The 56,335-nt window shown below is 69.8% G+C and carries 49 protein-coding genes; 16 read left to right on the top strand and 33 right to left on the bottom strand.

The window, feature by feature from the left end; translation table 11 throughout:
- Positions 1 to 34: 34 nt before the first annotated feature.
- The gene (locus ACTIE5_RS01425; RefSeq protein ID WP_439547906.1) at positions 35 to 604 is read left to right on the top strand and encodes a TRAP transporter small permease; all 570 of its coding nucleotides are present in this window, start codon (positions 35 to 37) and stop codon (positions 602 to 604) included.
- A 10-nt stretch (positions 605 to 614) separates the two neighbouring features.
- On the top strand, positions 615 to 1,892 hold the full coding sequence (locus ACTIE5_RS01420; protein ID WP_439547905.1) for a TRAP transporter large permease: 1,278 nt from the start codon (positions 615 to 617) through the stop codon (positions 1,890 to 1,892).
- A 16-nt stretch (positions 1,893 to 1,908) separates the two neighbouring features.
- On the opposite strand, the gene ACTIE5_RS01415 is transcribed toward ACTIE5_RS01420, so the two are convergent.
- On the bottom strand, positions 1,909 to 2,883 hold the full coding sequence (locus tag ACTIE5_RS01415) for a Bug family tripartite tricarboxylate transporter substrate binding protein (protein WP_439547904.1): 975 nt from the start codon (positions 2,881 to 2,883) through the stop codon (positions 1,909 to 1,911).
- 132 nt (positions 2,884 to 3,015) lie between these two features.
- Here ACTIE5_RS01415 and ACTIE5_RS01410 point away from each other — a divergent pair, with 132 nt between their 5' ends.
- Genes ACTIE5_RS01410 through ACTIE5_RS01400 form a run of 3 tightly spaced genes read left to right on the top strand, consistent with a single transcriptional unit; the run spans position 3,016 to position 5,868 of the window.
- The gene (locus ACTIE5_RS01410; RefSeq protein WP_439547903.1) at positions 3,016 to 4,128 is read left to right on the top strand and encodes an NAD(P)/FAD-dependent oxidoreductase; all 1,113 of its coding nucleotides are present in this window, start codon (positions 3,016 to 3,018) and stop codon (positions 4,126 to 4,128) included.
- Positions 4,109 to 4,408 (top strand): (2Fe-2S)-binding protein, encoded by a 300-nt coding sequence (locus ACTIE5_RS01405; RefSeq protein ID WP_439547902.1) that lies wholly within the window; start codon positions 4,109 to 4,111, stop codon positions 4,406 to 4,408. The genes ACTIE5_RS01410 and ACTIE5_RS01405 overlap by 20 nt, the downstream gene beginning before the upstream one ends.
- Positions 4,405 to 5,868: an FAD-dependent oxidoreductase gene (locus ACTIE5_RS01400; protein ID WP_439547901.1), complete on the top strand. Its 1,464-nt coding sequence runs from the start codon at positions 4,405 to 4,407 to the stop codon at positions 5,866 to 5,868. The genes ACTIE5_RS01405 and ACTIE5_RS01400 overlap by 4 nt, the downstream gene beginning before the upstream one ends.
- A gap of 6 nt (positions 5,869 to 5,874) precedes the next feature.
- Here the strand turns inward: ACTIE5_RS01400 and ACTIE5_RS01395 are convergent, their stop codons facing one another.
- Positions 5,875 to 7,461, bottom strand: coding sequence for an MBL fold metallo-hydrolase RNA specificity domain-containing protein (locus ACTIE5_RS01395; RefSeq protein ID WP_439547900.1), 1,587 nt, complete (start codon positions 7,459 to 7,461; stop codon positions 5,875 to 5,877).
- Between the two features lie 77 nt (positions 7,462 to 7,538).
- Between ACTIE5_RS01395 and ACTIE5_RS01390 the strand changes: the two genes are divergently transcribed.
- Positions 7,539 to 8,300 (top strand): TIGR00730 family Rossman fold protein, encoded by a 762-nt coding sequence (locus tag ACTIE5_RS01390; RefSeq protein WP_439547899.1) that lies wholly within the window; start codon positions 7,539 to 7,541, stop codon positions 8,298 to 8,300.
- Between the two features lie 112 nt (positions 8,301 to 8,412).
- Here the strand turns inward: ACTIE5_RS01390 and ACTIE5_RS01385 are convergent, their stop codons facing one another.
- The 3 genes from ACTIE5_RS01385 to ACTIE5_RS01375 all read right to left on the bottom strand — a co-directional run bounded on the left by ACTIE5_RS01385 (position 8,413) and on the right by ACTIE5_RS01375 (position 10,661).
- The gene (locus tag ACTIE5_RS01385; RefSeq protein WP_439547898.1) at positions 8,413 to 8,625 is read right to left on the bottom strand and encodes a hypothetical protein; all 213 of its coding nucleotides are present in this window, start codon (positions 8,623 to 8,625) and stop codon (positions 8,413 to 8,415) included.
- 359 nt (positions 8,626 to 8,984) lie between these two features.
- Positions 8,985 to 9,191 (bottom strand): cold-shock protein, encoded by a 207-nt coding sequence (locus tag ACTIE5_RS01380; protein WP_439547897.1) that lies wholly within the window; start codon positions 9,189 to 9,191, stop codon positions 8,985 to 8,987.
- A gap of 261 nt (positions 9,192 to 9,452) precedes the next feature.
- Positions 9,453 to 10,661, bottom strand: a complete 1,209-nt coding sequence (locus ACTIE5_RS01375; RefSeq protein ID WP_439547896.1) for a hypothetical protein — start codon at positions 10,659 to 10,661, stop codon at positions 9,453 to 9,455.
- A 283-nt stretch (positions 10,662 to 10,944) separates the two neighbouring features.
- On the opposite strand from ACTIE5_RS01375, the gene ACTIE5_RS01370 reads away from it, so the two are divergent.
- From ACTIE5_RS01370 to ACTIE5_RS01350, 5 genes are all read left to right on the top strand, one after another.
- Entirely contained in the window at positions 10,945 to 16,506 is a 5,562-nt protein-coding gene (locus tag ACTIE5_RS01370) for a glycosyltransferase family 2 protein (RefSeq protein WP_439547895.1), read from the top strand.
- Between the two features lie 306 nt (positions 16,507 to 16,812).
- Entirely contained in the window at positions 16,813 to 18,837 is a 2,025-nt protein-coding gene (locus ACTIE5_RS01365) for a DUF6212 domain-containing protein (protein WP_439547894.1), read from the top strand.
- A gap of 36 nt (positions 18,838 to 18,873) precedes the next feature.
- The gene (locus ACTIE5_RS01360) at positions 18,874 to 21,414 is read left to right on the top strand and encodes a glycosyltransferase (protein WP_439547893.1); all 2,541 of its coding nucleotides are present in this window, start codon (positions 18,874 to 18,876) and stop codon (positions 21,412 to 21,414) included.
- Positions 21,415 to 21,467: 53 nt separating this feature from the next.
- Positions 21,468 to 21,650, top strand: a complete 183-nt coding sequence (locus ACTIE5_RS01355) for a DUF4089 domain-containing protein (RefSeq protein WP_439547892.1) — start codon at positions 21,468 to 21,470, stop codon at positions 21,648 to 21,650.
- Positions 21,647 to 23,041 (top strand): AtzE family amidohydrolase, encoded by a 1,395-nt coding sequence (locus ACTIE5_RS01350; RefSeq protein ID WP_439547891.1) that lies wholly within the window; start codon positions 21,647 to 21,649, stop codon positions 23,039 to 23,041. Before ACTIE5_RS01355 ends, ACTIE5_RS01350 begins: the two co-directional genes overlap by 4 nt.
- A gap of 26 nt (positions 23,042 to 23,067) precedes the next feature.
- On the opposite strand, the gene ACTIE5_RS01345 is transcribed toward ACTIE5_RS01350, so the two are convergent.
- The 15 genes from ACTIE5_RS01345 to ACTIE5_RS01275 form a co-directional block, all read right to left on the bottom strand.
- The gene (locus ACTIE5_RS01345) at positions 23,068 to 23,826 is read right to left on the bottom strand and encodes an iron ABC transporter ATP-binding protein (RefSeq protein ID WP_439547890.1); all 759 of its coding nucleotides are present in this window, start codon (positions 23,824 to 23,826) and stop codon (positions 23,068 to 23,070) included.
- A complete protein-coding gene (locus tag ACTIE5_RS01340; RefSeq protein ID WP_439547889.1) occupies positions 23,823 to 24,785 on the bottom strand; it encodes an iron chelate uptake ABC transporter family permease subunit in 963 nt (320 codons plus the stop codon). The genes ACTIE5_RS01345 and ACTIE5_RS01340 overlap by 4 nt, the downstream gene beginning before the upstream one ends.
- Positions 24,782 to 25,747: an ABC transporter permease gene (locus ACTIE5_RS01335; RefSeq protein ID WP_439547888.1), complete on the bottom strand. Its 966-nt coding sequence runs from the start codon at positions 25,745 to 25,747 to the stop codon at positions 24,782 to 24,784. Before ACTIE5_RS01335 ends, ACTIE5_RS01340 begins: the two co-directional genes overlap by 4 nt.
- A gap of 2 nt (positions 25,748 to 25,749) precedes the next feature.
- Positions 25,750 to 26,664 (bottom strand): siderophore ABC transporter substrate-binding protein, encoded by a 915-nt coding sequence (locus ACTIE5_RS01330; protein WP_439547887.1) that lies wholly within the window; start codon positions 26,662 to 26,664, stop codon positions 25,750 to 25,752.
- A gap of 81 nt (positions 26,665 to 26,745) precedes the next feature.
- A complete protein-coding gene (locus ACTIE5_RS01325; protein ID WP_439547886.1) occupies positions 26,746 to 27,615 on the bottom strand; it encodes an NAD-dependent epimerase/dehydratase family protein in 870 nt (289 codons plus the stop codon).
- Positions 27,608 to 28,129: a dTDP-4-dehydrorhamnose 3,5-epimerase family protein gene (locus tag ACTIE5_RS01320; RefSeq protein ID WP_439547885.1), complete on the bottom strand. Its 522-nt coding sequence runs from the start codon at positions 28,127 to 28,129 to the stop codon at positions 27,608 to 27,610. Before ACTIE5_RS01320 ends, ACTIE5_RS01325 begins: the two co-directional genes overlap by 8 nt.
- Positions 28,126 to 29,355, bottom strand: coding sequence for a methyltransferase domain-containing protein (locus tag ACTIE5_RS01315; protein WP_439547884.1), 1,230 nt, complete (start codon positions 29,353 to 29,355; stop codon positions 28,126 to 28,128). Before ACTIE5_RS01315 ends, ACTIE5_RS01320 begins: the two co-directional genes overlap by 4 nt.
- Positions 29,352 to 30,407, bottom strand: coding sequence for a CDP-glucose 4,6-dehydratase (rfbG, locus tag ACTIE5_RS01310; protein ID WP_439547883.1), 1,056 nt, complete (start codon positions 30,405 to 30,407; stop codon positions 29,352 to 29,354). The genes ACTIE5_RS01315 and rfbG overlap by 4 nt, the downstream gene beginning before the upstream one ends.
- The gene (gene rfbF / locus ACTIE5_RS01305; protein ID WP_439547882.1) at positions 30,404 to 31,174 is read right to left on the bottom strand and encodes a glucose-1-phosphate cytidylyltransferase; all 771 of its coding nucleotides are present in this window, start codon (positions 31,172 to 31,174) and stop codon (positions 30,404 to 30,406) included. The genes rfbG and rfbF overlap by 4 nt, the downstream gene beginning before the upstream one ends.
- Positions 31,171 to 33,546 (bottom strand): O-linked N-acetylglucosamine transferase family protein, encoded by a 2,376-nt coding sequence (locus tag ACTIE5_RS01300; protein ID WP_439547881.1) that lies wholly within the window; start codon positions 33,544 to 33,546, stop codon positions 31,171 to 31,173. The genes rfbF and ACTIE5_RS01300 overlap by 4 nt, the downstream gene beginning before the upstream one ends.
- 95 nt (positions 33,547 to 33,641) lie before the next feature.
- Entirely contained in the window at positions 33,642 to 35,231 is a 1,590-nt protein-coding gene (locus ACTIE5_RS01295; RefSeq protein ID WP_439547880.1) for an ABC transporter ATP-binding protein, read from the bottom strand.
- On the bottom strand, positions 35,228 to 36,061 hold the full coding sequence (locus ACTIE5_RS01290; protein WP_439547879.1) for an ABC transporter permease: 834 nt from the start codon (positions 36,059 to 36,061) through the stop codon (positions 35,228 to 35,230). The genes ACTIE5_RS01295 and ACTIE5_RS01290 overlap by 4 nt, the downstream gene beginning before the upstream one ends.
- A gap of 4 nt (positions 36,062 to 36,065) precedes the next feature.
- Positions 36,066 to 37,043, bottom strand: coding sequence for an ABC transporter permease (locus tag ACTIE5_RS01285; RefSeq protein ID WP_439547878.1), 978 nt, complete (start codon positions 37,041 to 37,043; stop codon positions 36,066 to 36,068).
- Position 37,044: 1 nt separating this feature from the next.
- A complete protein-coding gene (locus tag ACTIE5_RS01280) occupies positions 37,045 to 38,637 on the bottom strand; it encodes an ABC transporter substrate-binding protein (protein WP_439547877.1) in 1,593 nt (530 codons plus the stop codon).
- 12 nt (positions 38,638 to 38,649) lie between these two features.
- Positions 38,650 to 39,987, bottom strand: coding sequence for an NtaA/DmoA family FMN-dependent monooxygenase (locus ACTIE5_RS01275; protein WP_439547876.1), 1,338 nt, complete (start codon positions 39,985 to 39,987; stop codon positions 38,650 to 38,652).
- A gap of 553 nt (positions 39,988 to 40,540) precedes the next feature.
- Here ACTIE5_RS01275 and ACTIE5_RS01270 point away from each other — a divergent pair.
- The 5 genes from ACTIE5_RS01270 to ACTIE5_RS01250 all read left to right on the top strand — a co-directional run bounded on the left by ACTIE5_RS01270 (position 40,541) and on the right by ACTIE5_RS01250 (position 44,076).
- Entirely contained in the window at positions 40,541 to 41,524 is a 984-nt protein-coding gene (locus ACTIE5_RS01270) for a tripartite tricarboxylate transporter substrate-binding protein (RefSeq protein ID WP_439547875.1), read from the top strand.
- A gap of 217 nt (positions 41,525 to 41,741) precedes the next feature.
- Complete coding sequence (locus tag ACTIE5_RS01265) at positions 41,742 to 41,876, top strand: hypothetical protein (protein WP_439547874.1); 135 nt, start codon at positions 41,742 to 41,744, stop codon at positions 41,874 to 41,876.
- A 141-nt stretch (positions 41,877 to 42,017) separates the two neighbouring features.
- Positions 42,018 to 42,833, top strand: coding sequence for a hypothetical protein (locus tag ACTIE5_RS01260; protein ID WP_439547873.1), 816 nt, complete (start codon positions 42,018 to 42,020; stop codon positions 42,831 to 42,833).
- The gene (locus ACTIE5_RS01255) at positions 42,830 to 43,735 is read left to right on the top strand and encodes a hypothetical protein (protein ID WP_439547872.1); all 906 of its coding nucleotides are present in this window, start codon (positions 42,830 to 42,832) and stop codon (positions 43,733 to 43,735) included. Before ACTIE5_RS01260 ends, ACTIE5_RS01255 begins: the two co-directional genes overlap by 4 nt.
- A gap of 101 nt (positions 43,736 to 43,836) precedes the next feature.
- Positions 43,837 to 44,076 (top strand): hypothetical protein, encoded by a 240-nt coding sequence (locus ACTIE5_RS01250; protein ID WP_439547871.1) that lies wholly within the window; start codon positions 43,837 to 43,839, stop codon positions 44,074 to 44,076.
- 120 nt (positions 44,077 to 44,196) lie between these two features.
- Here ACTIE5_RS01250 and ACTIE5_RS01245 read toward each other — a convergent pair whose 3' ends face one another.
- From ACTIE5_RS01245 to ACTIE5_RS01185, 13 genes are all read right to left on the bottom strand, one after another.
- Entirely contained in the window at positions 44,197 to 44,766 is a 570-nt protein-coding gene (locus ACTIE5_RS01245) for a DUF4145 domain-containing protein (RefSeq protein ID WP_439547870.1), read from the bottom strand.
- A 501-nt stretch (positions 44,767 to 45,267) separates the two neighbouring features.
- Positions 45,268 to 45,507 carry a hypothetical protein gene (locus ACTIE5_RS01240; RefSeq protein WP_439547869.1) on the bottom strand — a complete coding sequence of 80 codons (240 nt, stop codon included), beginning with the start codon at positions 45,505 to 45,507 and terminating at the stop codon, positions 45,268 to 45,270.
- A gap of 15 nt (positions 45,508 to 45,522) precedes the next feature.
- Positions 45,523 to 46,629 (bottom strand): phage head spike fiber domain-containing protein, encoded by a 1,107-nt coding sequence (locus ACTIE5_RS01235; protein WP_439547868.1) that lies wholly within the window; start codon positions 46,627 to 46,629, stop codon positions 45,523 to 45,525.
- Entirely contained in the window at positions 46,629 to 46,856 is a 228-nt protein-coding gene (locus ACTIE5_RS01230; protein ID WP_439547867.1) for a hypothetical protein, read from the bottom strand. The genes ACTIE5_RS01235 and ACTIE5_RS01230 overlap by 1 nt, the downstream gene beginning before the upstream one ends.
- A 5-nt stretch (positions 46,857 to 46,861) precedes the next feature.
- On the bottom strand, positions 46,862 to 47,170 hold the full coding sequence (locus tag ACTIE5_RS01225; RefSeq protein ID WP_439547866.1) for a hypothetical protein: 309 nt from the start codon (positions 47,168 to 47,170) through the stop codon (positions 46,862 to 46,864).
- Between the two features lie 3 nt (positions 47,171 to 47,173).
- Positions 47,174 to 48,412, bottom strand: coding sequence for a hypothetical protein (locus tag ACTIE5_RS01220; protein WP_439547865.1), 1,239 nt, complete (start codon positions 48,410 to 48,412; stop codon positions 47,174 to 47,176).
- Positions 48,412 to 50,985 (bottom strand): phage tail protein, encoded by a 2,574-nt coding sequence (locus ACTIE5_RS01215; RefSeq protein WP_439547864.1) that lies wholly within the window; start codon positions 50,983 to 50,985, stop codon positions 48,412 to 48,414. The genes ACTIE5_RS01220 and ACTIE5_RS01215 overlap by 1 nt, the downstream gene beginning before the upstream one ends.
- Before the next feature lie 95 nt (positions 50,986 to 51,080).
- Positions 51,081 to 51,512: a DUF6950 family protein gene (locus tag ACTIE5_RS01210; protein ID WP_439547863.1), complete on the bottom strand. Its 432-nt coding sequence runs from the start codon at positions 51,510 to 51,512 to the stop codon at positions 51,081 to 51,083.
- Positions 51,509 to 52,078, bottom strand: a complete 570-nt coding sequence (locus tag ACTIE5_RS01205; protein ID WP_439547862.1) for a hypothetical protein — start codon at positions 52,076 to 52,078, stop codon at positions 51,509 to 51,511. Before ACTIE5_RS01205 ends, ACTIE5_RS01210 begins: the two co-directional genes overlap by 4 nt.
- Positions 52,075 to 53,259 (bottom strand): hypothetical protein, encoded by a 1,185-nt coding sequence (locus ACTIE5_RS01200; protein WP_439547861.1) that lies wholly within the window; start codon positions 53,257 to 53,259, stop codon positions 52,075 to 52,077. Before ACTIE5_RS01200 ends, ACTIE5_RS01205 begins: the two co-directional genes overlap by 4 nt.
- Entirely contained in the window at positions 53,256 to 55,628 is a 2,373-nt protein-coding gene (locus ACTIE5_RS01195; protein ID WP_439547860.1) for a tape measure protein, read from the bottom strand. Before ACTIE5_RS01195 ends, ACTIE5_RS01200 begins: the two co-directional genes overlap by 4 nt.
- Positions 55,625 to 55,897 carry a DUF1799 domain-containing protein gene (locus ACTIE5_RS01190; protein WP_439548638.1) on the bottom strand — a complete coding sequence of 91 codons (273 nt, stop codon included), beginning with the start codon at positions 55,895 to 55,897 and terminating at the stop codon, positions 55,625 to 55,627. Before ACTIE5_RS01190 ends, ACTIE5_RS01195 begins: the two co-directional genes overlap by 4 nt.
- Positions 55,898 to 55,992: 95 nt before the next feature.
- Positions 55,993 to 56,334: a hypothetical protein gene (locus ACTIE5_RS01185; RefSeq protein ID WP_439547859.1), complete on the bottom strand. Its 342-nt coding sequence runs from the start codon at positions 56,332 to 56,334 to the stop codon at positions 55,993 to 55,995.
- Between the last annotated feature and the right edge of the window lies 1 nt (position 56,335).

Here is a 56,335-nt window from a genome sequence, read left to right as displayed (position 1 = left end):
AGGGTCGAACCGCGTCCGTGGGAGCATTAATGTCGTGCAGCCAAAAGGCACCGATGACGACGATCTCTTCGTCGCGCTGACGCAGGAAGTGGCCGATGCGCCGGAGGAGAAGGCGGATCTGGCGCCGGAGGACTGGCTTTCCGTCCTGCTGTTCTGGGCGCTGGCCGGCGTGGTGTTCCTGCAGTTCTTCAGCCGCTACATCCTGAATGACAGCATCGCCTGGACGGAGGAGATCGCGCGCTACCTGCTGATGGTGCTGACCTTCACCGGCAGCGCCATGGCGGCGCGGCGGGGCACGCATATCGCGGTGGAATTCATGCCCACCATGCTGCCGCGGGCGCCGCGGCGATGGCTGTTCCTGGCGGCCAACATCGTCGCCACGGGCTTCTACGCCATCCTGTGCTACCTCTGCTGGCAGGTAGCGCAGGCCATGCAGTTCCAGCCCATGGTCGTCATCGATGTGCCCCTGTCCTGGGTCTATCTCTCGATCCTGGTCGGCCTGGTGCTGACCACGCTGCGCGCCGCGCAGGCCGCCATCCTGCGTTTCCGGCGGGGGGAGCCGGAACGTGTCGAGGATCCCTCCCTCGGCGGCGTGCATCTGTGAAGGCGGCCCGATGACCTGGATTCTCTTCGCGGGCTTCCTCGGCCTGATGCTGCTCGGCGTGCCCGTGGCCGTGGCGCTCGGTGCGGGTTCGCTGATCTATGTGTGGTTCGACCAGTCGGTGCCGCCGCTGGTGGTGCTGCACCGCATGGCGTCGGGCGTGGACAGCTTCCCGCTGCTCGCCATCCCCTTCTTCGTCATGTCCGGCAGCCTGATGAATTCCGCCGGCATCACCGAACGCATCTACAGCTTCGCAACCGCGTTGGTGGGATGGCTGAAGGGTGGGCTCGGCCATGTGAATGTCGTGGGGTCCGTGATCTTCGCGGGCATGTCGGGTACGGCGGTCGCGGATGCCGGCGGGCTCGGCAATATCGAGATCAAGGCGATGAAGGAGCATGGCTATCCCCTGCCCTTCGCCGTCGGCCTCACGGGTGCCTCCGCCACCATCGGGCCGATCATCCCGCCATCGCTGCCGCTGGTGATCTATGGCGTCTCCGCCAATGCATCCGTCGGCCAGTTGTTCGCGGCGGGGCTGATCCCGGGGTTGCTGATGGCGCTGACGCTCATGGCTTCCGTCGCCTGGGTCGCGCATTTCCGCGGCTTCGGGCGGGATGCGGAGTTCCGCTGGACGCGGCTGCGCTACACCGCCAAGCGCGCCTTCCTGCCGCTGATGACGCCGGTGCTGCTGGTCGGCGGCATGACGAGCGGCGCCTTCACGCCGACCGAAGCCGCCATCGCCGCCACCTTCTATGCGCTGTTCCTCGGCATGGTGGTGTACCGCACGCTGACCTTCCGCGGCCTGATGCGCGTGACGATGGAGACGATCGAGACGACGGCGGTGGTGCTGCTGATCGTGGCGGGCGCTTCCATCTTCGGCTGGCTCATCACCACCACGCGGGTGACGGAGGAAGTGGCGGGCGCGGTGCTCGCCATCACCGACAATCCCCTCCTGGTCCTGCTGCTGGTGAATATCCTGCTGCTGGTGGTGGGCTGCTTCCTGGAGACGATCGCCGCCATCACCATCCTGGTGCCGGTGCTGCTGCCGCTGATGATCGCGATCGGCGTCGATCCCGTGCATTTCGGCATCATCATGGTGCTGAACCTGATGATCGGGCTGCTGACGCCGCCGGTGGGCATGGTGCTGTATATCCTGGCGCGCGTCTCCGGCCTGACCTTCGAACAGACGACGCGGGCCTGCGCGCCCTTCCTCATCCCGCTCTTCATCTGCCTGGCGCTGGTGACCTATTGGCCGGGCATGGTGATGTGGCTGCCGACGCTGATTTATCGCTGACGGCAGCCACGCAGGCTCAGTCCACCGTGATGCCCATGCTGGGGATCAGGCGCGCCCAGCGCTCGCGCTCCGTCCGCAGCATGGTCGCCGCCTGTTCCGCGGTGCCGCCCACGGGTTCCGCGCCCAGGCTGCGCATCCAGGCCACTGCCTCCGGCGTGCGGATGGCGCGGTTGAGTTCGGCATTCAGCCGCGTCACCACCGCGGGCGGCAGGCCCTTCGGCCCGACCACCACCTGCCAGGACGACACCGTCAGTTCCGGCAGGCCAAGCTCCGCCAAGGTCGGCACATCCGGCAGCGCGGCGCTGCGCGTCGCCGTCGTCACCGCGATGGCGCGCACCCGCCCTTCTCGCGCCAGCGGGATGGTGGTGGTGACGTTGTCCACGAAGAGCTTGATCTCGCCCCCCATGATCGCCGTCAGCGCCGCGGCCGACCCGCGATAGGTGATGTGCTGCAGATTGAGGCCGAGCGCGCGGGACAGCAGCGCGCCGGTCAGGTGGTTCGACGAACCGGGCCCGACGGAGGCGTAGGGTTCCTCCGGCCGCCGCCGCAGCCATTCCACGAAGGCCGGCCAGGCCTGGGGCACGTCCATCCCGCCTACGAGGACATTGGGCTGGTCCCAGACATGGATCAGCGGCGTGAAATCCTCGGCCGCGTTGTAGGGCAGGCGCCCCGGCGTCAGCGCCGGGTTCACCGCCAGCGGGCCCATCGGCGACAGCGACATGGTCAGCCCATCCGGCTGCGCCTTGGCCGCGGCATCGAGAGCGAGCTGCGCGCCAGCGCCGGGCCGGTTCTCCACCACCACCGTCTGGCCCAGCGCCTGGGTCAGGCTGTCCGCCAGCCTTCGCGCCAGAAGGTCCGCCGCGCCGCCGGGCGGGAAGCCCACCAGCAGGCGAAGCGGCCTTCCCGGCTGCCAGGCGGCCTGCGCCTGCGCCCCGCCCGTGATCGCCACCGCCGGCAGCAGCCCCGCCATCGCCCGTCGCGTGATCCGCATCGTCCCATCCCCTGCCTTGCCTGTGGGATACAGGCTACACACACCCGGTAAGCATCGTGAAGGCGTCCCGTGTGGCTGCCGCTTCCCGATCGGCGGGCCTATGCTCCGCCGGGTATCTGAGGGGGATGGCAGATGGAGGCCGATGTCACCGTCATCGGCGGCGGGCTGGTGGGGTCCTGCATGGCCTATGGGCTGGCGCGGCTCGGCGCCCGGGTGCTGGTGTTGGATGAGGGCGATGTCGCCCGCCGGGCGTCGCGCGCCAATTTCGCGCTGGTCTGGGTGCAGTCCAAGGGCATGGGCATGCCGCAATATTCGGCCTGGTCCTACGGATCCTCCGAAGGCTGGGCGGATTTCGCGGGAATGCTGGCGGAGGAAACGGGGATCGACGTGGTGCACCAGCGCCCCGGCGGCTTCGCGCTGTGCCTCTCCGACGATGAAATGGAGGCGCGCACGCGCTACATCCAGCGCCTCCAGGCCCAGCCCGGCGCGCCGGCGATTCCCTATGAGGTGCTGGACCATGCCGGTGTGAAGCGGATGCTGCCGGATATCGGGCCCGATGTGGTGGGCGCAATCTATTCGCCGGCCGACGGGCATGTGAACTCGCTCAAGCTGTTCCGCGCGCTGCATGTCGCGAACGGCAAGCGCGGCGTGGCCTATCGCCCCGAATGCGTGGTGGACAGCATCGAGGCCCGCGACGGCGGCTTCCGCATCGCCGGCAGCTGGGGCGAGGCACGGAGCGCGCGCATCGTGCTGGCCGCGGGGCTCGGCAATGCGCGCCTGGCGCCGATGGTCGGGCTGGATGCGCCGGTCATTCCCTCCAAGGGCCAGGTGCTGATCACGGAAAAGGTGTCGCCCTTCCTGCACTACCCCATGGGCACCATCCGCCAGACGGACGAAGGCGGCGTGATGATGGGCGACAGCCAGGAGGATGCGGGCTTCGACACGGTGGTGACGAACCCCGTCATCTCCGTCATGGCAGAACGCGCGATGCGCATGTTCCCGCTGCTGCGGGACCTCAATGTGGTGCGGACCTGGTCGGCATCCCGCGTCATGTCGCCGGACGGATTCCCGATCTATGCGCAGTCGAAAGCCGCGCCCGGCGCCTTCGTCGTCACCTGCCATTCCGGCGTCACCCTCGCCGCCGCCCATGCGCTGACCCTGGCGCCGCAGATCCAGGCCGGCGCGCTGGCGGATGAGCTTTCCTGTTTCAGCGGCACGAGGTTCCATGTTCCGCAGGCTGCCTGATTTCCAAGCGGAGACGATCCGCTTCAGCTTCGATGGCGCGTCGCTCACGGCCCGGCGCGGCGATACCGTCGCCGCCGCGCTGCTGGCGAACGGCATCGCCACCTGTCGCGCCACACCGGCGAAGGGCACCGCGCGCGGGCCGTATTGCCTGATGGGCGTCTGCTTCGAATGCCTGGTCGTCATCGACGGCACCGGCAACCGCCAAGGCTGCCTGGTGGCGCTGGAGGATGGGATGCGCGTCGAAACCCAGGCCGGCGCGCGGCGCGCGGTGGCGCCATGAACCGCATCGACAGTGCCGACCGGCTTTCGGCCCGCTACGACCTGGTGATCATCGGCGCCGGTCCCGCCGGGCAATCCGCCGCCATCACGGCCGCGGGACTCGGCATCGCGACGCTGGTGGTGGATGAGAACCTCGCCCCCGGCGGGCAGATCCATCGCGGCATCACCACGACTCCGGTGCGGGACCGTGCCGTGCTCGGCGCCGATTACTGGCGCGGCCTGCCGATCGCGCAGCGCTTCCTGGCCAGCGGCGTGGACTACGCGCCCGCCGCCAAGCTGTTCAGCCTGCTGCCCGCCGGGGACGAACCCGGGCGCCATGCGGAGATCGAGCTTGGCGTGTCCATCGCCGGCCAGGCGAGGCCGGTCTTCGCGGGCCAGGTCATCGTCGCGACCGGCGCGATGGAACGCCCCTTCCCCATCCCGGGCTGGACGCTGCCCGGCGTGCTGACGGCCGGCGCAGCGCAGATCGCGCTGAAGGCGCATGGCCTGGTGCCGGAAGGGCGCGTGGTGCTGGCGGGCACGGGGCCGCTGCTGCTGCTGGTGGCCGCGCAGTTGCGCGCCGCCGGCGCCACCATCACGGCGGTGCTGGACACGACCCCAGGCGCCAATCGCGCCGGCGCGGCGCGGCATGTGCTGGACTTCCTGCGCTCCCCCTACCTCGCCAAGGGCCTCGCCTTGCTCGCGAAGGCACGGGGCGGGCCGCGGCGCGTCACGGGCGTCACCGCTATGCGGGCAGAGGGCGAGGATCGCCTCCGCGCCATCACCTTCACCACAGGCGGCGGCGAACAGCGGATCGAGGCCGATGTGCTGCTGCTGCACCAGGGCGTGGTGCCCAACACCACCATCTCCAACGCCATCGGCTGCGACCACCACTGGGATCCGCTTCAGCTCTGCTGGGTGCCGAAGCGCGATTCCTGGCTGGCCAGCAGCGTGGAGGGCGTGGCCATTGCCGGCGATGGCGGCGGCATCGCGGGCGCCGACTGCGCCGCCGAAAGCGGCACGCTGGCCGCCATCGGCGCCGCGCATCGCCTGGGCCGGATCGACGACGGGACACGCGATGCGATGGCGGCGCCGGTGCGCGCGGCGCTGGATAAGCTCGGCCGCGGCCGCGCCTTCCTCGACGCGCTCTATCGCCCGGCGGAGGGCTTCCGCATCCCAGCCGGCAACGACACCATCATCTGCCGCTGCGAGGAGATCACGGCCGGCCAGGTGCGGGACGCCGTGGCGGGCGGCGCCACTGGCCCGAACCAGCTCAAGGCGTTTCTTCGCTGCGGCATGGGCCCCTGCCAGGGGCGCCTCTGCAACCTCACGGTGACGGAGATCGTGGCGGCGGAGCGCGGCATCTCGCCGGAACAGGCCGGCACCTATCGCCTCCGCCCGCCCTTCAAGCCGGTGACGGTGGCGGAGATCGCCTCCCTCCCCCAGACCAACGCGGCGGTGAAGGCGGTGGTGCGGTACTGACCGGCGTCACCCCTCCAGTGCCCGCCGCAGCCGGTCCAGCAGCCCGGCGCGGGTGGTGTCGTCCGGCGCGCGCTCGATCGCTTCCTCGATGCCCAGCAGCAGGGCGGCGCGGGCATTGTGCCAGTCCGGCCGGCCGACGCCGGCGGCATCCCCCCGGCGGCCCCGGCCGGGCTGCCTGACGGGGGCCACGCCGGGTTCCAGGGCGAAGACCTCATCCAGCACGGGGCGGATGACGCGGTCGGGGGTGACGATGCCGCGGCCCTCGACCCGCTTCGCCAGGCCCTCGATCGCCTCCTCCTCCCCATGCACCAGGAAGACGCCGCCGGAGACGGGGGCGCGCGCCTCGATCCACCGGCCGAGCTCGGGGCCGTCGGCATGGCCGGAATAGCCCTGGATGGTGGCGATGCGCGCCTGCACGCCGAAGCTCTCACCCTGGATGCGCACCCGCGTCGCGCCATCCTGCAACAGCCGGCCGAGCGTGCCGCTGGCCTGGAAACCCACCAGCGTGACCAGCGCGTTGGCCTCATGCAGATGCTGCTTCAGGTGGTGGCGGATGCGCCCGGCCTCGCACATGCCACTCCCGGCCAGGACGATGCCGAACCCCTCCGCGCGCGCGAGTTCGCGGCTTTCATTGGCGTCCTGCACATGGCGCACCAGCGGCGATGCGAGGGCGTCGCGCATCGCCTCGCCCTCCGTCATCTCCGCCGCGTGGCGGCTGAACAGCCGCGTGGCGCGAGAGGCGAGTGGGCTGTCGATGTTGATCATCGCGCGCGGCACCTGGCCTTCCTGCATCAGGCGGACCAGGTCGAAGACCACTTCCTGCGCGCGTTCGACGGCGAAGCTCGGGATCAGCACCGGGCCCTGGCGTTCGGCGGCCCAGCGGACGAGCTTCGCGAGTTCGGCGCGCCGCGCCTCCGGCGTCACCGTCGGCCGATCCTCATCGCCATAGGTCGATTCGCAGATCACGTGATCCACGCCGGCCGGTCCCTCCGCGCCGGGCTGCAGGCCGCCCAGGTCGGGACCGATATCGCCGGAGACGATGACGCGCATCGGTGCCGGGCCGGCGAACTCGATCTCGATGGAGGCGGAGCCGAGCATGTGCCCCGCATTCCACCAGCGCGCGCGGATGCCCTTGCCCGGTTTCAACCAGGCGCCGGTCTCGATCGGGCTGAAGGCGCCGATGGTGCGTTCGGCGTCGGCGGCGGTGTAGATCGGCTCCACCGGCGCGGCCTGGAAACGCCGGCGGTTGCGGCGGTTCAGCTGCTCCACCTCCGTCTCCTGGATATGGCCGCTGTCGGGCAGCATGACGGAGCAGAGGTCGGTGGTGGCCGGCGTCGCGTGGATTCGGCCGCGGAAGCCGTGCTTCACCAGCTTCGGCAGCAGGCCCGAATGATCGATATGCGCGTGGGTGAGCAGCACGAAGTCGATTCCCCTGGCGTCGAAGGGGAAGGGTTCGTGGTTCAGCGCCTTCAGCGTCTTGGGGCCCTGGAACATGCCGCAATCCACCAGGAAGCGCGTGCCGTCGTGGTCGAACAGCAGGCAGGACCCGGTGACGGTGCGCGCGGCACCGCAGAAGGTGAGCGAGACAGGCATCGCATCCTCCGCGCCGACCGTTTCCCGGCGGCTTCCTGGCGCGCATCATGGGCACCGCATGAGGGGGGAGGCAACCGATGCCACGCCGGCCAGCCAGCGGCGCGAAGGACCATGGCCCCGCCTATCGCCTGGCGCTGTTCGACCGCGAATTCCTGCTCAGCCCCACCATGCGGGGCGTGCGGCTACAGGTCGAATGCGCCAAGGCGGATGAGGCGCTGCGCGCCTGGGGCGTGCGCTCCACCATCGTGGTCTTCGGCGGGTCGAGGGTGCGGGAGGATGGGCCGGGCGAGCAGCCGCGCTGGTATGCGGAAGCCCGCGCCTTCGGCCGGATCGCCAGCGAAGGCGGCGGCGCACTGCACCCCGTGGCCGGCGTGCGGGACCATGTGATCGCGACCGGCGGCGGCCCCGGCATCATGGAGGCCGCCTGCCGCGGCGCGCATGACGTCGGCGCGCCCGCCATCGGCTTCAACATCCGCCTGCCGCAGGAACAGGCGCCGAACCCCTACACCACGCCCGCGCTGACCTTCCAGTTCCACTACTTCGCCATCCGCAAGCTGCATCTGGCGATGCGGGCGCGGGCGCTGGTGGTGTTCCCTGGCGGGTTCGGGACGCTGGACGAGTTGTTCGAGCTGCTGACGCTGCGCCAGACAGGGCGGCTCGGCCCCGTGCCGATCATCCTGGTGGATGAGGGCTATTGGCGCGGCCTGATGCGGTGGGAGGCGCTGGAGGAAGCCGGCATGATCGCGCCGGGCGAGCTGGCGCTGCTGCGCTTCGTGGCCAACGCAGAGGAAGCCTGGAGGGCGATCGAATCGGCGCTGCCGCTTCACCTGTCCCGCTGAAGCGCCCCGCCCGCATCAAGCGGGCGGGCTCCAGCTTCAGCCGAACGGGCCGCTGGCGCGGCTCAGCCAAACGGCCGCTGGCGCGGCTCAGCCAAACGGCCGCTGGCGCGGCTCAGCCAAACGGGCCGCTTGCGCGGCCACGCATCTGGCTCTCCCGCACGATGCGTTCATGCCCGTCGCGGGAGTTCTTGACGCGGTATTCCCGGTCCACCTGGTCGTTCGGCAGTTGGCGGACGACGGTGTAGGTGCCGGCGGGGGCGGAGCCGTCATAGCGGCCGGGCACGAATTCGATGGTCTGGCCGACCGTGAAGGTATGGCGTGCCATGGGCAATCCTCGCGGAGCGCGCAGCCCCCGGACAGGCGGGGGCGGAAGGGCTGGCGGTCCGCGCGCCAGGCGATCCTACGTCAAGTCTGGCCTACGTCGCGTGGGCCGCAGGTCATGTCGGGCCCAGGTCACGTCGGGCCCAGGTCACGTCGGGTCCGTTAGACACCAGGCGACATCAAGGCGGGCCGGCATCAAGGCGGGTAAAGGGGGCGGGCCAAGAGCGAGGGCCAAGGGGAAGTGCCGCAGGGGCGGCGGTAGGCCCCTCAAAGCGAAACGGCGGGCGCTCGTCGCGCCCGCCGCCTCAGATGCACCGCAGGGGGCACCACCCAGGATGGCCAAGGCCATCCCGGATAGCGGCCTCAGGCAGAGCGCAGGTTGGTCGCGGAGGTCTTGCCCTCGCGGCCCTGCTGGATCTCGTAGGCGAGCTTGTCGCCTTCACGCGGCTCCTGCAGGCCGGAGCGCTGGACGTCGGAGATGTGCAGGAACACGTCCTTGGAGCCGTCATCCGGCTGGATGAAGCCATAGCCCTTGGTCGCGTTGAACCACTTAACGGTGCCGGTCGCCATGAGGATATCCCCTTCATGTCTGTGTCCCGACGAGCGAACGTCGCCCGCCGGATCGAGCTTTGAGGGGAAACGAAACCCGGGCTCGGCGCTCGGTAACGAGCAAGGAGAGCAGGCCGAACCAAACAAGGCTGACTACGTGATTATGGTGCCTTCCGCCCTTTCCCGCAACCCATAACTGCATCGACCACACGCTTCGGTGGTCACGGTGGCGCGCTTTCGGCGCGGGAACAGTCGCGGGGAGCCCCGCGGAAAACGCAACGGTCAGGCGTAGCGGACCAGCTTCTCCAGCCACCGCGCCGCCAATTCCAGCTTCTGGTCGCGCAGTGCCCTGTGCCAGCCCCACAGCGACGCCATCAGCATCATGTTGTGGCCCGTGACCTCCGGCGGAAGGGCCCGCGCCCAGCCGATGCGGTCGACCTCCGGCTCGGCCAGCACTTCATGCGTCGCGTAGAAACGCCAGCCCGTGCCGATCGGCGCCAGCGCCCAATTGTCCCACTCGACGATCGTCATGCCGCCATCGGCGCCGACCAAAATGTTCCCGCAATGCATGTCGTCGTGGAAGACGAACATCGGCATGGAATCCAGCAGCGCCACGATGTGGTCGAAGCGACGCGCCACGATCAGGGCGACATCGTCGATCGAACAGGCCCGCAGCTGCGCCTCCACCCCTGCCGGCAGCGTCCGGGCGATCAGTTCCTTGAGCCGGTCGACGAAAACCGGGACGAGGCTCGGCCCCTTGGCGAGGCCCGGCGGCGGCGCCTTCGCCCAGTAGCGATAGAGAAGCTCGTCATGCGTCGTCATCCAGCGGTCGATCGGCAGCGGCGTGCCATCGAAGTAGGCCCGGAAGGTGGAGACGAAGGGCCCGTCCTCCAGCGTGCCGAAATGCCGCGGTGCCATCAGCCGGTCCGCGTCCACCGTGCCGAACAGCAGGCCTTCGGCATGGGCGCGGCGTATGTCGCGCTTGTCGGACCGCATCACCTTTTCCACCACCTCCACCCCTGCGGTCCCATCGGCGAAGGCGATGGCGTGACGGAACAGGGCCATGTCGAACAGCCCCGGCCGCATCCGCGTGGTGTCCAGCGCGGCCACGGGATGCCCGGTCGCCCCGCCGAGGAAGGGGGCGAGGCGTTCGATGGCGGGCGTTGCCTCGAACCGCGCGACGAAGGCGTCCTGCAGGGCCGCACGCTCCGCCGCCTGCCCGGCTGACCAGGCCTGGCCAGCGTGGCCGGCTTCGACCAGCAGCTCATAGGCCAGCTGCGCCGTCTTCCAGCGGGAGATCCCGGACAGTTCCTCCGCCACCGCCACCAGCGGCGCGGCATCGCTCAGGCATGAATCGGGTTGGAATGCTTCCGCCTGGCGGCCCAGCACCGGCGCCAGCCGGGCCGCCGCCGCGGCACGATCACCACCGCGCAGCAGGGCCAGTGCGTCGGCCAGCGCGGCATGGAGCCCATCGCCCACGGTCGTCGTCATCCCCCCGGTTGGTGCCGCGCCGCGGCTGGAGGCGATGCATGAAGCGGCATGCAGCAGCGTCCCATCCCGGCGCTCCTGCCATGCCAGCGCGCCTTCGTTGATACGGTCTCTCGCAAATGTGACACAGTCTTTACGGCCAGCCAAACCGCCCCTAGAACGAATGCCCCATGGCGCACTGGCGCCGGGCGATGCGGCCGCGCCGCGCGGTGGCCTCCCGAGGGGTGACGATGGCAGCGTGGAGCCGGGGTTTTGCCGGCGGCGTCCCGGCCGAGGTGGCGGGCTCATGATGATGATCTACCGCTGCGTCTGCTACCCACGGACCGGCAGCTGGGACAGCCTGAACCTCGACCTCGACGAGAAGAACATCCTCTTCCACGTGTCGGTGCGGCCGGACCGCCGGCAGATCGTCGTGAACGAGTTGGTGGATGGCAGTTGGGGCGTGGAACGCGCCCTGCCGGTCGACCTGTCGGCGACCGAGGTGCTGCCGCTGCTCGTGATCTGCACATCCGCCCATATCCACCTGCTGGTGGGGGGCGAGCTACGGGCCACCATCGCGGTGCTGTGGCCGCAGGGCCGGCAGGTTTCCGTCCGCACCAGCATGGCCTGGTTCGCGAGCGACGCCTTCAGCCCCTTTAGCCCCCCTGGCAGCCCCCCTGGCAGCCACCCTGGCACCACCACCACCCGCCAGGGCTGGCTGCCCGGGGAGGGGATTGGCGGGGAAGCGCTGCGCGGCTTCGTCCAGGCGCCGGAATGGCAGGGCGGGCCCGTCGCCATCACCATCGGGGCCGAACGCTTCACCGCCCAGGCCATCCCGGCACCATCCGCCCCGGGGCTGCCGGCAGGCTTCGTCGTGCCGCTGGACCCCGCCGCGCGCGAAGCCCTGGCGCAGGCGGAAGCCAAGACGCGGGTCGCCACGCGGGTCACGGTCGATTTCAGGCTGGAACCGACGGAAGCCGGGGTGGTGCCAGCCGATGGCATCCCGACGGCGCAGGGCTGGGTGAACCCGCCCGGCGTCGTGGAGAGCGTCGTGGAAGGGCGGATCACCGGCTGGGTGCGCGGCCGCGGCGCCGTCCCGCGGCTGGAGGTGCTGCTGGATGGCGCGCCGGTGCAGGCGCAGGTGACGCTGGGCACGGAACCGCGCTTCCCCCGGGACTGCCTGCTGGGCGCGCGGCGCAGCCGGGAAGGCACGGGCGACGGCTACGCCCCGGAACGCCGCAGCGCCTTCACCATCGACCTGCCGGCGGAGGTGGTGGCCCGCGCCCGCGCCAGCGGGGCCGTGCTGCAGGTGATGGGCGATGGCGCCAAGCTGACCGGCGGCAGCCTCTCGCTCGGCGCCCAGCGGCGGGATGCGGAGGCCGCGCCGGACGCACCGGCGGAGGAACCGGCGCCGGCGGCGACCGTCGCCTCCGGCCACACCGGCGGCAGCGTGCAGGTGCTGCGCATGGATGTCCCGCCCGCGAGCGCGGAGGATGTGTGGCTGGACCTGGTGGCGCCGAATGGCGACATCCCGCTGCACCTTCGCTACCGCGCGGCGGAGAACTGGATCGTCACCAACCACTGCACGGATGGGGAATGGGGGTCGGAGACGGTGCTGGGCCGCCTGCCGTCATCCTGGTACCGCCTGGTGGTGGATGTGGAGGTCGGCGCCGGGCGCTGCATCATCGCCGTGAACCACGCCCCCTGGGGCGAGGTGACGGGCACGCTGCTGGGCAGCGAGGAATTGACCGTGCGCGGGCCGCATCAGCGCTTCGCCCGCGGCGTGCCGCGCGCGGCGCCGCCCGCGCCTTCCGCCACGCCGCCCGCCGGCGCGGTGGACCGCGTGCTGCGCGACGCCGTGCTGGGCTGGGCGGTGGATGCCGCGCCGGATGCGATGCTGGAGATCGACATCGGGGAAGGCCCGGTGCGGATCGCGCCGCGCTGGGTGGACCTGCCCGGGCTGGCGTCCCGGCTCGGCCGGCCCGGCGCGCGGATCGGCTTCGAGGCACCGCTGCCGGAGGTGCTGTGCGGCCGCCTGGCCCGCCACCTGCGCCTGGCGCGGCTGTCGATCGATGGCAGGCCGCTCAGCCTGCCCCCCGCCTGGACCAGCGCGGTGACGGAAGTCGATGGCTTTGTCCTGCGGGGAGAGGTCGTGGGCACGCCGGCCGGCCGGGCGCCGGTCATCGGCCTGATGGTCGGCGGCAGGGCGCGGGCCGTGGCGGTTGGCGTGTGGGCGGAAACCCCCCTGCCCGGCCTGCGCACCAGCGGCGGCAGCCAGGCGAGGCATGGCTTCGAGATCGAGCTGCCCGGCACGATCTGGACCGATATCGGGGAAGCGCGCGACGCCGGCCTCGAGGTGACGGTGGATGGGCGGGTGGTGGAGCCCGGGCGGCTGCTGTTCACCCGCGCCATGGCGCAGCAGGCGCTGGTGCGGGCGGCGCAGATCGGCGACGGCACCGCGGCGGCGCAGTGCAACGCGCTGCTGGCCTCGGAACACCTGGCCTTCGGGCGCTTCCTGCCGGACCTGCCGGCGGATGCGGCGCGGTTCCACGCCGAATTCACCCGCCGCATGAAGCTGGACGGCTTCGTGGCCCGCCAGGCCGCGCCAGCGCGCGCCACCGCGCACGGCGCAAGCCAGGCGCCGGAGGCGACGGCGGACGATGCGCAGCGCATCGCCGTCTGGCGCGCGCTGCGCGCCGTGAATGCGCGGCTGTCCTCGGACGGGGAGCCCATCTTCTACCACGCCCGCCTGGTGGAATCCGCCCATGGGCTGCAGGGGGAGGCGCGGGAGCATTTCTGGTTCGGCCTGGTGCCGCCGCTCTGCGCCACCGACGAATTGCCGCTGCTGGACCGCGCGGTGCCGCTTTCCACCTGGTTCCACCAGGAGGAACGGCCGGATGCATGGGCGCTGAGTTCCGCCATCGCGCTGCTGGCGGCGGCCGGGGAGGCTCGGCGCGCGACCGATGCGCTGTACCGGCTGGCGGGCAGCATGCAGGGCTGGATCAACACCGCCTGCATCGGCTTCGCGCTGCGCCACCTGGAAGGCCGCGCGGCGGAGGGCCAGCTGGCGGAGGCGGAGCTGGAGCGGTTCCGCTACGCCTTCCTCGCGCTGCTCGACGCCTTCAAGGGCGAATGGTTCTCCCGCCTGCATGACCGGCACCTGGTGGAGGCGCTGGTCCTGCTGCTGGACCGCCGGCATTTGATGCCGGACTACCTGGCGCAGGACATGGTGCGCGCGGCGCTGCGGCATTACGGCCTCTCGCCGTCCTTCTGGGCCCGCTGGAACGCCGGCCCGGCGAAGCGGGAGGCCGGGCAGGACACGCAGATCGCCGTCGCATGGCGGCGCTTCCGGCAGGTGGAGGCCGGCCTCGGCGATCCAGAGCGCGTGGACCAGCGGCTCGGCACCCTGCATGCCGGGCTGCAGTTCTTCCGCGCGAATGGCAATCCGGAAGCGGTGGTCTGGATGCGCGAACTGGCGGCGCATGCGCTGCGCCCCGGCAGCATCGCCAATTCCGGGTCGGTCGGGCGGCTGCTGACGGATCTGGTCGCGCTGGATGCGCGCGATGCGGTGCGGATCGCGGCCATGCCGGGGCTTTCGGCGCCGGGGGGGCTCTCGGGCCTCGGCATCGCGCCGGACGGGCTGCGGGACATGCTGCGGGAAATGCGCCCCCAGCCCCGGGGCATGACGGAACAGGCGCAGCGCGCGCTGTGCCGGATGCTGGTGGCGCCGGAAATGCCGCCGGCAGCGGCGGAGGCGCGCGACCTGGCGGCGATGCTGGCCGATGCGCGCTACCTGCATGTCGGCGCGGACATGCTGAGCCTGATGGCGGTGCGCCAGGCGGCGGCCCAGCACCCCGGCGCCGCGCCGGCCGGGCGCGCGCTGGTGCGCCGCTTCGCCGCGGCGGTGATGCGCGCGGTGGAGGAAGGCGGCGCGCCGCATTTGCCGGCGCCGCTGCTGGCCGGCCTGTCGCGGCTGCTGCAGGTGCTGGAAGGCCAGCGGACGCCGGAAATGGCGGAAGCCGTGACGGCGCTGCAGGCGCTGCGGGATGCGATGCACCTGCGCTTCCGCCACCACCACGACCAGGCGCTGACGCCGGTGGCGCGGCCCGCCATCGCCTTCGATCCCGCCGCGCTGGCGGGGGACGTGCTGGTCTGCGTCTATTCCTGCAACAAGTACCTGGACACCCGCGTGGCGGCGATCCGGGAGACCTGGATGCGGGAACTGGCCGCGATCGGCGCGCGCTGCATCATCATCGTGGGCGATGGCGACGACCGGCTGGATGGCGACGTGCTGCGCCTGGCGGTGTCCGACAGCTATGAGGACCTGCCGCAGAAGACGCTGCGCATGGTGGAATGGGTGCATGCCAACACCGATGCGCAATACCTCATCAAGATCGATGACGATTGCTACCTGAGCACGGAAAACTACTTCGGCACGCTGGACTACCGCGCGCACCATTATCACGGCCGCCTGCTGGAACGCGCCATCGGCGGCACGGACCGCGTCTGGCACCATCTGAAGTCGAGCAGCGAGCGCGCGCGCGGCATCGACCGTTCCCCCGAACCGTCGCGCTACTGCGATGGCGGGGGCGTCTATTCCCTGTCCCGCTTCGCCATGGGCCGGCTGGTCGCCGCCACGCAGCGGCGGGACGGCCAGCGCCTGATCGCGCGGTCCTTCATGGAGGACAAGATGGTCGGCGACCTGCTGGCCATGGAGGAGATCTTCCCCGACAACACCGACTACGAAAGCTACCAGCGCCGCCGCACCTTCGGGAACGCGCATCCCATCGGCATCTACGAGAACACCTTCTTCCCCAGCGCGCTGGGCACCGCGAAGGTGGCGCATCTCGACCTCGACCGCGACCAGGCGCGGGCCCATGCGCTGCGCGGGCAGATGGACCTCAGCCCGAAGAAACTATGGCCAAGCTTCACGAGTGTCGGCACCGACCACACCAACCACCAGCTGGAACTGCTGAGCGGGGCGGAGGTGCTGGCGCGGGTGCAGGCGGAGCCGATCGGCGTGGTGCTGGCCGCGCGGAACGAGATGACGATGCTGCCGCATCTGCTGGACCACTACCGGTCCCTCGGCGTCAGGGCCTTCTACGCGGTGGACAATGCGTCGGATGACGGGTCGCGCGAATGGCTGCTCGCGCAGCCCGATGTCGTCGTCTATTCGGCGGCGGGGGAATACCGCACCTCCCATTACGGCGTGACCTGGCAGCAGACCGTGCTGGCACACCACTTCGTCAGCCGCTGGGCGGTGGTGGCGGATGCGGATGAATTCCTGATCTATCCGAACTGGCGCAACCGCAGCCTGGCGGAGCTGGTCGCGGCCGTCGAAGCCGAACGCGCCAATGCCGTGCCGCTATGGATGGTGGACCTCTATCCTGCCGGCCCGCTGGATGAGGCCGATTTCTCCACCCGCCCGCCCTTCGAGGCCGCGACCTGGCTGGACCGCGAACCCGTCCAGCCCTTCCACCTGACCAGCTGCTTCTACAGCAACCGCAGCCAGCAGGTCTCCGCCCTGCGCCACCGCCTGCTGCCGGACAGCGAACCCAATGGCTTCGTGGCGGAGAAGGTGGCGCTGTTCCGCTACCAGCCCTGGATCCGCGTCAGCGAAGGCATCCACAGCGCGGCGAATGTCCGCCTGTCCCGCCAGCCCGCGGTCTTCGCGCATTTCAAGTATCACGCCGGCTTCCGGCGGAAGATCCTGGAGGAGATCAGCCGCGGCCAACACTACAACGGGGCCGCGGAATACAAGCGCTACGCCGCCATGGTGGCGGAAAGCGCCGGCGCCTTCGGGCAGGAGGGGCTTTCGGTCCAGCTGGGCGCGGATGGCTTCCTGCCCCCGGAGTCCCGTCGGCGCTGATTCGCGAGTCTCGAAAATGATATTTGTGGATCACTTCGCCGTGATACGCGCCCGGGCTGGCCGCCCGGGAGACCAGGTGCCGCCGGATCAAGCAACGAAAATTCTATCGTTTACAGCGCGATAAAGCCCCACCTGGCGCAATGGGCGCCCGGGCGCCCTTGCGACCGCCGCCAAAGAGTGCACCTGTGAATGTGAAGGTTATGCGCTTACTCAATTTGGTTAAGCGACATTCTCAAAAATAATACTTTTCACTATAAAACACAGCGCCTAGCGTCAGCCCGGCTTTCACGAGTTTGTCATACAACCATGTTGATCGCGCAGCATCCGCCGAGTGGCGACCAGGTGATGCTCGCCTCCCCGGAGGCGGGTCCGGGGTCGAACGCCCTCCCCCCTGGTCTCCCCCCCTCCCTGGTGGCGGCGATGCGGGAGCCGGTGCTGCTGATCGCGGCCATCGAATGGGCCCTGGCGCGGGACGTCCTCGCGGTGCCGGTGCCGGTCCTGGCCATCGAGCACGACGCCACCCTGGGCCTTCTGCTGCACGCCGAGGGCAGCCGCTTCCCGCTGCCCGCCATGCCGCCCCTCTGCGTCGCCGCCATCGCCTTCACGGATGAAGGCGAGACCGCCTTGCGGATCGCCATCGACCAGGCCCCGGGCGGAGAGACGGTGCCCGCCATTGCGCGGATGCAACCCGGCGATGCGATGGGGCTGGCCACCGCCGTCGTCTCCGGCACCACCGCCGTGCTGCGGCGGCAGGCGGCGCTGCTCACGGGTTCGCTGCGCAGCCTCGGCCAGATGCGCGCGGCGCATGAGGATCACCAGGGGCGGCTCGCGCAGCTGGAAGCCTATGTCGCCCGCGACAACCGCCAGGATTTCGACGAGGTCTTCGCCGAGCAACCGGCGGGGGGCGAGGATGCGGCCATCCGGCTCGGCCGCGGCGCCAATCTCGGCGGCCTGAACCAGTTGCTGCCCATCGCCAGCCGCGGCGTCAGCGCCATCGCGCTGCACCTGGATGCCGCGCCGGCCATGCGCGACGCCGTGCTGGTGGTGCGGCTGACGAGCCTGGAGGACGGGCAGGAACGCGCCGCCTGGCGCCTGACAGCGGACCGTCTGAAGGCGGGCTGGCAAGTGCTGGGGCTGGAACGCGCGCTGACGGGCCTGTCCCGCACGCTGCGCCTGGCGGTGGAGGTGCCGGAGGGCACGCTGGCCCTGTCGCTCGGCGGCAACCAGCCCCTGCCCGCCTTCCGCGTCAGCGGCGAGGACGGCACCGCGCTTGCCCCGCGCAGCCTGGCCTTCCGCGTATGGACCGGCCTGCCCGGCGTGATGCCGCCGGTCACGGGCATCGACCATGCCGAGGGCAGCGAAGATCTCGGCCAGGGGTGGGAGGAAGTGCCCGTCCTGCCCGACTCGATCGAGTTGTCCCGCGACGGCGCCAGCGCCACGCGCCGCGCGCTGGATGATGACAGCCTGCCCTGCGACCCCGCCCGCGCGGGCGTCACCCTGGGCCGCATGGCCGGCGCGCTGCCCGCCGGCACGCTGGTCGCGCAGGCCACGGGCCGCATCGTGGGGGAGGCGACGGAGCCGGTCGAATTCGCCCTGGCCGCCGCGACGACGGCGGCGGCGGCGCTCGACCTCTCCGGCCAGGACAGGCCGGCGATCGGGTGGTCCGGCTGGGTCATGGCGGATGAGGATGGGCTGGCGCCGCTGCGCCTGTTCCAGGCCGAGGGCACGGAAGCACGGGATCTGTTCGTGCTGACGCGCCGGATGCCGGGGGCGGAGGGCACGCCGCCGCGCGCCCGCATCGGCGGCCTGCGCGCCACCGTCGCCGCCGCCCAAGCCGGCCAGGTCCAGGCCCGCGAGGCCCCGGCCACCGGCGCGACCCCCTCCTCCCTGGCGCCTCTCGTGGAGGAGGCGGATGAGACGGAAGTGGCGCAGGCCTTCGTGCCCGCGCGGGATTTCCGCGGCACCGGCTTCCATTCGCTGGAAGGCGGCGGGGATCGGACCTGGCGCTGGCTGGGCGCGGATGTGAACCTCAAGCTCGACAACGTCTCCCGCCACGCCACGCGGATCGAGGTGCTGATCGCCGCCACGGCGCCCGGGCTGACCGAAGGCGCCATCACCTGTTCAGTGAACGGCGTGCCGACGCGCGCCAATTTCGCCACCACCGCGGATGGCGGGGATGGCGGGCTGACGGCGCTGATCCCGCTGCCGCAGGCGGCGCGGCGCCGGGACCGGAGCGTGGTGCTCGACCTCGCCTTCGGGCGTGCGCACCAGCCGCCGGGGGATGGGCGCGTGCTCTCCGTCGCCTGCACGGGGCTGCGCATCTCCGCCTGAACGGCGCTTGCATTCCCGGCCGCCGGGCTGCAACCCATGGGCGGCATGATCCCCCCGGCCATCGCCATCATCGTCCCGGTCTTCAAGCACCCGGGCCTGCTGCCGGAGGCGCTGGACGCCGCGCTGGCGCAGCGTGGCGGCGTCTCCGTCGCCATCGTCATCGTCGATGATGGCTGCCCCTATGAGGAAACGCGCACCATCGGCAGCGCCTATGCGATGGCGGAGCCCCGCGTCACCTACCTGCGCAAGCGCAATGGCGGCCTCTCCTCCGCCCGCAATTTCGGCATCGACTACGCGCTGCGCGCCTGGCCGGGGCTGGAGGCGATCTATTTCCTGGATGCCGACAACCGGCTGACGCCGACCGCGATGGCCAATGCCTTCGGCCTGCTGCGCCAGGCCGGGGTGGATTGGGTCTATCCCAGCATCGACAAGTTCGGCATCGAATGGTCCGGCAACTACCAGGCCCCCTATTCGCGCCTCGCCCACGTCACTTTCGACAACATCTGCGAGGCCGGCAGCCTGGTGCATCGCCGCGTCTTCGATGCCGGCATCCGCTTCGATGAGACGATGAAGGCGGGCTACGAGGATTGGGAGTTCTGGATGCAGGCCCTGGCCAGGGGCTTCCGCGGCCGGTGCCACCCCAGCTTCGGCCTGGAATACCGCCAGCGCGCGGAAAGCATGCTGCGCGACAGCAACCGCCAGCGCGCGGGCATCCTCGCCTATATGCGGGAGAAGCACCGGGACCTGTTCTCGCTGCGGAACCTACTGGCATGGGAGCATGAGGAAGCGCCGCGCTTCGCGCTGTTCACCGAGGCTTCCGGCGATGTGCTGTGGTTCAGCGACGTGGATGCGACCCCGCGGCGCATGACGCTGGACCAGCACGCGGAATCCTTCGCGGCGGAGGAGGTGGAGCCGGAGACGCTGGGCACGCCCCCCTATGCCATCTGGCTGCCCGCCGCCGCGGTGGCGGCGCTGCGGCGCGCGGGGCTTTTCGCCAACCTGCTCTGGCACCTGCAGCGCCTCTGCGCCACGCGCCAGGCCGTTGCGATCCACCTGGAAGCGGACCGTGGCGGCATGGCGCTGGAGGTCGCGGCCGATGCCCCGGCCTCCGCCCCCATCGGCTTCGCCGCCGGCCAGGCCGCGCTGCGGGAGGCCGTGGGGGCGGAGACCCCGGGCGGCTGGCTGGCCGCGGTGGCGGAGGATGCGGACAGCCCTCAACTCGGCCGCCTGCTGCTGCGCTTCCCCTGCCCGGAGGATGCGCTGCTGGTCGGCGCCCATGCGCCCAACCCCGTCGCCACCGCGGCGCGGCTGCGGCAGGACCATGACCCCGCGCGCCGCCGCCGCTGGATCTGGCGCAAGGCGGGCGCCACCCCCGCCATCCGCAGCTATGCGGACTACCTGGCCGCCGCCATCGGCGCGGATCACGTCATGCCGCGGCGCCGGGGCGCGGGGGGGCGGCATGTCGGCTTCGCCGTGCCGGGGGGCATCGCGGATGGCGTCGGCCGGGTCGCCGCCGCGCTGGCCACGTCGCTGCGCCAGGCGGGATACGTGACCCACCTGTTCGTCCTGGAACAGCCGGGCCTGGTGCTTGGCGACGGGCTGCGGGATGCCTTCGACAGCGTCTCCTTCCTCGGCCAGGCGCTGCCGAAGGAAGGACCGCACGACTTCCTCGGCCAGCGCATCGCCCTCGCCGGCGATCTGGAGGGCGCGGCGCCCGCGCTGCTCGGCCTGATGACGGAGCTGGATGTGCTGGTCTGCAGCCATGTGCCGGCGCTGTCCGCCGTGCTGGGCGATCTGCGCAAGCAGGGCACGAAGGTGGTGGGGCATCTGCACGCGCTGGAGCAATCGGCGCTCGGCCGCGGCACCGGCCACCCCTACCTCGCCTTGGCGTTCGAGCATGTGCACGACCTGCTGCTGGCGCCATCGCCGTCGCTGGTGGATTGGCTGCGCGGCGCGGGGGTGCCGGACGCGAAGCTCTGCCTGCTGCCGCCAGCCGCGACGCTCGCCATCACGGCGGAGGAACGGGACCGGCTGGTGACGACGCGGCGGAGCCGGCGGCCCGGGATGCTGCGCGTGGCGCTGCTGCTCGGCCCCTCCGCCAGCCCCGCGGTTCGGGAAGCGCGTCTGCGCCTGGTGGCGGTGACGCGGCAGGAGGGGCTGCCGATCGACTGGATCGCGGTGGGGGAGGCGCTGGACGCGCGGCTCCGCCGGCGTCTGGCGCCACTCGGCGTCGGCATGGCGGAAACGCTGGCCGATGCGGTGGCGGGGGCGGATCTGCTGCTGCTGCCGGAAGCGGCGGAAGCGACGCCGATGGCGGTGCGGGATGCCCAGCTTCTGGGCTGCGTGCCAGTCCTGCCGGCGGGCAGCCCTGCCGCGGCGCTGGTGGAAGGCGGCGGCGGGCTGGTGGTGGCGGATGAGGCAGCAGTGCTGCCGCTGCTGCGGGACCTCGCCACCGATTCCGGGCGCCTGTCAGGGCTTTCCGCGGCGGCGGCGGCGGAAGGTGCCTCCGCCCCGGGATCGGATGCAGCGATCCGCGATTTCCGTGACCGGATGGCGCGCTGGTTCCCGCCTGCCTGATCGACCCGATGGCGCAACCCTTGCTAGGCACTGGCCTGTCCCGGGGAAACACCATGACCGAAGACCAGGCCGAAGCCCTGATGAACGCCGCCGCCGCCGCGCTCGCCTTGCCGGTGGCGCCCGAATCCCGCCCGGGTGTCATCGCCAACCTTCGCCTGGCCGCTCGCATGGCGGCGCTGGTGGAGGACAAGACGCTGGACGTGCACCAGGAACCCGCGCCGGTGTTCCGCCCATGAAGGCCGCCGCCACCGCCCATGCCATCCGCAGCGGCCGCCGCCGCGCCATCGATGTGGCGGAGGAAGCGCTTGCCGACATCGCGGCGCGCGATCCCCGCTACAACGCCTTCACCGAGGTCACCGCCGCCCGCGCGCGGGCGGAGGCCCTGGCCGTGGACCAGGCCATCGCCGCCGGGCGCGATCCCGGCCCGCTGGCGGGCGTGCCCTATGCCGTGAAGAACCTTTTCGACCTCCAGGGCATCGCCACCTTGGCGGGTTCGAAGATCGAGCGGGACGCAAAGCCTGCCGCGCGCGACGGCTTCCTGGTGCGGAAGCTGGCCGCCGCCGGGGCCGTCTGCACCGGCGCGCTCAACATGGATGAATACGCCTACGGCTTCACGACGGAGAACGCGCATGAGGGTGCCTGCCGCAACCCGCATGATGTGACCCGCATCGCGGGCGGTTCGTCGGGCGGTTCCGCGGCGGCGGTGGCGGCGGGGCTGGTGCCCCTCACGCTCGGCAGCGACACCAACGGGTCCATCCGCGTGCCGGCGTCCCTCTGCGGCATCTTCGGGCTGAAGCCGACCTATGGGCGGCTGTCGCGCGCCGGCACCTATCCCTTCGTCGCCTCGCTCGACCACCTCGGCCCCTTCGCGGGCGATGTGGCGGACCTGGCGCTGGCCTATGACGTGCTGCAGGGCTTCGACCCCGATGACCCCGCCCAGACCCGCCAGCCGCTGGAAGCCGTGACGCCGCGGCTTTCCGCGGGGATCGAGGGACTGCGCTTTGCTGTCGCCGACGGCCATTTCGCCCGCAACGGCCATGCGGAAGCCTTCGCGGCGGTGGAGGCGATTGCCCGCGTCACCGGCGCCACGCGGCGCCTGGTAGTGCCGGATGCCGCCCGCGGCCGCGCGGCGGCCTTCCTGATCACGATGGCGGAGGGCGGGAACCTCCATATGCCCGACCTTCGCACGCGGGCGCAGGATTTCGATCCCGGCACGCGCGACCGCTTCCTGGCCGGCGCCATGCTGCCCGCGCATTGGGTGACGCAGGCGCAGCGGCTACGCGCGGATTACCGGGCCTCGGTCCTCAAGCTGTTCGCGGAGACGGACATCCTGATCGCCCCCGCCACGCCCTTCGCCGCCACGCCCATCGGCCAGGCGAATATCGAGCTGGAGGGAGAGCTGGTACCGATCCGCCCCAACCTCGGCATCTTCACCCAGCCCATCTCCTGCATCGGGCTGCCGGTGCTGGCGGTGCCGCTGGCGGATCCCTCCGTCGCCGGCACGCCGAACGGGCTGCCGATCGGCGTGCAGCTGATCGCGGCGCCGTGGCGGGAGGATGTGCTGTTCCGCGCGGCGGCGGCGCTGGAACGGGCCGGGGTGGTCGGGGCACCGCCGGCGCGGATGTAGGGCCGCTCCGCCGGCGCGGGCGTAGCCTATCCGAAATAGGCGGCGATGAGCTTGCCGCCGATCTCGTGAATGGTCGCCTCAACCTCATAGATCGCGGCGATGGCATCGGGCCGCATGATGGCGGCGGGGCTGCCCTGCATCAGCACGCGGCCATCCCGCATGGCGACGATATGGTCGGCATGGCTGGCCGCGAAGTTGAGGTCGTGGAGAACCACCACGATCGTCTTGCCCAGTTCCTCCGCCGCGCGGCGCACCAGGCGCATCATCGCCACCGCATGCTTCATGTCGAGGCTGTTCAGCGGCTCATCCAGCAGGACGTAGTCCGTGTCCTGGCAAAGCACCATGGCGACGAAGGCGCGCTGGCGCTGGCCGCCGGACAGCTCGTCCAGGAAGCGGCCGGCCAGATCCTCAAGCCCGAGGTAGCGGAGCGCGCGGTCCACATGTGCCGCATCGTCCCGCGTCGGGCGGCCACCGGAATGGGGGTAGCGGCCGAAGGCAACGAGGTCCCGCACCGTCAACCGCGCGGGCAGGTGGTTGTCCTGCCGCAGGATGGACAGGCGCCTGGCCAGCACGGCGCCTGGCGTGCGCGCCACATCCAGCCCATCCACCGTCACGCGGCCTTCCGACATCGGCAGCAGCCGCGCGATCATCGACAGCAGGCTGGATTTCCCCGCGCCGTTCGGCCCGATGATGGCGGTGACGCCGCCCTTCGGCAGGGTCAGCGTCACGCCATCCACCACCACCGCATCGCCGTATCGCCGGGTGACACCGATCGCCTCGATCATCGCAGCTTCCCCCGGACCAGCAGGGCGATGAACAGGATGCCGCCCAGGAAATCGATGATGACGCGCAGGCTGGTGTCGAAGCCGAAGCCGTGTTCCAGCACCGCCTGCCCGCCCGCCAGGCAGGTGACCGCCAGCAGGAAGGCCGCCGGCAGCAGGTGGACATGGCGGAAGGACGGCATGACCGCATGCGCCAGGTTCGCCACCAGCAGCCCAAGGAAGGTGACAGGCCCGACCAGCGCGGTGGAGACGGAGACCAGCATCGCCACCATCAGCAGGATGCGCGTGACCTCCCGCCGGTGATCGACGCCGAGCGCGATCGAGGCATCCCGCCCCAGCGCCAGCACGTCCCACCGCCGCAGCGCGCGGAGGCCGACCAGGCTGGCGGCGAAGGAGGCGATGGCGGCGATGGCCAGCAGCCCGTGATGCGGGCTGTTGAAGCTGGCGAAGAAGCGGTCCTGCAGGAAGGCGAATTCATTAGGGTCGATCACGCGCTGCAGGAAGGCCGACAGGCTGCGGAACAGCACGCCCAGCACCACCCCGCCCAGCACCAGCAGGTGCAGGCTGCGCCGCGCGGCCCCGAACAGCACGGCATAGAGCAGCAACGAGAAGACCATCATGGCCGCGACCTCGCCCGCGAACAGCAGGCGGCGATCCAAGGCGGCGAAGGCGCTGGCCCCGAGGGCGAAGACCAGCACGGTCTGCACCAGCACATAGAGCTGGTCGAAGCCCATCACCGCGGGGGTCAGGATGCGGTTGCCCGTCGCGGTCTGGAACAGCACGGTGGAAACCGCGACGGCATGCGCCACCAGCAGCATGATGGCGAGCTTGGCGGCGCGGAAGGGCAGCGCGAAACCCCAGGCACCATTCACGCCCCAGGTCATGAACACCGCTGCGCTGCCCAGCGCCAGCAGGCCCAGCAGCGCCAGCACCAGGCGCGGATCGCGCGACGCCGCCATCATGCCAGGCGCGCCTGGCGGCGCAGCAGCAGCGCCAGGAACAGCGCGGCACCGACCACGCCGACGATGGTGCCGACAGGGATCTCATAGGGGAAGCGCAGCACCCTTCCCAGCAGGTCGCAGGCCAGCAGCAGGATGCCGCCCAGCACCGCGATCCAGGGAATGGCGCGGCGCGCATGGTCGCCCATCGCCATCGCCACCAGGTTCGGGATGACCAGGCCGAAGAAGGGCACCATCCCCACCGTGACCACCACCGTCGCCGTCACCATGGCGATGATGAAAAGCCCCATCGCCAGCACGCGCCGATGGTCCAGGCCGAGGCTGGTGGCGACATCCTCCCCCATCGCCGCCACGGTGAAGCGATCCGCCGCGAACCAGGCCACGACCGTCAGCGCGAAGGCGACCCAGAGCAGCTCGTAGCGCCCCTCCAGCACGCCGGAGAAGTCGCCCGCCATCCACGCATTGACGGATTGCAGCAGGTCCATCCGGTAGGCGAGGAAGGTGGTCGCGGCCTCGATCACCCCGCCCAGCATCAGGCCAAGCAGCGGCACCATCAGCACCGACCGCAGCGGGACCTGGCGGAGGATCGCCAGGAACAGCATCGTGCCCACCAGCGCGAAGCCGGCGGCGACCAGCATCTTGACGATGATCGGTGCCTCCGGCGCCAGCACCATCACGGCCAGCAGGCCGAGGCTGGCGGATTCCGCGGTGCCGGCGGTGGAAGGCTCCACGAAGCGGTTGCGGGCGAGCAACTGCATCAGCAGCCCCGCGACACCGATCGCCATGCCAGCCAGCAGCACCGCGACGGTCCGCGGCAGCCGGCTGACGAGGAGAAGCTGCATCGCCGGGCCGTCCGGCCCCTCCGCCACCAGCCGCGCGGGCGTCACCTGGCCGACGCCGACGAACAGGCTGGCCACCGCCAGGCCCAGCAGCAGCAGGATGGCGAGGCCGAGGCGAAGCGGCACGATCAGGCGGCGCCGTAGGCGGCCGCGATCTCCCGCACCATCAGCGTGGTGCCCTGCAGCCCGCCCGGCGCCACATACCAGGTCACGGGGTCGAGGTAATGGACGCGGCCCTGCCGCCAGGCGCCGGTCTGGCGCACCAGCGGATTGTCCAGCAGCCGTCGCGCCCCGCCCGCGCGGCCGATGGCGGCATCGCGGTCCACCACGAACAGCCGGTCCGGATTGGCCTGCAGGATGAACTCCGCCCCCACCGCCTGGCCGTGGGAGGAGACGGCGAGGTCCGGCACCGCCGGCGCGACGCCGAGTTCGTCATGGATCAGGCCGAAGCGGGAGCCGGGGCCATAGGCGCTCATCCGCGTGCCGGTGGTCAGCACGACCAGCGCCTTCCCCTGCCCCGCCGCACGGGTCCGCGTGGTGGCGACGGCATCGCGCAGCGTGGCGATGGCGCTCCGCGCCGCATCCTGCCGCCCGAAGATGCCGGCGAGCATCAGGGCGTTCTCCTCCACCCGGTCGATCGTGCCGCCGGTGCCGCCATGCAGCACGATGGTGGGGGCGATGCGGGACAGGTCCGCATGCTTCGCCGCCGACCGCCCGCCGATGATGATGAGGTCGGGGCGCGCGGCGTTCACCGCCTCGTAATTCGGCTCGAACAGCGTGCCGAGGCGGGCGTAGCGCGGATCGGCATAGCGGGAGAGGAAGGGCGGGAAGGTGGTGCCGGCGACACCGATGATGCGTTCCACGCCGATGGCGTCGAGAATGTCGAGCGCGGCGATGTCGAAGACCACCACGCGCTGCGGATCGGCGGGGATGGCTGCCTCCCCCTGCGCGTGGCGCACCAGCCGCGCCGTCTGTTGCGCGGCGGCAGGCGCGGCGATCAGGCAAGCAGCGGCGGAGAGCAGATGCCGGCGGGTAGGCGCCATGGGGAGGGCTCCTTGAGAACAACGTCGCGACGGGATGGTATTGCGACTTATTCTCATTCGCGGCCTGCCACAAGGCCCGGGTCACCCCCCGCGCAGCAGCCGGGCCAGGGCTTCGTCGGTGGCGGCCGGCGCGGTGAAGCCGACCTCCCGCCGCAGCCGCGTGGTATCCGCCACCATGCGCGGCACCTCCCCCGGGCGATCGGGCAGCGCGCCCATGCGCAGCAGGTCCGGCCGGCCGGCCAGGCGGGCGATGGTCTCCGCGATGTCGCGGATGGAACGCCCCTCCCCCGCGCCGATGTTCACCGCGCCGGTGACGCTGCTGGCCGCCAGCGCCGCCAGCGCATCCGCGACGAACCAGGTGCTCGCGAAATCGCGGATGGGGCGGCCGGAGGCGCAGCCGGCCTCCCGCCCCTGCCGCAGTGCCAGCGCGACGGAGGGCACCAGCCGTTCAGGATGCTCGCCAGGGCCGAACAGGTGGAAAAGGCGCGCCCAGGCCACGGAAAGCCCCTGCATGGCCACCAGGCGCCCCGCCAGCGCCGCCTTGGCGATGCCGTAGGGGGTGGCGGGGGCGATGGGGCGCGTTTCGGGCCACAGCGGCTCATCGGGCTCCGTCGCGTATTCGGCGCAGGACCCGATGCCGATGAAGCGCCGGCCGCCGTTTTCCGCGAAGCGCCGGGCGAGCGCGGTGGAGGCTTCCAGCCAATCCGTGTTCTGCGGCGCGGTCCAGAAGCGGCCATGTTCGACATACCAGGCGGCGTGCACGATCACGCTGGGCTTCACCGCCCGGAGCAGCGCGGCCTGGTCGGCTTCATCCAGCAGGTTCGCCCGCAGCACGGGCCCGGCGGCGCGCCACGCGGCGGCTTGGACCTCGAAGCCCCGCGCGGCCAGCGCCGCCGGAAGAAGGCGTCCGACGAAGCCGCTGGCGCCCGTCACCAGCACGCATTCAGCCATGCAGCGGCCAGTCCCGGTCACGGTCGCTGATCACCGCCGGCGCGGCAGGCCAGGGGATGGCGAAGGCGGGATCGTCCCAGCGCGCCCCGCGCGCGAGGCCAGGCGCGTAGGGCGCGTCGATCAGGTACTCCACGACTGCGTCATCCGTCAGCGTGATGAAGCCATGCGCGCAGCCCCGGGGAATGAAGAAGGCGTTGCCCTGTTCGGCGGAGATCACCACCGCTTCATGCCGCAGCACGCCGCCGGGGCGAAGATCCAGCGCCACATCGAAGACCGCGCCGCGGATGCAGCGTACCAGCTTCTGCTCCTCCGCCGGCGCGGCCTGCCAATGCAGGCCCCGCAGCGTGTGGCGATGCGTGTTCTCCGACAGGCTCGCCTGCGTCGGCGTGAAGTCCAGCCCCGCTTCGGCGAAGCGCGTGGCGCACCAGCCGCGCAGGAAGGCGCCGCGGGCATCGCGCGCGCGGTCGGCCAGCACCTCCACCACCCCCGGGATGGCGGTGGGCCGGAACCTCACGGCAGTTCCGTGATGCGCGGCACGGCGGTGACCAGGCGCCCCGCGAAGCCGCCACGGCGCAGCGCGGCCGCGATCTCCGGCGCGATGTTCCAGGGCAGGACGAGGATGTCGTCGAGGCCCATCGCCAGCAGCGCCTCCGGCGTCACCACCGGGATATGGCTGCCGGGCAGCAGGCGGCCCTGCTTGGCCGTGCTGCGATCCGCGACGGCCAGGATGGCGGGCGCCTTCACCCCCGCCGCGTTCAGCAGCGTGTTGCCCTTGGCCGCCGCGCCATAGGCGCCGATGCGCCGCCCCTCGCCCGCCGCCAGCCAGGCGCGCAGCCCGTCCAGCACCGCGCGAACCCGCGCCTCGAACCCCTGGTAGAAGACGTCAGTGTGGAGGCCGCGCGCCGCTTCCTCCGCCCGCAGCGCCACCACGGCATCGGACGATTCAGCGGGCGCCTGGCGGGCCATGACGCGCAGCGACCCGCCATGCGTCGGGAGCCTTTCCACATCGACCACGGCAAGGCCGTGGCGTGCCAGAAGAGCCTCCATGCTCAGCAGGGACCAGTAGGCGTAGTGCTCGTGGTAGATCGTGTCGAACTGCACGCCATCCACCAGGGTGACGAGGTGCGGGCATTCGATGGAGACCATGCCCCGCGACCCCGCCAGGATCGCCATCCCCGCGACGAAGTCGTTCACATCCGGCACATGCGCCAGCACATTGTTGGCGACGATCAGGTCCGCATGGCCACGCCGGGCCACCAGGTCGCGCGCGCTGTCAGCGCCGAAGAAGAACACCTCCGTCGGCACTCCCGCCTCGTTCGCCATGGCGGCGACATTGGCAGCGGGCTCCACGCCCAGGCAGGGAATGCCGGCGGCGACGAAGTTGCGCAGCAGGTAGCCGTCATTGCTCGCGACCTCCACCACGAAGCTGCCGGCGCCCAGCGAAAGCCGCTGCGTCATCCCCGCGCAGAAACGCGCGGCGTGGTCGAGCCAGGAGGAGGAGGCGGAGGAGAAATAGGCATAATCGGAAAAGATGCCGACCGCATCGACGATGGTGTCGAGTTGCACGAGCCGGCAGCCCTCGCACACCATGGCGCGCAGCGGGAAGACCGGTTCCGGCGCGTCGGCGCGGTCCGGCGGCACGTAGGAATTGGCCACCGCCATGGTGCCAAGGTCGCAGAACACGGCGCCGAGCCGCGCGCCACAGGCGCGGCAGGCGGTGATGCGCGTCGCGCCGTTCATGCCACCACCGCCGGGGCCAGGAGGCTTTCGCGGATCGCCGCATCGGTCGCTTCCACCATGCTCTCCCCGCGCTGCCAGGCCGCGTACCAGGCCGCGGTCTCCGCGATGGCGCGCGGCGTATCCAGGCGCGGCGCCCAGCCGAGCGCGCGTTCCGCCAGCGAGGAATCCAGCGCCAGCCGCTTCGATTCATCCATCACCGGGCCCTCGACCGCCTGCCAGTCCACGCGCATCCCCGTCGCCGCTTCCCAATGCCCCAGCAATCCGCGCACCGACAATTCGCCATCCCTCGGGCCGAAATTCATCGCCGCCGGCGCATCGCCGGTTGCCAGCCTTTCCGCCAGCATCAGGTAGCCCCGCAGCACGTCCAGCACATGCTGGAAGGGGCGCGTGGCATCCGGCCGGCGCAGCATCAGCGGTTGGCCTGCGACCATGGCGCGCACGAGGTCCGGCACCAGCCTTTCCGTTCCGAAATCCCCACCGCCGATGACATTCCCCGCCCGCGCCGTGGCGATCGGCGGCAAATTGCGCGCGAAGCTGGCGCGCCAGGAGGCGACGGCGAGTTCCGCCGCGGCCTTGGACGCGCTGTAGGGATCGGCGCCGCCCAGCCGGTCATCCTCCGCGAAGGCGCGGCCGGCGCCATCATTCGCATAGACCTTGTCGGAGGTGACGATCACGGCGACGCGCAAGCCCGGCAGCCCGCGCATCGCATCCAGCACCGCGACGGTGCCGCCGAGGTTGGTCGCGAAGGTGCCCGCGGGGTCCCGGTAGCCATCGCCGACGAAGGCCTGCGCGGCCAAATGCAGCACGACCTCCGGCCGCGCCGCGCGCAGCAACCGCGCCACCGCGGCGCCGTCGCGAATGTCGGCGCGGTGATCGGCCTCCAGCAGGGATGCGACATCCAGCGCCGCGAAGGCGGAAGGGCCGGGGCGCGGGTCCAGCGCGATGCCCGTCACCGTCGCGCCCAGCCCGTGCAGCGCGCGGCACAGCCAGGACCCCTTGAAGCCCGTATGGCCGGTGACAAGCACGCGCCGGCCACGCCAGAAATCGCTCACCATACTCTCCAGGGCGCCCGGCCGGACGCCCAGAGGCGTTCCAGCAGGTCGCGGTCACGCATCGTATCCATGGGCTGCCAGAAGCCCGGATGGTCATAGGCCGCCAACTGACCGTCCTGCGCCAGGCCGCGCAGCGGTTCCTGTTCGAAGACCGTGGCATCGCCCTCGATCCGCTCGATCACGCGCGGCGACAGCACGAAGAAGCCGCCATTGATGGTGGCGCCGTCGCCGGCGGGTTTTTCCATGAAGGCAGTCACGCGCGCGCCCTGCCGTTCCAGCGCGCCGAAGCGGCCGGGCGGCGCCACGGCGGTGACGGTGGCGTCCCGCCCCTGCGCCCAGTGGAAGGCGACCAGCGCGCCGATATCCACATCGCCGACGCCGTCGCCATAGGTCAGGCAGAAGGCTTCCTCATCCCGCAGCAGATGCGCCACGCGCTTCAGCCGCCCGCCGGTCTGCGTCTCCTCCCCCGTATCCACCAGCGTGACACGCCAGGGCATCTCGGCCGGGCGCAGCACATCGATGCGCCCGCTGGCCAGGTCGATCGAGATGTCGCTGGCGTGCAGCCGGTAGTTCAGGAAGAACTCCTTGATCTGCCAGCCCTTGTAGCCAAGGCAGATGACGAAGTCCTGCACCCCATGCGCGGCATAGCCCTGCATGATGTGCCACAGGATGGGGCGGCCGCCGACCTCCACCATCGGCTTCGGCCGCGTTGTGGTTTCCTCCGCCAGCCGCGTGCCGCGCCCGCCGGCCAGGATCACCGCCTTCATCGTGCCGCGACCTCCGCCGCCTTCGCGTAGAACTGGTCCACGAAGCGCTGCGCCTGGCCCAGCGGGTTGCGCCGGATCATCGGGCGCAGCCCATGGCGCAATTCCCGCCGCCGCGCGCGGTCCCGCGCCAGCGCCTCCGCCTTCGCCACGTATTCATCGACGCTGAAGGCCGCGAGGTCGCCGACACCGGCATTGCTGAGGTTCGACCAGGCGAGCCGTTCCGGAAAGCCGGCGCCGACCAGGCTGATGGTCGGCACGCCCATCCACAGCGCCTCACAGGTCGTGGTGCCGCCGACATGGGGCAGGCTGTCGAGCGCGATGTCCATCGTGTTGTAGTAGGGCAGATGCTTGCCGCGCACGCCGACGAAATCCAGCCGCGTCGGGTCCACGTTCCGCCGCGCGAAGGCGATCCGCGCATTATCCATGAACGCCATGCCGGAAGCTTCGGGCCGCACGAACAGGAAGCGCGAACCCGGCACCGCCCGCAGCACCGCCGCCCAGGCATCCAGGCAGGCCGTGGTGAATTTGTAGGGGTTGTTGGCCGTGCCGAAGGTGATGCAGTTGTTGCGCTCCTCCGGCAGCCCGTCATGGATCGGCTGGTCGTTGAAACCCAGCCGCCCGAGCACCACCCAGCTTTCCGGCATCTCGAAGGGCTGTTCGATCAGCAGGCGGGGGTCTTCCGGCTTGATGTAGGGATCGACCAGCACGTAGTCGATCTGCTCCAGCCCCGCGGAATGGGGATAGGCCAGCCAGCTGGCGCCGATGCGGGCGGGGCGATGGGCCATCACCTCCAGCTTGTTCATCGCCGTGCTGCCGCCGAGTTCGAAGAGGATGTCGAGCCCATCCTGCGCGATGCCCTCCGCCACCTGCGCATCGGGCTTGCGGGGCCACCAGCGGAAACCGGCGGCGCGGCGCTCCATGATCTCCTGCACCCGGTCGCGCTCACCCTCGTAGAAGGAATAGCAGAAGACCTCGACCTTGTCGGGATCGTGCAGTTCGATGAGGGGCAGCGCGAAATAGCTGACGGGGTGGTTGCGCAGGTCGCTCGACATGAAGCCGATGCGCAGCTTGCGGCCGGTGGCGATCGCCGGCATGGCGGGCAGCGTGACGGGGGTGATCTTCGCCGAGGCGCGGCGCCCCCAGGCGCGATGCCATTCGACGATGTCGATCCTGTCCTGCAGCGTCTCCACCTGGCCGAGTTCGTAATGCACGGCGGAATGGCGGCCTTCCGCCAGCCAATGCGGCAGCAGCCCGCGCAGCGGGCCGGTCGCGGCCAGCCGGTCCTCATCCATCACGCGCTGGAACACGGTGCGCAGCCCGCGCGCCAGCCGCGCCATGCGGTCGGGGTGCTTTTCCAGCAGCCCGCAGCCGATGCGGTAGGCTTCCTCGAGATGCGCGACCTCATCGTCGTAGCGGCTGCGGCTGAGGCTTTCCATCAGCGCCTCCGCCGCTTCCCAGGATTGCGGGTTGGCGGCGACGGCGCGCTTCAGCGCCTCATTCGCCGCGCGGCGATTGCCATCGCCATGCAGCCGCGCCAGGGCAAGGTTGGCGTTCAGATCGCCCGGGTTGGCGGCGATGGCGCGTTCCAGCGTGACCATCGCATCGGCCGTGCGGCCAAGCTGCAGTTGCAGGCGCCCGGCCAGCACCTCCGCCGCCTGGTCCCCCGGCCGCGCCGCGCGGGCGCGTTCGATCACCGACAGCGCGCGCTCCGCCTCCCCTGCCTCGATCAGCAGGGAGGTCAGGATGGCGGCCGCATCGCGGTCGCGCGGGTCGAGCGCGAAGGCCTTCTCCAGGCTGGCCCGCGCGCCGTCCCGGTCCCCCAGCACGCGCAGGCACCGCCCGTGCAGGCGCCACAGCTCCGCATTGCGTGGATCGATCTTCAGCGCGCCCGCGAAGGCGGCCGCGGCGCCGGCGTGATCGGCCTTGAGTTCCAGCGTGTTGCCGATGTTCTGCCAGGGGGAGAGGCTGCGCGGTTCCAGCCTTCGCGCCGTCTCCAGCATCGCCAGCGCCTCATCCAGCCGCCCCGCGCGCTTCAGCAGCACACCCATCAGGTTGGCGAGGGCGAAATCCTTCGGCTTGCGCGCCTGCACCGGCGCCACCACGGCCACCGCCTCCCAATGCTTGGCCAGCGCGCTGAGGGAGAGGGCGTAGGGCGTTGCCAGCGCGGCGGCGGAGGCGCCTGCGGCAAGCGCCTGGGCGAAGGCCTCCACCGCCTCCGCATGGCGGTTCCACTGCGCCAGCAGACCCGCCAGCTGCTGCCAGGCCATGGCATTGCCGGGCTGGTCGCGCAGCCTGGCGCGCAGGGCGGCCTCTGCCGCCAGCGGGTCCGGGGCGGCGGGCATCGGCTTCGGCCGGGGAACGGGGCGCTGCATGGGCGGGCGGTGATGACCGGTCGATGGGGACACCGACCGCCGGTGTCTCTACCGCGGGTTGCCTATCACGTTTCCTTGTCCCCACACAGACGGGGCTACCGCCCCCCGGCCCAGCCCCGCCCTGGCACGGCCGCCAGCAATTCGCGGGAATACGGGTGCGCCGGCGCCGTCAGCAGCGTCTCCGCCGGGCCTTCCTCCACCACCTCCCCCCTCTGCATGATCGCGACGCGGTCGCAGACCTGCGCCGCCACCCGCAGATCATGCGTGATGAAGACCATGGAGAGGCCGAGCTTGCGGCGCAGCGAGGCCAGCAGATCCAGCACCTGCGCCTGGACCGAGAGATCCAGCGCCGAGACCGGTTCATCCGCCACCAGCACATCGGGCTCCAGCGCCAGGGCCCGGGCCAAGCCGATCCGCTGGCGCTGGCCGCCGCTGAATTCATGCGGGAAGCGGTCGATCGCGGCGGGGTCGAGGCCCACCAGGCGGAACAGATCCTCCGCCCGGTCCTTGAGGTCCGCGCCGCGGATGCCGCGCATGGCGATTCCCTGCGTCACCAGGTCGCCGACGCGCCGCCTCGGGTTGAGCGAGGTGAAGGGGTCCTGGAACACCATCTGGATGCGGCCCGTCTGCGCCCGCCAGGCGCTGCCGCTGAGCCTGGTGATGTCCGTGTCCAGCACGCGGATCGCGCCCTGCTCGGGCTCCACCAGCTTCACCAGGCAGCGCGCGAGAGTCGATTTCCCAGACCCGCTTTCGCCCACGACACCCAGCGTGGTGCCGCGGCGGAGCGTGAGGGACACGTCCTTCAAGGCGGCCACGGTGCGGCCGCGGCGGCGATAGGTCTTGTGCACGCCCTCCACGCTCAGCACCGCGGGCGCGCTGCTGGGGCTGTAGGGCGGTGGGCGCAGCGCGGGCATCGCGGCGATCAGCGCCTGGCTGTAGGGGTGGCGCGGGCTGTTCAGGATGGTCGCGGCCTCCCCCTGTTCCACCACCTCCCCCTGCCGCATCACGGCGATGCGCGTCGCCACTTCCGCGACCACGCCGAAATCATGGGTGATGAACATCACCCCCATGCCGCGCCGCGCCTGCAAATCCCGGATCAGCGCCAGGATCTGCGCCTGCGTCGTGACATCCAGTGCGGTGGTGGGCTCATCCGCGATCAGCAAGGCGGGTTCCAGCGCCATCGCCATCGCGATCACGCAGCGCTGCCGCTGGCCGCCGGAGAGTTCATGCGGATAGGCGCGCGCGATCTGCCGCGGCTCCGGCAGGCGCATCGTCTCCAGCAGGTCCAGCACACGATCCGCGATCTCAGCCCGGCCGAGCGTGGTGTGGATGCGGAAGGTCTCCGCCACCTGCGATCCCACGGTGTGCAGCGGGTTCAGCGCCGTCATCGGGTCCTGGAACACCATGCCGATACGCTTGCCGCTGATTCGGCGAAGATCGGGCAGCGAGAGTTGCAGCAGGTCCTGCCCCTCGAACAGGATGCGCCCGGCGCTGGCGCGCACGCCGGGCGGCAGCAGGCCGAGGATGGCGGCCGCCGTCAGCGACTTGCCCGACCCGCTCTCGCCGACGACGCAGAAGACCTCACCGCGATCGATGCTGAAGGAAACGTTGCTGGCGGCCAGCGCGCGGTCCGCGCCCCTCGGCAGGGCGATGGACAGGTTCTCGATGGACAGCAGCGCGGTCATCGGCGGCCGAGCCTCGGGTTCAGCAGGTCGTTCACCCCCTGCCCCACCAGCGAGATCGCGAGCACCGTGACGATGATGGCCAGCCCCGGCAGCGCCGCCACATACCAGGCGCTGCGCAGTACGCGCCGCCCATCGCCGATCAGATTGCCCCAGCTGGCGATGTTCGGGTCCGACAGGCCGAGGAAGGCCAGCGCGCTTTCCTGCAGGATCGCCAGCGCCATCACCACGCTGACATAGACGATGACGGGCGGCAGGGCGGAGGGCAGGATTTCCAGGAAGATGATGCGCGCATGCGGCATGCCGAGGGTCCGGCAACTCAGCACGAAGTCGCGCGACCGCAAGGTCAGGAACTCCGCCCGCGTCAGCCGTGCCGGCGCGGTCCAGGACACGGCGCCGATGACCAGCGCCAGCGTCGTTACCTCCGACCCGAAGATGACCACCAGCATCAGCAGCAGGATGAAGCTCGGCACGGTCTGGAAGGCTTCCGTCAGCCGCATCAGCGCCGCATCGGTGGCCCCGCCGAAATAGCCGGAGACGGCGCCCACCAGGATGCCGATGCCGATGGCGATGCCCGTCGCGACCACGCCGACGAGAAGCGAGACGCGCGCGCCATGGAAGATCTGCGCGGCGATGTCGCGGCCGACGGAATCGGTGCCGAGCAGCAGACCTTCCTCCGTGAAGGGCGGCGTCAGCGGCGCGCCGGCCAGCGAAAGCGGGTCATCCGGGAACAGCCACCCGGCACTGGCCGCCATGGCGATGACCAGCAGCAGCAGCACCAGCCCGATGACCGCGGCGGTCGAGGAGGCGTAACGGCGAAGCGCGGCACCCATGCTCTCACGCCCCCACGTCGATGCGGGGGTCGAGCCGCGCATAGATGATGTCGATCACCAGATTCACCGCGATGACGAGGACGGAGGACATGACGGTGATGCCGAGCAGCATGTTCAGATCCCGCTGCACCACCGCTTCCTGCGCCAGCCGCCCGAGGCCGGGGAGCGAGAAGACGCTTTCCACCACCACCGCACCGCCGAGCATCGATGAAGCCTGCAACCCCGCGATGGTCACCATCGGCAGCAGCGCGTTGCGCAGCGCATGGCGGAACAGCACCGCGCGTTCCTGCAAGCCCTTGGCGCGGGCGGTACGCATGAAGTCCAGCGTCATCACCTCCAGCATCGCGGTGCGCATCACCCGCAGATAGACCGCGAAGAAGATCAGCCCGAGGGTGAGCGCCGGCATCACCAGATGCCGCGCCATGTCCAGCAGGTGGGCGATGCCCGTATGCCCGGCGCGGAGGTCGGAAATGCCGCCCGCCGGCAGCCAACCCAGCGTGACGGCAAACAGCACGATGGCCATCAACCCGAACCAGAAGCTCGGCATCGAATAGACCAGCATGCCGAGCACGGAGATGATCGTGTCAGGCCATCGATGGACGTAGCGCGCGGCGACGACGCCGACGACGCAGCCCGCCGTGAAGGCCATGGCCATCGACGTCACCATCAGCACCACCGTCACCGGCAGGCGTTCCAGGATGAGGTCGATGACCGGCTTGCCATAGGCAATGGACAGCCCGAGATCGAGCGTGGCCAGCCGCCCGACATAGCCCGTGAACTGGGCGAAGACGCTGCCATCCAGCCCGTAATAGCTGCGCAGCAGCTTGCTCAGCGTATCGTCGCTGGTACCCATCTGGCCGATCAGCGCATCCACCGCATCGCCCGGCGCCAGTTGAAGCAGGAAGAACAGCACCGCCAGGATGATGCCGAGGCAGGGAATGCTCAGCGACAGCCGGCGCAGCACCAGGCGGAGGATGCGCATCTCAGGCGGCGATCCACAGATCGGACCAGTGGCTGCCGGTCCAGCGCGGGTTGTTGTGGTCGTTGCGGAGCTTGACCGCGGTGACGGAGGTATAGACCTGCTCGATCGCCAGCCACATCGGCAGTTCCTGCATCACCATCTCCCCCAGTTCGCGATACAAGGCGCGGCGGCGATCCGGGTCCACGGCCTCGGCGGCGGCATCGATCAGCCCGTCCATGGCCGGCGATTCCCAGCCCCACTGGTTGCTCCAGGGCACGCCGCGCGGCTGGCCGGATCGCAGGAAGACGGTGGTGCTGATCTGCGGGTCGTTGCGGAAGCCGATGGTCTCCCCGGTCAGGTCGAAGTTCCAGTCACGCATGACGTTGGCGAGGTAGCCGGCGCTGTCATAGGTGGTGATGGACAGGCGGACGCCGATGCGGGCGAGGGATTGCTGCACGAAGGTCGCGAAGCGCACGGCATCGTCGCCATTGGTGCTGGTCATGCGAAGCGTCATGCGGATGCCGCCCTGGCCGCGGCGGAACCCGGCCTCATCCAGCAGCGCCTCCGCCCGGCGCGGATCGAAGGGATAGTCCGTCAGGTCCGGGAAGTAGAAGGCGGAAAAGCTGGGCTGCAGGCCGAGCCCGCGCCGGCCGAGGCCGAGCAGGAAGCTGCGCACGTAGAAGTTCACGTCGATGGCATGCGCGAAGGCGCGGCGCACGCGCACATCCTGCAGTTCCGGCTTGCGGTGGTTGAAGCAGAGCGTGTTGCCGATGGAATTGGCCTCGTTCCCCTTCTGGGAGACGCGGAACCGCGCCTCCCGCCCCAGCCGCACCAGGTCGGTGCGCGGCAGGCTGGAGAAGATGCTCATGTCCACCGCGCCGGATTCCACCGCCGCCGCCGCCGCCGCGGGGTCCGCGATGAAACGCGTGATGATGCGGTCCAGATAGGGCTTTCCCGCATCCCAGTAGTCCGGGTTGCGTTCCACGATCACGTGCTGGCCGGCGGTATAGTTGACGAATCTGAAGGGCCCGGTGCCGATCGGCGCCATGTTCACGGGGTTGGCGAGGAAATCCGTGCCTTCGTAGAGATGCCTAGGCGCGACATAGGACAGCTCCGTGCCCGCATAGAGCATCAGTCGCAGCGGCATCGGCTTGCTGAAGCGGAAGATCGCCGTCAGCGGATCGGGCGTATCCACCGCCACCAGATTGCGGAACACGATGGTCCCGTAGTTCTGCACGCGGCGCCACATCTCCATGGCGCTGAACTGCACATCGGCCGAGGTGAAGGGCCTGCCGTCATGCCACTTCACGCCATCCCGCAGGCGGAAGGTGATGGCGAGACCATCGGGCGTGCTTTCCCAAGACGTCGCCAGGCGCCCCTGCGGCTGACCTTCGGCGTCGAGGTCCACCAGCGGCTCCACCACCTTGGCGGCCAGATTCGTGATACTGAAATTGCCGCGCAGCGCCGGCATCAGGAAGCGCGGGTCGGTCGCGACCTGCACCGTCACGGTGCCGCCGCGCCGCGGTGTTTCCTGCGCCTCGGCCGCGCCGCCATGATACGCCAGGGCCGCGCCGCCCAGCAGGGCCGCGCGACGGGGAAAGCGGAGCTCGGTCATGATATCCGTCCTTCAGGCCAGCAGGTTGTCGCGAAGGGTCTTGCCCTCGTAGCGCGTGCGCAGCCGCCCGCGGCGTTGCAGTTCGGGCACCAGGAAATCCACCAGGTTCAAGGTGTCGCGCGGCGTCGCCTGGGGGTGGGAGACCATGAAGCCGCCGCGCTGGCCGGCACCATCGAATTCGCCCTCGAGATAATCCGCGACCTGGCGGGCATCGCCGGCGAAGGTGCGGTCATAGCCCGTCGCGCTGCGCAGCCCGTGCTGGAAGAATTCCTCGGGTGTCATTTCCAGATCCTCCCCATGCGCCAGCACCAGCTGGTGCAACAGGCCCATGGGGGAAGCGCCGGTCGCCGCGATCGCCTTGTTCAGCTCCGCCGGCTTGAACCGTGATGGCAGCTGGGAGAAATCGTAGCCGATGTTGTGGGAGAGGTAGGCGCCCACACCCTCCGGCGGGATCATCGTCAGCAGATTCTCCTTCCGCGCGCGCGCCTCGCTCTCCGTCTCCGCCACGATCAGCGGCGTGGAGAACAGGATGCCGACCTTGGACGGGTCCCTGCCCTGCTTCACCAGCGCCGCATCCAGCGCCACGCGATGCTTCTGCTTCTGCGCCAGCGGCGGGCCGGCGGCGAAGACGTGTTCGGCGAAATAGGCGCTGGCCTGGATGCCACGCGGCGACCCGCCGGCCTGGATCAGCACGGGTTCGATCTGCGGCGAAGGCACGACGGAAAGCGGGCCGCGCACCTTGAAGAAGCGGCCATCATGATGGATGGGCCTTACCTTGGCAGGGTCGGCCACCACGCCGCTTTCGCGGTCCCACTGGAAGGCATCGGCATCGATGCTGCGCCACAAACCCTTGCAGACGTCGATGAACTCTTCCATCCGCTCATAGCGGGCATTGTGTTCCATCAACTCGTCGAAGCCGTAATTCGCGGCATCGGCGCGGCGGGTGGAGGTGATGACGTTGAAGGCGATGCGCCCGCCCGTGACGTGATCCAGCGAGTTCAGCAGTCGCGCCACATAGAAGGGATGCATGAAGGTGGAGGCGTAGGTGAGGCCGAAGCCGATATGCTTCGTGGCCCGCGCCATCAGCGCGATGTAGGGCGACATGTCCTGCCGCGGCCAGCCGATGCCCCAGCGCACGGCATCATCCTCCGACCCCTTCCAGGTGCTGGGAATGCCGGTGCCGTCGCCGAAGAACAGCATGTCGATGCAGCCGCGTTCCGCGATGCGGGCGATCTCCTCGAACACCGCGGGATCGGGATAGAGGCTGTTCACCCAGGACCCGGCGCTGCGCCATCGGCCGTCGAGATGCGTCATCGACAGATCGAGGGCGAGGTGCATGCGTGGCGCCATGCGGAACCTTTCCTGTGCGCCGGGCCGCAGGGCCCGGACGCCACCAGGAATAGCAAGGGCTGTGCCAGCACAGCGCCTCCACACCGCAGCCACACGCATCGCAAGGTTGCCGCTGGCATCGACGATCATCGGCATCGCGGCGATGCCGGGTGCAGTGCAACAAAAGCGTGCAAGGATGGAAGGATCGCGATGGCAGGAAGCCGTTTCGAAGTCACCACCAACAGGCGACGGCGCGTTGCCGATAACGCAACGCTGGCCCTGCGTCGCGCATCGGATGCAGCGTGCTTCGGTGTGAGGGTGGCGGCATCCCGATGCCGTGCCGGCGCGGGCGGATGGGCACTGCGGCGATGCCTGCCGGATCGATGAGGCCCGCCGCCCACCACCGCGCACCAGGCCTCACGCGCCGCATCACGGCTGGGCAGGCGGCTGGCGGTCCGCCCAGCAGGCAGGCAGGCGGGCGCGGCCATCCCCTTCATTGCCGCCCCGTTGCCCGGCACGGCCCTTGCAGAAGCTGGTTTCGGAATCGAATCACCGGGAACAGGAGACCGCAACCGTGCTCAGCCTCACCAGACAGGCCCTGCTTGGCCTTGGTCTTGCCGCCGCCTTCGCCCAATCCGCGGCGGCGCAGGTCGCCTTTCCGCAGCGCCCGGTCACCATGATCGTGGGCTTCGCCGCGGGCGGCCCTTCCGACGTGGTCGCGCGCCTGGTCGCCGCCCCGATGGGCGCCGATCTCGGCCAGCCGGTGGTGGTGGAGAACATCCCCGGCGCCGGCGGCACGATCGGCCATGCGAGGCTACTCCAGGCGCGGCCCGATGGGCATGTGATCATGCTGGGTGGTCTCGGCCAGGCGACGGTGCCGACTCTCTACCGGCGCCTGCCCTTCGATCCCGTGGGTTCGGTCAAGCCGATCGGGCTGATCAACGAGGTCCCGATGACCATCGTCGCGCGCCGGACCTTCCCCGCCTCCAGCCTGGCGGAATTTGTTGCGGCGGCGCGGCGCGAGGGGGAGCGGTTGAACATCGGCAATGCCGGCGTCGGCTCCACCAGCCATCTCTGCGGGCTGCTGCTGATGTCGACGCTTGGCACGCCGATGACCACCGTGCCCTACCGGGGCAGCGCGCTCGTGTTGAACGACCTCGTCTCGGGCACGCTGGATGTCGGCTGCGACCAGACGACCAATACGGCCGAGCAGATCCGCTCCGGCACCATTCGCGCTTTCGCCGTCTCGACCGCCGAACGGGTCGCCGCGCTGCCGGACCTGCCGACAACCGCGGAAGCAGGGCTGGCGGAGATGCGGATGTCGGGCTGGACCATGCTGTACGCGCACGCCGGCACGCCGCAGCCAGTGCTGGAGCGGCTGAACCGCGCGCTGCTCGCTGCCCTGCGCGACGAGGGGCTGGGCCGCCGCTTTGCCGATCTCGGCACGGCGCCGGTGGCCGCGGATCGCGCCACGCCCGAAGCCGGCCGCGCTTTCTGGGACGCGGAGATCGCCCGTTGGCGGCCGCTGATCCTGGCCTCCAACCAGTTCGCCGACTGAAGGTCGTTCCCCTCGATCGCGAGGGACGATCCCTCAGGCAGGCAACGCCGCGAAGACGGCGCTGCCTGCGGCGGGGCGCGCGCTGCCGCGACCGGCGGCGTGAAGCGATCGATCAGCCCGGGAGGGAAGATCGACGCGCCCCGAGAGGACCGCGCTCCGATTCCGCCGCGCATAGTGGTGCTAGCGGGCGGCGCGTGAGGCAGGAGACGCGGAAGCAATGACGACCAAGCCGCCGATCCCGGCGAAGCGCGTGAAGCTGCCGGCGCCGATCGAGCGCAGCCGCCCCGGCGCCATCTTCCAGCCGCAGGCGAAGCGGAACCCGCAGCCAAGCCGCCACGGAAGGCGAAGGTAGCCCGGCAAGCAGGGTGGTTCCTGTAGCCTACCTTTTGTTGCCGTCACGCGCGTCGGTGGTATCGTGTCCATGCGACCGGGGAAGGCAGCGCCGTTTAGTAGCCATCGTCGGCAGCACGTAGTTTCGTTCGTGGAACACACCGTGACGCTGGAACCGGTCTGGCTTGATTGCATTGAGTTTGCCAGACCGCTACCTGCGGGTTGGCAGCGCCTGGATGAAGCGGAAGGGGGTGTAAGCGCGGTTTGGCGCGGGCAGGTTACCATTGGAATAGGGCCTGACATCCCAGTTTTCATGAAGGACATACCTGCAGCCGAGTTGGCAAAAGAGCTCATCGGGACAGCAATTGCGATGGCAACTGCAGTCCCTGTTCCACGAGCATTTCTCGTTTTTTCGGACGCGGAGGAATTCGCGGCCCAACACGCACCGACATGGAGCGGAACGACGGACAAGTTGCTGTTCGCGTCAGTCCAGGACGTCGAGCGGAACTGGCGGCATGTCCAGCATGGCGGCAACGCCGTCAAGACACGGCTCTGCGAGTGGTCACATCTTCCCGCGTTAGTGGCTTTCGATGAATGGCTCGCCAACGGTGACCGTCACGACCGCAATCTTATGTACGGTGGCGATGATGAATTTTTGCCAATCGATCATGCGCGTATACTGGGTGGTCCCGGGTGGCCCGGTCGTCCTCTTGGGCCACGGGAACTGTTTCCCCATCGCCTGATTGAAGAGGTTTTGAAGCCGGTACCGACCGACTGCCGGTACCGCATAGCTCGCGGAGCGTCGGATTATATTGCTCGCGCCAACAACGTTGATTTGGACGCGTTGCTGCTTCGTGAGCCGTTACAGAGCCTTCTGACCTCGTCTGACCTCAAAGCCGCGCTTCAGTATCTCAAGAGCAAGCGCACGATGTTGGGTGAAAAGGTGTTGAACCTCGTTGGGATGCCGGTGCTGATATGAACGCATTTACGCGAACAATCCCGCAACGACGGCATTTTGTTAGGCTGACTTACCGCCCTGTCTTGCTGCAACTACATTCCCATCCAGCCGAGCGCGTTTGCATTGGTGTCGTCGCTCGTGAAGGTGATCGTCCTTGGGTATACTGTGAAGCCAATAAGGTTGAGCGCTTGAAAGCGTTCTTTGGGGCGGCGAGCGAGCGGACATTTCGCGCCATCGAATTGACAAAGCATGACGTACAAAATCAACTTTCGAGCGGGCGCCTATGGCACGCAGAGCGGATCAAGATGCCTCTGTCCGGATTTTCGCTTGGCGAAGAACAGGAGGCCGCAGGGACAGATCTTGAGAGCGCCCTAGACAACGCTCTCGCGGTCTCGTCGTCGTTGCATGTCGGGCGCCATCAGCGCCTTACAGATCAAGCCCGCGATGCAGCGAACTTTGAGCTGCTACCAGTTTCACAAAAAACAAAGGCTGGGCGGCTGCACAATGAAGTGAAAAATGAGGTCAGGGATCGATCGCCGGGGCTCGTTCATTATTTCGGACGCGTAATTTATCAGAGCGCAGCTACCCTGCCTCCGCGCATCGGGTTTCTTAATCAAAGGCTTGTTGCTAATTTCATTAGCATTGGTCAGCGGACTAACCCAAGCGATGCGCTTCAACGCGCGCAGGCGGGGCTCCACGTGCTTAGTCTCAGCCGCAAGTCTCCTGAAGCCCCAACTACCGCTCAGCAGCGGATGTTTCTACGTGTACCGGTCTTTTGGGAGGGTGGCCACTCACGCCCATATCCCGAACTCGAACCGGCTTTGGAAGAAATTCAATTTGAAGCCAATAAGTTGGATATCCACGCCGAATGGCAGGGAAGTTCCTCATTAATCGCTTCGCGCGTAATCGAAACGGCTAGTTAGGGGCTCCCCGCCTCGCGCATAACCGCATTGGATGCTCTGAAAGCTCGTGGCGGGCGACCTGCCGATGCCGGAGCTGTCATTGGCAAGGAGCATGTTTTTTTATGTTCTCGCGCATACCGCACCGGCCTCGCGCCTCGATCCACGCCACTCGAACGAAAGCGCTGGCGGCTAAAGAGGCCGCGCGCCGCGTTAGCGTTCGCATTTGCACCGAAGCCAAGATCGGCGGCGCGGAATACGAAGCGGCAGGAAAAGCGATGGCGGCGCTGGGCAACTTGGCGGGCGCGCTCACCGGCAACCGGGAAGCGTTCTGGTCAAAGCCGCACGGCATGGGTTCTAAGTAGGAAGAGGCGTTCTTTGACCGAGAGCGAAATGTCTTCAGGCAACCTTTGGCAAACCATGCTGCACCCGCACATCAGCAGGGAACTGCGCTAACGCTTCGGGGGCGCAGCCCCGCGCCATTGCTACTTGCCTTGCGCCCTCGCGTTCCGGCGCTCGATCTCTTCGCGCTTCGCAGCGGGAATCTGATCGTACATTTCTCTTATGCGACGCGGGCGCGCGATAACCTCTTCTACTACGAGATTTACAAGATCGAAAAGTTTAGCGGCAGTTTCCGCGTTGTCTGTGTCGATCTGCCCGGGGTGGACTGCGTCGTTGCCAGTCACCCGGACAATGTCGAGGGCCATTTGGACCTGTGAAGGCAGCCCCTTCGCGACAAGCTCAGCAATCATTTCGTTGATGCGAGCGGGCTTCACATCAGTCTCGCGGCAAATTTGCTCGACCGCGAGGCGCAGGAGAGCGGTGGCTGATCGAGGAGAGAGAGCCGCAATAATGGCGGCCTCCCTGAACGTCTTTATTGCTTCTTTCGGCATCTCTGGATGCGGGAGGGCAGCGAGTTCGGTCGCAGGATGGACAATCTTGCCGGACACCCAGACGGCAAGTTGCTGGCAGGAGACGCAACCGGAGAGCAACGTGCCTTGTACGGATTTGTCGACCGCCGGACTGCCAAACGCGGGAAGGAGAAATGGCATCATGGTGTTAGACGGAGTTGTCGACGGGGCAGCAGCGCGGGGAGGCGATTGCTGGGCGCTAAGGAAAGCCGCTGCTGCCGCTTTAGCTTCGTTAAGCTTGAGTTCTTCCCTTTGCAGGTCGACTGCTAACAGCCGGTACCACACTTGGTGAGAGAAGGCAGCGCAGTGGGGGCACGTGAACGACTTGGCACCGAGAGCGGGTCGGACGGGTTTCATGAGCCAACGATATCCATTGGTCCGGACGAACTCTAGGTTTTTGCACTGCCGGTCCGGACCGATGTCTTGCGCCGAGGGGCTGGACCCGGCGGGGATGTCGGTACGAGCCCGAGCACCGCCCGTCGCTCAGGTGCGGACCCGCAGGCCAACCCGTCTCGAGCGTTAACGCTGTAGCGCGCCGTTTGGTTCTTCCGCAGCGCGACAAATGGTCTTTCCGCTGAAAAGGCCGCTGGGCTCAGCGGCGGAGGACGATCGTCCTTTGGCCTTAGGACCGCTTCCCTGTCGCGCCTACAGCACGCCCTGAAGCGCCCGGATCGTCTCCGGCCTGTCGTCGCGAACCCCCTCCGGCTTGGGAAGCGCCTCGGCCGCGAGGAACGATATCGCAGCATCCCCGTCCAGTGCGCGCAGCGGTTCCCCCAACGGCGGCACGAGCGCTCCGATGATCAGAGGGTCGACGGGCAGCGACGCCCTGACCTGCTCCATGACGGCGACTGGCCCGTACCAGCGATGCTCAACCCATTGCGTCACAGCTGCCTCCCGCTTTCAAAGCGCGTTCAGGACGCTTTGCATATCCCCGTCCGCGATCACCGCACCACGGGTCTCGATCCGCCCGATCTCGCCGAACAGGCCAGCTGTACCGGCCAGGTTGTTGCCCATACGAAGCCAGGGGAGTGAGGCGGGCAGCCCATTGAGGGACTGCACCGTGCCGCCACTGAGCATTATGGCCAGTCGGCCGGCCTTGGTCAGCGTCATGATGCCCCTAAAAGGCGTCCCGGGCACGATGGTGCCGACGCTCGGCGCATCAACGCTCGCGCCACCGATAACCGTCCCAGCTACGATGGTGGAACCGCCGGCCAAGTTCCGCACCCTGATCCGGTCGGTGTCAGCATTGTTGTCGAGCTGAAAAATCATCTGGTCAGCCCCGGCCGGCGCGTCGGCAGCGATCATCGCCTGGAAGATGATGCTGCCCTCGAGGCCTGGCAGAAGGCCGGACGAAGGCTGCACCAAGCTATCACGGCCGCGCGTGCTGACTGCCGGGGAACCAACGGGTGGGAGGATAGGCGTGGAGGCCGAAGGCCCCTGCTCCAACTGGATCGCACCAATACGGACGGTGGCGTCGACAGGCAGGTTGATGGTCACGGGAAAACGCAGCCGCCCTACGATGTTGGCTGCCCCCCCCGCAGCCGTGACGGTGCATGTGGTCCGGTTTTCCCGAAGGCTCGAGGCTTGCAGCGTGTAGTTGGTAACAACATTGCCAGTACCCGCTGTGGCGACCATGGCGGCGGCACCGACATTGGACAGGCTGCCGGCAACCAACCGTGAGTACAGGCTGTAAGTCCAAATCTGCCCGTCACTGGCAGTCGGCGCCACGTCATGGTTGACCTGAAGCGTGCCGCTGGACGTCGGCGTCCCGAAGAAGCGCAGATCGATGTAGGGCAGGCCGTCCTCATTCCCGGTGCCCACGACACCCGTTGTCAGCCCCAGCGCCGAAGCGAAAGACCAGAATGTGGGCAGACTGCCGGGGGTACCTACAACGGCGCCCTCGCACCGTGGGTTGCGGAAACTGTTGGTTCGCTGCCCCTCGAACAGGAGCCAATTTCGGGGGGCCACGAACCGGGGCTCATCGGCGACATAGGTGCGAATGGCCATCAGACGTCTCCGGTCGCCAAGGCGTCGGACTGCGCGCGGGTGAAGGTCGCGCTCGAGGCGATCACGCTGGCTGAAACCACGACCAGAGGGGCGATGAAGCCGTCTGCTACCGAAAAGCTGGATAGCTGGGCGCGCGTGAAGGTGGCTTCGCTCCCGATACGCCCTTCCGCTAGGACCACCAAGCCGAGCGCCGCAGTGCTGCGGCGCCGCCGCGCCGAGATCAGCATGGCCCTTACAGGCCTCTGCCTTGGGAAACCTGGACTTCGGACGTCAGGCCCGATTGCGTGATCAGGAAGATGTGTGTCGCGTTTCCAGGCACTGCGAAGACATTGGCACTCCGGCCGAGGCAGGGATGGCCATTTGCCTCAGTGCAGGTCACGGCCCCACTGCTGCCCCATTGCAGGAACACGTCGTTGACGCCGCGGACGGTCACGCAGATCGCCCCACCACCAGTATCCACCCAAGGGTTCAGAGGCACCAGCACGCCGGAGGCGGTGACGGTGGTCTTCTGGGCGGCGCCGGCGGGGGAATAGGGCTGCATGGCTCAGCCTTCGCGCGCGCGGGGTGCAGGATCGAGGCTGACATCCGTCAGCCCACCAAGCGACGGCCCGGGCGCCAAATAGCGCTCCAGCACCGCCACCCGATCGGCCAGGCTGATCAGCAGGGCCATGATGGCCGGCGTCAGGCGGCCATAATCCACCGCCCAGGGCTCGAAGCCGGGATCGCCTGGCCCCGCCTCGCTCCCCACGGTGACGGCGTCCGGCACGGCGGCCGCCACCCGCTGCGCGAGGAAGGCCAGGTGCGGCACGGCTTCCGGCGCATCAATGCGCGTCACGATCTCCGGCCTCAGCGCGGCCCACAGGGCATCGATATCCGGCCGCGCGCCTGCCTTCACCTCCTTCAGGCGCTCGTCGGAGGTCGTGTTGAAGGAAACGCCGGTGCCTCCGCCGGCGGCGGTGATACTGCCGATCGAGGCGGTGGCCGAATTGAAGAACTCGGCCAGGAAGGTGTTGTCCTGCGTGCCAACCACCAGGCTGGGGGTGTTGTTCGCACCGGCCTTTGCGCCCAGCGGTCCGACGATGCTGAAGCGCTCATCGGACCGCATCAGATGGGCCGGGTTGCCGTGGCGGATGGCCCCCGTCGCATTCATGCGCCACCGCTCGGTGAAGACGGTTTCCAGGTCATTCACGGTGCCGATGAGCAGCTCGCCCTGGACGTTCCGGAACACCTGGCGCTTGAGGTCGGTCGAGCCCCGGCCGTCATGCAGCATCAGCTCGGCGAAGCTGCCGGACGGGTTGGCGTTCTCGATCCGCACCTGGGCAATCAGCGAGTTCTGCAGCGTGTTGGCGACGTGCAGCAGGCCCGCTGCCGAGGTCGTGCCGATGCTGAAAAGCCCCGTTGCGCCGACCCTGAACCGCTCCGCCCCGCTGGTGGACCAGGCCAGCACATTGGCGCCCGGCGACCACATGCCGGTATCCGGGTCGCCGGCCGGCGCGAAGCCTGGGGTCGCGGCGGCGCCCAGCTGGAACAGCCCGGCCGGGATGAACCGGTCGTTGCTGGTATCGATCTCGCCGGCATAGACCCAGCCCGCGCCGTCGTAGAACCGCAGGGACCAGCGGGTGGTGGTGGGGCTGTCGTCTTCCAGCCAGGCCATGCCGGCAATGGGGGATGGCGGTGGGGTGGGCCCCTTCATGGTGGAGCCGAGGGCCACCAGCGCCCCGTTCAAATCGCTCCGGAAACCGGCGCCGTTGGAATTGGCCACGTCCAGGTCATGCTGGGGCATCACACCACCTCGTCTGCGGTCGCCGAAAGCTCGGCGACATGGATGTTGAAAGCGGGGTCGAAGGACCGCAGCTGGGCGCGCCACTGGATGCCGCGGGCCGTGACCTCGGCCTGATCCACGCGCCGCCAGTCGGACCAGGTGGGCGTCCCGGCCGGGTTGTCCGGCGTGGTCCTGCATTCGACCCAGGCATCGGCCTCGCCGCCGGCGGCGCCGTCGAAATCCGTCCAGTCGTCGATTGGCGCCGCGCGGCCGTCGATCTGGTCCAGCTGGTTGACCACGGTCGCCCTGATGCGGCTGGTCAGGCGGACCGCCTTCACGGCGCCAAGGTCCATGCCGCCGCTGAAAGCGTAGCTGCCAGCCGCCGCGACGCCGCCCAGCCCGTCCAGGTCCGGGACGCTGTCCCAGTCGGAGACGCCGTCCACATCCCCGCCCGAGCCAAGCCGCAGGGTGCCGCTGACGACGACCGTTCCGGTCTTGGCGCCGCTGAATGCCGCATGCTCGGTGAGGGTGGCCAGGTTGGCGAAGGCCAGGGCGGTGGCGGCGTCGGTGCTGATGGCGGCGGCCTGATCGCCATACCGGCCACCAGCATCCACCGCCTTCACCAGATAAGTGCCGGGCTTGAGCGGCAGCGTCGCGAAGGCGGAGGTGCCGGGCAACGCTGTGCCGATGCTGGTCGCCCCCGCCCAGACTGCGCCGCTCGTGCTCGGCGTGTGCCGGATCTCGATCCGCCCGCCCACCAGCACATCCAGATCGGGGTGCTGGTCCCAGGCCAGGAACGCCACCCCGCCGATGGTCTGGATGCCGAGGCCGGTGATCGGTGCGGGTGGCTGCGCGGCAAGGCCGCCGATCGGCGCGGCCAGCGTCGCCCAGGTGCCGCCGGCAAGGCCGGTCCGCGCCCTGACCCGCCATTCATAGGCGCCTTCGGCCAAGTCCTGGATGATGGTGCTGGTTTCGCCCGCTGTGCCCGCGGCGGTCCGCCATTCCTCGCCGGCGGCCCGATATTGCACGTCATAGCCCACGACGAAGGGGTGGGCCGCAGGCGACCAGCTGAGGATGGCGCGGGTTCGCACGCCAGTACCGGCGCGCGTGACGTACAGCTCCTCCGCCATCGCCAAGCCGGCCGGGGCGGGCACGTTGTAGGGGGACACCAGCGTGGTATCCGGCACCGGCGCGGGCACCGTCGCGTCGAAGAAGAACCAGGCGTAGGAGGCCGCATTGTCCTCCTTCAGCACCACGTTCACCGTCCCGGCGGACTTGGTGAAGCTCCATTCGATGATGCGCATCGGCTTGGCGGCCAGGCCGAGGTAGTCGATCGTCACGGACAGCACCTGGCGCACCGCGAAGCGGAAAGCGCGGTATTGCAGGGGCACCTCGATCGAGAGCGCGTCGCGGCCGCGCAGCAGCTCCAGCTTCGCCAGCCGCTGGGCGCGGATCGGGTCGATGGTCACGGGAAGCTCGATCTCCCGCCACAGGCGCTCCCCGTCCTCGGCCTCATAGACCGGGGCTGTCACGGCGGGGAACTCGGCCGCCTGCCACCCCTTTGAAGGGTCGATGAAGGTGCCTTTGACCCCGTTGTAGAGGTCCCGCAGCGGCGGCCGCGTCGTGACCTTCACCGGCCCGGCGATGTCGGATACGGTCAGGGTGGCAGTGGGCGCGGTGTAGGCCGCGCCTTCCAGCCGGTACCGGCCTTTGACATAGGGCAGGACGCCGGCGCCGCCGGTCAGCATGTCCCCCAGGATCTCGCGCCGGGTGCGGTCCACGGTGAAGGTCGTGTCGCAGGTGTAGCGCGGCTGGAAGACCAGGATGTCGATCGGGACCTTCTCGTCGCTCAGGTTCGCGGCGGCGATGAAGCTCGGCAGGTCGATCTCATCATCCCCGCAGGCCATGCCCATCGGGCTGCGCAGGTAGTCCAGCACGCAAAGCGCCCAGTTGGTGGTGTAGCCGGACGCGCCCGTGCGCGGGTCCCAGATATCCGCCTTGCCACGGACCAGGGCGGCGATGTTCTGCAATCCGCCCTGGAAAACCCCCGGGTCGTACTCCAGCCGGACGTACAGGTAGGCGCAACCCAGCAGCTTGTGATCCGCGGACCATCCATCCGGGCTTTCGGCCATCAGGAAGCGGTCCGCCGTCGTCTGCCGGCCATCGTAGATCCGGATGCGGACCTTGCCCTTGAAGGGGCTGGCGTCGTTGGAGACCATGCCGTCCCCGTCCAGCTCGCTGCGGTAGACGATCTGGTCGTTGATGTAGACGCCCTCGACCCCGTCGATGACATGGCCGGCCAGCACCGTGACCAGGTGCAGATAGCGCAGGTCATCAGCGCCCTGCGGCTGCCCGAAGATGTTCGTGGGCAGATCCTCGACCTTCCGGGAGCTGCTGGCCACGTAGACCAACGTGCCGCCGACCCGGGCGCGGCCATATACCATGCGGCGCGGCCCGACGGCCTGGCGGATGGACTGGGTGCGGTCCTGCGCGTCTATCGTCAGTCCGCCGGCGCTACGCTTCTTGTTGGCGCCGGTGACGTGGTTCATCAGCGCACTGGTTGCGTAGGCCGCGATCGCGCCTACCGCAGTCACGACGACAGCACTCAGCAGTGTCACGGTCGCGCCCAAGGCCACAAATGCGCCGTAGCTTGCAGCTGCCGCGATTACGACAGGAATGATCGCCGGCATCAGGTCACCCAGGCGCGGCGGGCGGCGCGCAGCTTTAGGAAGACGAGGCCGTTCAGGCCAGGCACGGCGACCAGGTCGCCCAGTACCACCCCCATCATGAGGGTGTTGCCGTACTCGACAAGCGCCGTGTCCCCGCGCTGGGCGTGAGCCACAGCGCACTCCCCGGCGCCACGCTGCGCCTGGGCCCTGGCGACCAGTTCGGCCAGCCCGCCCGCGGTGCCGATGATGGCGTCGGCCTCCGCCTCGGTCGCGTAGCGCCCGCGCCATTCCGCCGCCGGGTCCTGGCCGGTGCAAGCCAGCACCGCGTCCGCCGCCCACAGAACGCAGTCATGGCCGCCCCAGCGAAAGGGGGCATGCCGCCTGTCTTCCACCAGCTCCGCCAGCCGTTCAGGCCAGTCCTGCAGCCGCGGCAGATCCACGCGATCCGTCACGTCCCGAAGCTCCGCGACGGCCAGACGACATCCTTCTCCGCCGTCGCCGCGACGAATTCGAAGCCACGGTCGCCGGGGAAGCGGCGCTTCTGGTCCTCATCCGTGTACCGGCTGAGGTTGGGCCGATCCATGTCCACCAGGCGGTCATCCGCCGTCAGTTCTATGGTCGCCAGCTCGCCCAGCTCGATGTTCATCTGGTTGGCGCGGCCCCGGAAGGCGATCTCCGCCTGCACAACCAGGCCCGTGTCCAGGTCCAGGATCACTTCCCACACCGTCACGCGCCGGCCCTGGTAGGGCTCCGCCATCGCGATGGCGACCACATCCGGCGGGATGGCGGACAGGGACAGGCTGATCCCCGCGCTCGACAGCTCCGCCTTCTCCGCGATGGTGCTGACGCTGCCGAGGATGCCGGCGGGCTGGTACTCCACGCCCTCGATCACGATGGGCGACAGGCCGTTCACCAGCCGCACCGGGCCACTGCCGAACAGCACCTCCACGGCCGTCAGCGTGGCCACGCTGTCCTGCTGGATGGCCGCTTCGGCGGCCGCGCCAAGCCCGCGCGTCACAGCAGCGCCTCCTCGATCTCCAGCGTCCCGCCGGCCACCAGGCCGCGGACCAGCTCCATCGGGTTGCGGTTCTGGGTGAGGCGCCATATGGCGGTGGGTGCCGTGAAGCTCACGGCGGTGTTGGCCGCCAATGCCCGGCGAAGCGGGGGCGCGAAGGCCAGGGTGCAGGTCCCGTCCTCGGCCGCCACCGCATCGGCGGTTGCCATGTGCAGCCGGGAACGGCCGGAGGCATCCACCCAGGACACCAGGTCGCCTGCCCGCACCGCATCGGCCTGCGCCGCCCAGCCCCGGAGCGCGACCGTGCTGCCGGCGGCTGTGGCCGCGACCACGAAGGGGCCTTCGAGGACCGTGGCAGGGCTGCCGCTGGTGGCGATGTAGGGGCTGGCGGCTGCAGCGCGCTCCAGCTGCGGCTGCTTGATCCGAAGCGTGACCAGGTAGGTCGCGCCCACGTTGGTGCGCACGTCGATCCTAAGGCGGGCGGTGGCGGTGGTGGCAGGCGCGGGCCCTGTGGCGGTGCGGCGAGTGGCGCTGGAAAGCGGGGCGGTGGTGGTGATGGAAGCGACTTCGGAGATACCGGCACCGCCTGCCGTGAAGAAGGCGATGCGGCTTGTGACCTGAGTGATGTTGGTGGGTGTGCCGACGAACTGCAGCGTCGTGCCCACGCTCATCACATGTCCTTCGGCGACCGCGGCGCCGGGGGACATCTCCAGTCGCGCGACCAAGGAGTTTGCCGCGGTGCCGGAGGCGGTGACATCCGCATAGGCGGCGCCATCCGTATCCACGCCGACGCCGCTGATCGCGAGGCTGCCACCGGCCAGGCCGCTCAGCGTCCAGCCCGTGCCGGGCGTACCCGGCGTGCCGGTGGCGGCGCCGATGAACTGCCCGTTCGGGACCATGTTCGTGCGGCCAGCAACGCCGAGAGCACGGCGCGGCAATGGCGGCGCCCAGGCGAAGCGGCCGGCGGTGCCGCCCAGCGCGGTGATGAAGGCCAGCAGCGGCCGCCATTCATCCTGGCCGAGCCCGGACCAGCCCAGGCTGGCGCCGAAGCGGCTGCCGGGCAGCGCCAGCGTCTGCTCCGTCCCATCCAGCGGGCTGCGGCCGCCGCTCATCGTGTTGGCGATCGGCGCCAGGGTCAGCGAGGACGGGCTGAGGAACACGGCGGGCGGCGTGAGGATCGTCATGCCACGGTCCCCAGGGCGCGATCCATGCCCATGCGCTGCACATCCTGGCGCAGGCTGCCCTTGGCGGCGGTGACGATGCCCGGGACGGACCCGCGCAGATCCTGCAGCCACAGCGCCCGCATGCCCTGGATCAGCGCGTCGCGATCCTCGGGCGACCCGGCATTGCCCGTGAAGTGGATGGTGGGTGCGAAGGTCTGGCCGCCGCCGCCCGCGGGGCTGAGGCGGGCCATCTGCTCCGGCGTGAAGACGCCTTCCCCCCGGCGGAGGATGGCCGGCACTTCGTCCGGCCCCACCGCGCCGCCGGCGTGGTAGCGCGGCGCGTTGCTGAACAGCGCGGGCGGTGCCGCGCGGAACGGGGCGGCGTCATGCCCCGCGACGCCGCCGGTATGGAACAGGAAGCCGCCGCCGGAGGCGTCAATCGTGCTGGGGCCCGAACCGTAGAAGGCGCCCGTGCCGGACCGGTAGCTGCCGCCGATGGCGCTGAAGACATCCATGAGCGTGCTGGAATTGCCCATGCCGAGGGCATTCTTGATCGGGTTCAGCAGCGCCAGCTTTACGAAAGCCTGGGTCAGTTCGGACGCGACAGCCAGGCCGACACGGTTGAGGTCGCGGAACCCATCCTGCCCTTGGACGGCAGCCTGGGTAATGGCTCGGCCGACGTTGTCGAAGGTGCCTTCGGTGATCCGGCCGAGTTCCTGGAAGGCGCGGTTGTTCCGCTCGAATTCCTCGTCCGGGACCAGCGTGCGGCGGTACTGCTCCCCGGCGCGGGACAGCGCGCGGTTGTACGTCTCCTGGCTGATGACGCCGGCGCGCAGCAGTTCCGCATACTCAGCGGTCGAAGCGCTCAGCGTCTCCAGCGGCGTGCGCACGGATTGCTCAAGCCGCCGGCCTTCCGCGTTCAGTTCCCGCAGGTCACGCAGCGTCGCGGCCACGCCATCGTCGCCGCGGGCACCGCCACGCGCGGCCGGCCGCTCGTCCAGCTTGGCCAGGTCCTCCCGCAGCTGGCGGGCGGATTGCTCCCGCAGCGCGGCGCCCACACCCGGGGAGATGGCGCCGCTATCGATCCCGTCGGTGATGGTCTTCTCGCGCTCGGCCGCATCGCGCTGGATGCGCAGGCGCCGATCCAGCGTCTCGCGCAGTTCATTGATCTCGGTCGTCGATCGGGTGCGCCGGGCGTCAGCCGCCTGGCGCTCCGCGCGATCCCGCTCCTCGATGCGCGCGACGGTGGAGGCGCGCTCGGCGCTGTCCAGTTCCTCGACCGCGCGGAAGTATTCCTGGCGCGTGATGCCCAGCAGTTGCTCATAGGCGATGTCGCTGTTCGCGGCGGCGGCGCCCACCGCCCCCGGGCGGATCACGCCGCGCCGGACCTGCGCCCGCAGTTCATCGCCGCCGGTGGATCCGGCTTCGAGCTGGCCCAGCTCATTGCCCAGGCGCTGCACCTCTACGCGCCGCTGCGCCAGGCGCTCCGCATCCGTCAGCAGCCCGCCACCCTGCCGGATGCGCTCCAGCGCGCCAGCCGCGGTCGAAAGGCCCTGCGCAATGCGGGTGGAAAGGCCCACGGCCTCATCCAGCTTGGCCAGGAAGCCTTGCGTGGCGGTCGTCAGCTGGCCGAGGGCACGGCCCATGGACAGGGGCGCCTGCTCCATGCGCTGGCCGAGCTGCTCGGTCGCCCGGATCAGCGCCGGGAAAACCCGGTCCGCCGTCAGCTGGCCTTCACTCCCCAGCTTCCGCATCTCGCCGATCGACACGCCCAGCTCTCGCGCCAGCACCTCCGCCAGCGCTGGCATGGCTTCCAGCACCGACCGCAGCTCATCGCCCTGCAGCACGCCGGAAGCGAGCGCTTGGCCCAACTGCAGCGTGGCGCTGGTCACTTCCTCACGGCTCGCATTGCTGGCGATCGCCGCGCGCTGGAGGCCGGTGACCAGGCGCAGCACCTGGTCGGAGGTCGCGCCGATCTCCCGCGCCGCGATGCTGAAGCGCGTGAAGGCGGCCGAGCTGTCCGCCACCGCCACGCCGGTCTGGAGGCTCGACTTGTAGAGCGCGTCATAGACCTCCCGCGCCCGGACCAGGCTGCCGGTGGCCTGCTGCAGCTGCGCCAGGCTCTGCGTCGCGCTGTCACCGGCGCGCGCTATGGCCAGCAGCGCCCCGCTGATGGTCGCCATCCCGCCGGCGGCCGCGACCGCGTTGACGATGGTGCCGGTCAGGCCGCTGACGCCCTGGGAAGCCTCCCGCGCCCCGGCCGAGACATCGGTGCCGACGCGCCGTCCCGTCTTGCCGAGGTCGTCGATCTTCGAATTCGCGCCGTCGATCTCGGCCTTCAGGCCGCTGCCATCGCCGGTGATGCGAAGGACAAGGCGAAGGTCGCTCATCGGCCCGCTGCCTCCGCCATCGCCAGCAGCGCGGCGCCTTCCATGATGCGGACGCGGTCGAACAGGTCAGCGCCGACGACCAGGCCGCACAGGCGCGCCACGGGGCGCAGCACGGCATAGTCCAGCCCGGTCGCGATGCCGGACATGCCGGCGCGGCGCCACTGCGTCTCCATGGCCAGGAACAACCGCATCGCGTCCCAGTTCTCCGGCATTACTTCGAATGCTTCGGGCGCCGCGGCTGGCGACGATGCCGCCAGCGCCGCAGCCATTTCCGGGGGCAGGCCCAGTCCCGCCGCCTGCGCCGCCAGGTCCACCGCATCGCCGCCGCGCCGCCCTGCACTCGCCCAGGCCCGCGCGGCGGCCTTCAGTTTCCCACCGCGGCCGCGGGCGGCATGCCCGCCAGCGCGTTGGCATAGGCGTCGATCAGCCCCCGCCTGACCCACGGGTTGCGGATCAGCGCTCCCAGCAGCTCCGCGCTGTGCGGGATCGGCTGCTTGTTCTCGTCCACCACGTCATTCACCTGGACGATGGACTGACGCAGCAGCTGGTCCGTGCCGTCTTCCGTGAGGCCCAGACGCTCCCGGTCCTCCTTCGGGACCAGGCGCCACACGGCGCTGAACCGGTGCTCCGCCAGGGCGCCATCGGCCCCGGGATGCTTGACCACCACGGGCCAGGTCCAGCGCGGCTCGGACTGCAGAACGAACATG

Source organism: Falsiroseomonas sp., from assembly GCF_051859025.1.
Taxonomy (GTDB): domain Bacteria; phylum Pseudomonadota; class Alphaproteobacteria; order Acetobacterales; family Acetobacteraceae; genus Falsiroseomonas.
Note: the sequence above shows the minus strand (reverse complement) of the source record. Positions and strands in the feature narration are given on the sequence as shown.

What these genes read in the sequence shown, in the direction of transcription:
- ACTIE5_RS01420 (WP_439547905.1), top strand. Translation starts at nt 615, where the DNA reads ATGACCTGGATTCTCTTCGCGGGCTTCCTCGGCCTGATGCTGCTCGGC.
- ACTIE5_RS01415 (WP_439547904.1), bottom strand. Translation starts at nt 2,883, where the DNA reads ATGCGGATCACGCGACGGGCGATGGCGGGGCTGCTGCCGGCGGTGGCG.
- ACTIE5_RS01410 (WP_439547903.1), top strand. Translation starts at nt 3,016, where the DNA reads ATGGAGGCCGATGTCACCGTCATCGGCGGCGGGCTGGTGGGGTCCTGC.
- ACTIE5_RS01405 (WP_439547902.1), top strand. Translation starts at nt 4,109, where the DNA reads ATGTTCCGCAGGCTGCCTGATTTCCAAGCGGAGACGATCCGCTTCAGC.
- ACTIE5_RS01400 (WP_439547901.1), top strand. Translation starts at nt 4,405, where the DNA reads ATGAACCGCATCGACAGTGCCGACCGGCTTTCGGCCCGCTACGACCTG.
- ACTIE5_RS01395 (WP_439547900.1), bottom strand. Translation starts at nt 7,461, where the DNA reads ATGCCTGTCTCGCTCACCTTCTGCGGTGCCGCGCGCACCGTCACCGGG.
- ACTIE5_RS01390 (WP_439547899.1), top strand. Translation starts at nt 7,539, where the DNA reads ATGCCACGCCGGCCAGCCAGCGGCGCGAAGGACCATGGCCCCGCCTAT.
- ACTIE5_RS01385 (WP_439547898.1), bottom strand. Translation starts at nt 8,625, where the DNA reads ATGGCACGCCATACCTTCACGGTCGGCCAGACCATCGAATTCGTGCCC.
- ACTIE5_RS01380 (WP_439547897.1), bottom strand. Translation starts at nt 9,191, where the DNA reads ATGGCGACCGGCACCGTTAAGTGGTTCAACGCGACCAAGGGCTATGGC.
- ACTIE5_RS01375 (WP_439547896.1), bottom strand. Translation starts at nt 10,661, where the DNA reads ATGACGACGACCGTGGGCGATGGGCTCCATGCCGCGCTGGCCGACGCA.
- ACTIE5_RS01370 (WP_439547895.1), top strand. Translation starts at nt 10,945, where the DNA reads ATGATGATGATCTACCGCTGCGTCTGCTACCCACGGACCGGCAGCTGG.
- ACTIE5_RS01365 (WP_439547894.1), top strand. Translation starts at nt 16,813, where the DNA reads ATGTTGATCGCGCAGCATCCGCCGAGTGGCGACCAGGTGATGCTCGCC.
- ACTIE5_RS01360 (WP_439547893.1), top strand. Translation starts at nt 18,874, where the DNA reads ATGGGCGGCATGATCCCCCCGGCCATCGCCATCATCGTCCCGGTCTTC.
- ACTIE5_RS01355 (WP_439547892.1), top strand. Translation starts at nt 21,468, where the DNA reads ATGACCGAAGACCAGGCCGAAGCCCTGATGAACGCCGCCGCCGCCGCG.
- ACTIE5_RS01350 (WP_439547891.1), top strand. Translation starts at nt 21,647, where the DNA reads ATGAAGGCCGCCGCCACCGCCCATGCCATCCGCAGCGGCCGCCGCCGC.
- ACTIE5_RS01345 (WP_439547890.1), bottom strand. Translation starts at nt 23,826, where the DNA reads ATGATCGAGGCGATCGGTGTCACCCGGCGATACGGCGATGCGGTGGTG.
- ACTIE5_RS01340 (WP_439547889.1), bottom strand. Translation starts at nt 24,785, where the DNA reads ATGATGGCGGCGTCGCGCGATCCGCGCCTGGTGCTGGCGCTGCTGGGC.
- ACTIE5_RS01330 (WP_439547887.1), bottom strand. Translation starts at nt 26,664, where the DNA reads ATGGCGCCTACCCGCCGGCATCTGCTCTCCGCCGCTGCTTGCCTGATC.
- ACTIE5_RS01325 (WP_439547886.1), bottom strand. Translation starts at nt 27,615, where the DNA reads ATGGCTGAATGCGTGCTGGTGACGGGCGCCAGCGGCTTCGTCGGACGC.
- ACTIE5_RS01315 (WP_439547884.1), bottom strand. Translation starts at nt 29,355, where the DNA reads ATGAACGGCGCGACGCGCATCACCGCCTGCCGCGCCTGTGGCGCGCGG.
- rfbF (WP_439547882.1), bottom strand. Translation starts at nt 31,174, where the DNA reads ATGAAGGCGGTGATCCTGGCCGGCGGGCGCGGCACGCGGCTGGCGGAG.
- ACTIE5_RS01300 (WP_439547881.1), bottom strand. Translation starts at nt 33,546, where the DNA reads ATGCAGCGCCCCGTTCCCCGGCCGAAGCCGATGCCCGCCGCCCCGGAC.
- ACTIE5_RS01295 (WP_439547880.1), bottom strand. Translation starts at nt 35,231, where the DNA reads ATGACCGCGCTGCTGTCCATCGAGAACCTGTCCATCGCCCTGCCGAGG.
- ACTIE5_RS01290 (WP_439547879.1), bottom strand. Translation starts at nt 36,061, where the DNA reads ATGGGTGCCGCGCTTCGCCGTTACGCCTCCTCGACCGCCGCGGTCATC.
- ACTIE5_RS01285 (WP_439547878.1), bottom strand. Translation starts at nt 37,043, where the DNA reads ATGCGCATCCTCCGCCTGGTGCTGCGCCGGCTGTCGCTGAGCATTCCC.
- ACTIE5_RS01280 (WP_439547877.1), bottom strand. Translation starts at nt 38,637, where the DNA reads ATGACCGAGCTCCGCTTTCCCCGTCGCGCGGCCCTGCTGGGCGGCGCG.
- ACTIE5_RS01275 (WP_439547876.1), bottom strand. Translation starts at nt 39,987, where the DNA reads ATGGCGCCACGCATGCACCTCGCCCTCGATCTGTCGATGACGCATCTC.
- ACTIE5_RS01265 (WP_439547874.1), top strand. Translation starts at nt 41,742, where the DNA reads ATGACGACCAAGCCGCCGATCCCGGCGAAGCGCGTGAAGCTGCCGGCG.
- ACTIE5_RS01255 (WP_439547872.1), top strand. Translation starts at nt 42,830, where the DNA reads ATGAACGCATTTACGCGAACAATCCCGCAACGACGGCATTTTGTTAGG.
- ACTIE5_RS01250 (WP_439547871.1), top strand. Translation starts at nt 43,837, where the DNA reads ATGTTCTCGCGCATACCGCACCGGCCTCGCGCCTCGATCCACGCCACT.
- ACTIE5_RS01245 (WP_439547870.1), bottom strand. Translation starts at nt 44,766, where the DNA reads ATGATGCCATTTCTCCTTCCCGCGTTTGGCAGTCCGGCGGTCGACAAA.
- ACTIE5_RS01235 (WP_439547868.1), bottom strand. Translation starts at nt 46,629, where the DNA reads ATGGCCATTCGCACCTATGTCGCCGATGAGCCCCGGTTCGTGGCCCCC.
- ACTIE5_RS01230 (WP_439547867.1), bottom strand. Translation starts at nt 46,856, where the DNA reads ATGCTGATCTCGGCGCGGCGGCGCCGCAGCACTGCGGCGCTCGGCTTG.
- ACTIE5_RS01225 (WP_439547866.1), bottom strand. Translation starts at nt 47,170, where the DNA reads ATGCAGCCCTATTCCCCCGCCGGCGCCGCCCAGAAGACCACCGTCACC.
- ACTIE5_RS01220 (WP_439547865.1), bottom strand. Translation starts at nt 48,412, where the DNA reads ATGCCCCAGCATGACCTGGACGTGGCCAATTCCAACGGCGCCGGTTTC.
- ACTIE5_RS01200 (WP_439547861.1), bottom strand. Translation starts at nt 53,259, where the DNA reads ATGACGATCCTCACGCCGCCCGCCGTGTTCCTCAGCCCGTCCTCGCTG.
- ACTIE5_RS01195 (WP_439547860.1), bottom strand. Translation starts at nt 55,628, where the DNA reads ATGAGCGACCTTCGCCTTGTCCTTCGCATCACCGGCGATGGCAGCGGC.
- ACTIE5_RS01190 (WP_439548638.1), bottom strand. Translation starts at nt 55,897, where the DNA reads ATGGCTGCGGCGCTGGCGGCATCGTCGCCAGCCGCGGCGCCCGAAGCA.
- ACTIE5_RS01185 (WP_439547859.1), bottom strand. Translation starts at nt 56,334, where the DNA reads ATGTTCGTTCTGCAGTCCGAGCCGCGCTGGACCTGGCCCGTGGTGGTC.